We start from the raw sequence: 57671 nt of genomic DNA on the forward strand, positions 1-57671 counted from the left end.
AAACAAGGGCTTGTCTCAGTGCGAGAGCTATGGATTAAGTTTCACTACGCTTGATGAACCGCCTAGTGCGGACCCGCATGCTAGGTGGTGTGGGGAGGGCGGGTTAGATACCCGCCCTTACCCGATTCGCAGACTACTCCAGTCTTTTCAGAAAGACACGCATCTCCTTGGCCGCCTGTATATCCCCTTTTGTCTCGGCAACCTCTATCCCCTTCTGATAACTCTCCACCGCCTCTTCGATACGCTCCATCCCCGTCAATGCCTTACCCAGATGTTTCCAGCTGGCTGAGTGCTGAGGATCGAGTGTCACCGCTTGAGTGAGATGCTCAACGGCCTGAGCATAGGCTTTTTGTTTGAGAAACAGGCTGCCAAGAGTATAGCGCAACAGTGCATTGTCTGTTCCCTGCTCCAACATCTTTTCCAGATTGACCTGGTCCATCATATGACCTCATTGTGATTGCGGGCGGAATCGGATCATGACCATTTAACCGAATCCTTAGGGTCTGTGACTATCCTGATACTATCAGATGCGGGTCAGAATTCAGCCATACAACCAGAGACAATACATGGATATCGTACCCGTCAACTCTTAAGGAGCCTCTGAACAAGTCATGAACCGACATCTTGTCGCCAAAATGCACCGCTTCTGCGCTGCAAATCTTCGCAATAGCGGGCTATTACGTGCGATTTGCGCCTTGAATCGGTGCATTTTGATCGACAATCTGTTCGGCTCAGACTTATTCAGAGGTTCCTTAAAAATTGTGATTATGCGATTCTGTATATTGTGTCTGTAACAATCCCATCTGACTGAAAACCAAATGACGTTCGAGAAGGGAGCTTGATCTGGCTGAGACCTGTGACCTGGCTCCGGTTACCGACTTTACCCATCGGCTCCATTCAGATCTACCAGTCAGGTTCGGCAGCTTCAGCCTGGTTACTTTTGCGCCACTAACATGGCCACATCCCGACTGCCGAAAGAGAGATCACCCAATCGCCCCTCCTCCCGGTAGAGACGCACTTTCAAATCCCTGAACAGTTGCAGCAACTCCTGATCCGCCAGGCGAAAAGCCGGATTCTGGGGTCCTTCCGAGGAGACGGCCAGCTGGGTAAAGGTCTGGTAGAAGATTAATCCGCCCGGTTTCAGAGCCTGGATCAAGGCGGGTATCAAAGCCCGCTCCAGGAAGTAACTGACCACGATCACATCAAACTGCTCTGTTGAGGGTGGTTGGTTTTCCACATCACGCACCCGAGCATGAAGATTGTTCAGTTTCTGTTGCCGGGCACTCTGCTCCAATCGCTGGATGGCAACCGCAGACAGATCCCAGGCTTCAACCACGAACCCCCGGCTCGCCAGAAACAGTGCGTTTCCACCCAGGCCACAGGCTAGATCCAACGCGCTGCCCTGTTTCGGCAGCAGGTGAGCATTGTTCAGCAGTACCTCAGCCGGACGGGCGACCTTCTCCTCATCGGCGTAGCGTTGATCCCACTTGATACGCAGCTGTTGTGAGGGATCATTCGTTTGCCGGTTCAAAGACAATCCAGTCCCCGGGAGAGATCCCGTTGAATATCCTCGATGTTCTCCAGGCCGACAGCAATCCGCACCAGTCCATTGCCGATACCCACCTGGCTCCGCTCTTCCGGGCTCAGACGTCCATGTGTGGTGGTGGCAGGATGGGTGATGGTGGTCTTGGTATCCCCCAGGTTGGCGGTGATCGAGAGCAGCCGGGTGGCATCGATCAGGGTCCAGGCAGCAGTCTGCCCCCCTTTGACATCGAAAGCGACAATACCGCCAGGGGCACTCTGTTGCGCCCTCGCCAGATCGTGTTGCGGATGACTGCTCAGACCCGGGTAATAGACTCGCTCGACCTTTGGGTGGCTCTCCAGCCACTCAGCCAGCTGTTGGGCATTTTTGCAATGGGCCTGCATACGGATATCGAGGGTTTCCAGCCCTTTCAGAAACACCCAGGCATTAAAGGGACTGAGTGTAGGACCTGCCGTTCTCAAAACACCGAACACAGCTTCACCAACGATTTCGTGGCTGCCGACCACGGCGCCGCCGACACATCGTCCCTGGCCATCCAGGTATTTGGTCGCAGAGTGAATCACGACATCAGCTCCAAGACTCAGCGGACGCTGCAGTGCCGGGGTGCAAAAACAGTTGTCGACCACCAGCAGAGCGTCCTCGGCATGGGCGAGTGCACTCAGTTTCTGGATGTCGGCCACCTCGGTGAGCGGATTGGAGGGGGTTTCGAGAAACAGCATTTTGGTCTGCGGGCGAATCGCGGATTGCCAGGCAGCCAGATCATCCAAGGGTACGAATGTGGTATCAATGCCGAACTTCTTCAGATATTTCTCAAACAGGATCGCGGTGGTGCCGAACAGACTGCGGGATGAGACGATATGGTCGCCGGACTCCAGCAAACCCATGCAGGTGGCCAATACGGCGGACATACCGGAGGCCGTGGCCACACAGCAATCCCCACCCTCAAGAGCCGCCAGCCGTTGCTCAAAATTCCTCACTGTCGGATTGGTGAACCTGGAATAGATGTTACCCGGTTCATCACCGCTGAAGCGGGCCGCGGCTTCAGCGGCACTGCTGAAGACAAAACTGGATGTGGGGAAAATCGGCTCACCATGCTCACCTTCGGGCGTGCGATGATGTCCGCTGCGAATGGCTAGGGTCGAAAACCCCAGGCCTGATTCATGCTGCTCCTCCATCTTTATTCCTCATCTTTGTTTGCCCGGCACTCTACAAACCATTTGCCAGGCTGCTCTCTTCCAAGCATTTTTTTAGATTATCATTTTGCAGAGACACTTTTAGTGCCGCTCATATCCCCGGTCTCTCTGTTCAATTGCTGGGCAAAGTAGTCTTCCAGAAACTGATCGAAACTCAGTGTATCAGAGGCCTCGATCTCCCGCTGCCTTCGCCAGGAATCCGCCGCCTCCTGGCTCAGCAGCTTCTGTTCCTCTGACGAACCCTGCTGCTGCATGAAATCGTGTCGATGCTGTTTCGACATACGTTGTGCAAAATGGAAGAAACCCTCGCCCTTCTCTCTCATCTCCCGCAACATGCGGGCGGATGGGGTCAATTCAGGATCCTGCAAACGACTCTTCTGCAGTTGCAGGCTCTTGCTGTAGGGTTGTCCGGGCAACCCGGTTTCCAGGATCTCACAAATCGGCAGCAGTGCCTCACAGATCTCAAGCCCCCACTCCCGCAGACTGACCATCGACTCCTTTCTCTGCAACTCAAGCCCCGGTTTTCTACCCTGATGGGCAGCAGCCAGCTCATTCCAATCGATGCTCTTCTGTTCGGCAACATTGATCGACGGACTCTCATGCAGCAGACAATACAGCATCAGCGCTTCGATAAAGTAGACCTGCTCATCGGCGATTCCCAATGGATGGAAGGCATTCACATCCAGTGATCGCAACTCCACATAGCGGACGCCCCGTCTCTGTAACGCATGGATCGGTTTCTCCATCATCTCCGGGATCTGCTTGGGTCGGACGGTACTGTAGTACTCGTTCTCTATCTGCAGAATGTTGGCGTTGAGCTGTTCATAACGCCCATCGATTTTAACCCCCATCGCCTGATAGATCGGGCATGGCGTCTCAATGGCACGGGAGAGGGTCTCAACATAGGCATCGAGACAGTCGTAACAGGCTTTGATGCCTGTCCCCTGCTCCTTACTGTTCTGATAACCGATATCCCCCATTCTCAATGAGGTGGCATAGGGTGAGAAATAGGTATATTCGTCAAACGACTCCAGGGATGAGGGACGTCCTCCGAGAAATGATTTACAGACTGCCGGAGAGGCGCCGAACAGATAGGGAACCAACCAACCCAGCCGTTGTAAATTTCTCAGCATGCCGAAATAGGCGTCTGAAATGAATCCCTGGGTATCCGATTTGTCCCCTTCGAGCTGCTGGTAGACCCACCAGAAATCCTGCGGCAGCGAATAGTTGAAATGCACCCCGGCAATCACCTGCATGACCCGACCATAACGATGCCCCAGGCCCCGTCTGTAGACCGTCTTCATCATGCCGGCATTTGAGTTCCCATAGTTGGCAATCGGGATGCGTTCATCATCCTCGACCACACAGGGCATGCTGGTGGACCAGAGAATCTCATCCCCCAGGTGCTCATACACATAGCGATGGGCTTCAAACAGAAATTTCAGCGGCTCATGACGATCCGTGGAAGGCGGTGTGATAATCTCAGTCAACGCCTCGGAGTAGTCGGTGGTGATGTAACGATTGGTCAGGGGGGAACCCAAAGCCTCCGGATGGGGCAGGCTCGATATACAACCTTGCGGAGAGACTCTCAAGGCCTCTTTTTCCAGTCCGATCAAGCCCCCGCGCAACAGCTCGAGCTGACCGGCCTGGTGTAAGCGTTTCAATCGATTTTCGAGTGTTGTATACAAACCGGATCAATCCCTACGGGGGTGTGGATAGTATTAGGGCCTGTTAACACGAATCCAATACGCCCTGCTGGGTCTGTTTTTGTGCCCAGCAAGGCAGAATGAGCGTCGTGTAGTTATTCTACATGAGCGAATGATAACGCCGCTGGGCGTAAAAACAGGCCCAGCCCTTCGGGTTGCGCCTGAAAAAGCGCCACTCGGCGTTGCTCGTCGTTCATTTGGAATAACCAAACTACACTCCTCGCGCCTTGATTGGCACTTTTTCAGGCACAACAGGGCGTATTGGATTCGTGTTAACAGGCCCTAGGCAACTGGCGTAAAAACCGGGGATTATACCCTGCCATCAAGCTCTATAGTAGCGCTTCGGAGAATGGCTGGATCCACGGCCTGGAGCGAGAATATCAGTTCAGATAGAGACCAATCCCCGGGTCAGTGAAGCGGGATTCAGTAGGGGATTGGTCAGTTTGCCTGAGTGTACGGTTTAACGCATCACCGCCATCGGTTGTGCGACTTTGATCGAGTCCATCAGAATCCTTGCGGCTTCATTCAGCTCGATGCGACTGGTCGCTTCGTTTTCCTTCTCATCAGGCTCATCATCAAGATCAACTTCATCGGTGGATTTGACCACCTTCAGCCCCTGGGAGGCGCGGAAGCGGTTTTTATGCAGTAGCCGTTCATGCTCCCGCTCCTGCCACTCTGTCCGCCGCTGTTTCTCCAGCAGGCTGACTTCAGAGCGCTTATCCAGTTCCAGGAAGCGTTTCTCCTGATCGACCAGCATCTCAAATCCTGCATCCGTTTTGATGCGTGACAGATGGCTGTCCATCAGCTCAGGCACGGTGAACTGCCCCTTGGTAATAAAGTTGGCTGGTCTTATCTGAGCCCATGGCAGCGCATTTTCCAGGGAACGCTCGCCATACTCATCCGAGTATCTGGCTGTCGGAAACTGGATATCCGGCACCACACCGCGATGCTGGGTACTGCCGCCATTGATGCGGAAGAATTGCGCCATGGTCAAGCGCAGACGACCCAGATCCTTTTTGCGTCCCGGAACGAAGCGCCCCAGATCGACCAGGGTCTGCACCGTGCCCTTGCCGAATGTGGGCTCACCAATCACGATACCCCGTTTGTAATCCTGGATCGCACCGGCAAAAATTTCTGACGCGGAAGCACTGTTGCGATCCACCAGCACCGCCAGAGGCCCCTCATAGGCGATCGACTGGTCAGGATCCTGCTCAACCTCGATCTTGCCAAAGGCATCCTTGATCTGTACCACCGGACCGGAGTCGATGAACAGGCCAGTCAGCTCGGTGGCTTCCGAGAGGGAACCGCCACCATTCTCCCGCAGGTCGATAACGATTCCGTCAACATGCTGCTTTTTCAGATCAACCAGCAGATCACGCACATCCCGGGTGGTACTCCTGAAATCTTCATCACCACGGGCCTCAGCCGCAAAATCCCTGTAAAAGGTAGGGACTTCAACGACGCCGATGCGATATTTACCCATACCATCCAGTTTCTCGATGACATGGCTCTTTGCCGCCTGCTCTTCCAGTTTGATCTTGTTGCGTACCAGGGTAATGGTTTTACGGTTCGATCCTTCTCCTTTCGCCAATACTTCCAGCTGTACCACAGAGCCTTTCGGACCACGAATCTGTTCAACCACATCCTGCAGCCGCCAGCCGACAATATCGATCATCTCCCCTTCCAGGCCCTGGCCCACACCGACAATCTTGTCACCGGCATGCAGCAGATCACTCTGTTCCGCCGGACCGCCGATGATGGTTTTCTGTACCACGGTGTAGCCTTCCTCATCTTTCAGAACCGCGCCAATGCCCTCCAGAGAGAGCCTCATACTGATATCAAAATTCTCAGATGTACTGGGTGACATGTAGCTGGTGTGGGGCTCCAGACTCAACGTGTAGGCATTGATGAAGGTCTGAAACACATCATTGCTGTCAAACTGCTCGACCCTGGAGAGCAGTCTCTCGTAGCGCTCTTTCAGGGTCTTTTTGATCTCAGCATCTTCCTTATCCATCAGACGCTGATTCAAAAAGTCATTTTTCACCCGCTTGCGCCAGACATCGTTCAGCGCAGTACGCGTCTGCGCCCAGGGTTGATCCTCGCGATCGTAGATATAGACCTCATCGATGGTGAAGTCGAACTCCCCATCCACCAGTTTCAAGGCATGGCTGACCGCCTCGCTGACACGCTGGCGATAGAGGCGATAGATCTCGAATGCCGGCTCAATCCGGGCATTTTTCAGATAGTCATCCAGCTTGTCCCGATAACCTGAGAAGTGAACCACATCACCGGCCAGGAAGAATGAGCGGTTTGGATCCAGGGTGTCGTAGTAGCGCTGTAGGATCATTTGAGACATCGAATCATCCAAAGCGACGTCTTTATAATGATATTTGGCAATGACCTTGACGATGACACTGGCCGTCTGCTGTTGTTCTGCGGTCGGCCGCAAATCCTGTATCGGGACAGTTTGTCGATTGGCCCAAACTGGTGCTGACACTACAATAAGAATCAACCACCAAAACCGTTTCACATTAAGATATTTCATTCATCCTACCTGGTCTTTGCGGGAAACTGGGAAAGCTCCCTGATAGCCCCCAAGGGACAATTAACACGAGTCCAATCGGCCTTGATTGGCATTTTTTCAGGTTTACCAGGCCCTGGAATTCGAACTGACAGGCCCTGACTACAATTTGAATATGCTTTGGACTGGATTTCCAGTCACCGGGTTCCGCACACTCTGGAAAAGCGAACCGGTCCCCTCGAATCTACCACCTTTATTCACAATTTCTCGTGCAGCCCGTTGATTAATTTGAGATATCCCGGTGTTTCAGGATTTATAATCCCATGCCGCACCAGAAAGTCAATCACCACCAGATTGCAGTTAGGCTTGAAATCGTCACTGTTGGCGACCCGCTCGGCCACCTCCTCGATCGGCAACAACATGAATTCCGCCACTTCACCATCTGAATTATAGGGGACAAAATCTGAGGGAAGTTCAAGATCATAACAATAGAGAGTATCGGGCTTTAGACCGACCGGCGTTTCCGTGCAGTAGGTGATCGCACCGATCGGTACCGCCTGAGCCACGAGGTGGGATGGCACACTCGCCTCTTCCTGACACTCTTTGTGCAGATTATCCGCCAGTGAGATGTCATGTGGCAGCCCACCGGCCACCATATTGTCCAGATGATCAGGAAAAACCCGTCGGTCGGCTGAGCGCCTGGCAATCCAGAGCAACAGCTCAGATCCATCACGAACATAGCCATTCAAATGCTGCCCATAGGCACGCAGTCCGAAATAGGCAGCGGCCGCACGGTCGATGGTCGCCAGAGCAGAGTCCCTGTCGGCGTGGGTGACCGGATATCGTTCACCATGTCGATGGGTCATCACAGAGGATTCCACCAATCCATCCACTACCTCATCGAGAATCTCACTCCTCTGCTCGAAACTGTTGAATTGTGGATTTAAGCTGACCCCTCTCTCATTCACTGAGAAAAGGTCGGATCTGCTTTTCAAAAAAGAACATACCGGCTGCTTAAGATACCCTACAAGATGAGAATCGAAGTAAAGGGGTTTGAAGTTATCCCGATTCCATTCATTTAACCTATCTATATGTCGTTGATATCCTTGTAATTTCATCTTTTATTGCAGTTCCGCGTTCGGATAGACCCCAATTATATGGCATGGTGACAGCCTAAGCTCACTTTGATGGGGGTAAAACAGACCTTTTTCAAGGTGCAGTTAGATATCCGGGAGTTCCAATGGGTATGAATCTAAAAACAGTTGGAATGCCTGCAATCTGCAGAGCGTGAGAATTTAGATACCAGGTTAATAACTGGTAAAGTTGATTCCACTGAACACGGAACAGATAACGCTATGAATAACAATAAGACATCCGATGATGAGCTCAGCAATGCTGATACAGATTCTCAGCTTGCGGTGAAACGTTTCTGCGATGGCTGCAACTGTGCTCAGGCGGTGCTCACCAGCTTTGCCAATCGTTATCAAGTTGATACGGAGTTGGCGATGCGGATCAGCTCCGGTCTTGGCGGCGGCGTAGGCCGGATGGGGGATATTTGTGGTACCCTCTCCGGCGCTGCCCTGGTTCTGGGTCTGCAGATGGGGCCGAAAACCTCTGATGACGCCAGCGCAAAAGAGGCGACCTATAACGCTACCCGACTGCTCCAGGAGCGATTCATGGCGCGCCATGGCAGCAATCGCTGTAAGGAACTGCTGCAAAAAGATTTGAGCATCCCCGCTGAATATCAAGAGGCGAAATCTCTCGGATTATTCAAAACCCAATGTCCGGATTATGTCGGGACAGTGGTCACGCTGCTCAACCAGATACTAGAAGAAAGTGAAGTTAAAGAATGAAAGATAAGATCCTCAACATGCTTGAGCTGCAGGATGCGATGAACTGCAAAGTCAACGATGACTGGCGCGATGCCGGCTATCCCTGGTATCGGGCCATCTGGACCGAGTGTGCAGAAATGCTCGATCACTATGGCTGGAAATGGTGGAAGCATCAGAAACCCGACATGGAACAGGTTCACCTGGAGATCATAGACATCTGGCACTTCGCTCTGAGCGATTTAATCCTGCACAACGCCACCCTGGAAGGCGCCGCAGAACAGGCACTCGAGGGTTTGAATCAGGCAACCGACGGGGTCGACCTACGCAGTTCCATTGAACAGTTGGCGATGTTCAGCATCAAGACGGAGTCGGCCGACATCGGCCACTTTGCCACCATGATGCAGGCGGCAGAACTCAGCTTCGATGATCTCTACAAGACCTATATCGGCAAGAACGTACTCAACTTCTTCCGTCAGGATCACGGATACAAGGAGGGCAGCTATATCAAGGTCTGGGATGGTCGGGAGGACAATGAGTACCTGTCGGAGATCCTTGCCAAACTCGATCCGGACAACGCTGACTTCAGTGACCAGGTATATCAACAGTTGCAGCACTACTACCCTGCTGAAACGACTGACAACAACTAGGGCCTGTTAAGAACGGTGCTTACTTAAGCACTGAAACGCTTTACATCGAGTGTTATCAAGGGTTTTGGTGGGGCATGGCCCCACCCTACTGTTGAATTCATGGTGTAGGGTGGGGCCATGCCCCACCAATTCGTGTTTATGTAACTACCATTCAGGCCTGTAAACACTAACCAGGGGGTAAAGGTCGCTGCCGCTGATGCCTTCTGACTTTGACCATCAGGTCATAGGGAAGCAGCAGAGTGTCCGCAACGAAACAGAATGGCACATCCATCGCCCTCACAAACTGCTCGCCATACAGATAGAAATCAGAAAAACTCCTGATAAAGATATTTACCGCTGTCTTGGTTCCCAGGTAGGGATGCAAGATATCGTGATCGTCGAGATGGACTTTGACGGTCGAGCAACCCAACGATAAGCTAATAATGGATGCCACCAATACGGCTCTGTAGAATGATTGAAAGCAGCCTTTTAGGTTTTTTTTCGCTCTGAATCCTGCCAACCCCATCCTCATAACCTCCGTTGTTATTGATTGGTTCTATGACGCTCATCCGCTAGCGCTTCCCTCATCATAGAGAGTAAAAATGATTAAGACAATTTTGTGCAGTGATTACCAATAGACCATTTCACCGGCATCAAATACCTGACCCGACCTGGCAAGGCGGCAGTTGATGAACAGATTATTGATAGGAACCTGGGTATGCCTGGACAGACTCTCAGCCACCGCTTTGATGTACTCGGCAATCGCTTCGCTGCTGTTGAAATCGGGCAGTAACAGTTCAACCAGCAGAGGATGGCCACTCTCAGGTTGAAAGTCAGCCACCTCGCCCGCCACCGCGTAGTGTCCAGCTGAAAGGAAATCCCAGGTAACGGTAATATGCTGCTTGTCGATACCACTTACGGTCGAAAAATCCTCAGTGACCCGTTGCAGAATTCTGCTGATGTTCCGTCGCTGCTCGAAAGGCAGTGATTTGATGTGAATGAACGGCATGAGTATCAGGAGAGTATCTGTTCCAGCTGTAACTCGGTATAGCCCGCCTCCTCACCAAACTTCTCAACCAGATCCTCTCCTGCATGTTGTCTTGCCACCGTTTTCTCCTCGTTCTGCTCCAGATAGTACTCATAACGACTGCGCAGATAACCATGCCGCCGCCAGGCATCCCGTTGATTCAAACCAACCCGTGATGAGCGCTGCGACCTGAGCAGTTTTGCGGCACCACCAGGAGACTTCTGCTTGCCACGCTTTTTCTCTTTACGGCTTTCAGACTCATCCAGCTTGGTTTTCAGTTTGGCTATGGTTCGCTCACGTTTTTCAACCACTGCCTCGAGCATCTTGATTCGGCTCTTCAGTTCAGAGGCTTTTGTGCTCTTCTGCTTGACCTGTTTGCCGATGGTTTTATTCTTTTTGCTGAGCTTCTCCTTGCCCCTCTTCTTCAGTTTTTTTTCTTTCTTCGTCATACCCCAGCCTCACTTGATCGGCTCCGGCTGTTTTAAACAACCAACCTACAGATTTCTTAGATTCTGGCCTGACAGCAGACCTAAGAGTTAATACCTGAATCCTCGGGTTCAGGTTAATAGTAAAAATAGTCTAGACTGTTTTTCGCCAAATGCCGGGAATCGCGCTCAAGGCCACCGTCCGTCAACCCATTGCAAATAGAGGATAACCATCTGGGACCGGCTCTCTCTCAAGGTAAATAATTCTCAGCCGGGTGAATCCAAACCCCAATCTCAAGAGTAGAGTGATATAGATACTCAACTGCAGTAGCCGACGCTGCGCCGGACTGTTCGAGGCGAACGGTCCTCAATCCATTGAGATTCCAATCAGGAGAAACTTCATGGGTAAGCGAAACCTGTCACGTAGAGATTTCATCACCAATACGCCCCTGGCTCCACTGGCGTTGCTGCCGCTGGGCTACACCCCTCAGGTGTTGGGCAACGACGACAACAGATATGGCATCAAAGGCAGACAGGCGCCACCACTGCAGGTGGGTTACTGGATTGATGCACAGGGTCGGCCCAGCGACTTCAAGCAGCAGCAGTTATCCGGCAAGTGGGTCTATCTGAAGTGTTTTCAGAATTGGTGTCCAGGCTGTCATGAGTACGGTTTCCCGGCCCTGAAGCGGGTTGCCGACACTTTCGCTGAGAATCCGCAGGTTGAGGTAATCGCCATTCAGACCGTTTTCGAAGGCTACAGCAGTAATACCAAAGAAGATCTGCGGAAGCTGCAGCTGCGTTATGAATTACCGATCATGATGGGGCACGATCCGGGTGATCCGCAAACAAACACCTATCCCCGAACCATGCGGGACTACCGTACCGGGGGTACGCCGTGGGTGGTGATCATCGATCCCTCGGGCAAGGTGGCTTTCAACCATTTCCATATTGAACCCGATGAGTTCATTCCACAGCTGAAAAAAATACTGAGTTGAGCGTTAGCGCTGTGCGAGGTTGAGCAACCCGGTACGGTTGCGCACTGACGAATCGTGGTTTTGATAATATTCAATGCCCGTTGAGCTGCACTCTGCCGGAATGCGCCTCTTTTTGTACAGGAGGCGCTATGTACGAGTTTAATACGGAGATCGATCTCTCCTTCAACCAGGCTGTCGCCCGGGTTCGTGATATTTTGATGGAAGAGCACCTTGGCGTGGTCAGTGATGTGGATGTGCAGGCGATCTTAAAAAACAAACTGGACAAAGATATTCCCCCCTATCACATCTTCGGCGCCTGTAATCCGGCACTGGCTGACCGGGTAATACAGCAGGAACCCAACGCGGGCACACTACTGCCCTGTAATTTCATCATCCGTGAACGGCAGAGCGGCAAGGTGGTTGTCAGTTTTATGGATCCGGAAGCGATCCTCGGATTGTGCTCGACCGAAGAACCCAAACGGGTGGCTGCGGAAGCCAAGGCCAAACTGCTGCGGGTCGTCGAAAAACTGACCAGGTAAAACGTTTAGATACCTGGGAGATTATCTGATAGACCGACCGCTGATCAGATAGCGGATAGCTTTGCGATTGGTCCATGAGCTGGCCATTCGCAAGGCCTGGTCTGAGGAGACCCAGCGGTATTCACTGTGTTCGTTCGCTTGCAGTATTGGGATCCGGCGGCTGGGGAGCTGCAGACCAAACCAGTGCTCTTTGTTGCTATGGGCTGCCGCGGCATAGCGGGTACGCCAAGCGGGAAGAATGGGGAAGCTGACCTGTTGGCGCAGATCGATCAATCGATCGCCGGCCATGATACCGGTCTCCTCATAAAGTTCCCGTCGGGCCGCCTGTGCGGCTGACTCTCCCCACTCCAGACTGCCGGTGACCGATTGCCAGAAGTGCTTCGGCCGAACCCGGCGCATCATCAACACCTGACCGGCCTGGGTATAGACCACCACCAGCACAGACTCTGGTCGCTTGTAGTCTCTGCCAGACATCTCTCTGCCTGATCAGCTCGCGTTCATGGCAGCTGGCAGCGGCAACTAAGCCCCCTCTTCGGTTGCTGGTTTACGCACCCGTATGGAGAGCTCCTGCAACTGATCTGGCGCCACTTCCGATGGCGCTGAGGTGAGCATGCAGGCAGCGGTCTGGGTCTTTGGAAAGGCCATTACCTCGCGAATTGAGGATGAACCGGTCAGCAGCATCACCAGACGATCCAGACCGAAAGCCAATCCCCCATGAGGCGGACAGCCAAATTTCAATGCGCTGAGCAGAAAACCGAACTTCTCCTCGGCCTCCTCATCGCTGATCTCCAGCAGTTGGAAGATCTTCTGCTGTACTTCCTGCTGGTGAATACGAATCGAACCACCACCCAGCTCAACACCATTCATCACCATGTCGTAGGCACGGGATTTACAGGCGCCTGGGTCACTCTCGAGCAGCTCCAGCTGATCCAGCTTGGGAGAGGTGAAAGGATGGTGTAGCGGTGTCCAGCGATCGTGGTTTTCATCCCATTCGAACATCGGGAAATCGACGACCCACAAGGGACGCCAGTCGCCCTGCATCAGCTCCATATCCTGACCGACCTTGACACGCAAAGCTCCAAGAGCCTCATTGACCACATGAGCCTTGTCGGCACCGAAGAAGATCAGATCCCCATCCTTGGCAGCGGTACGCTCAAGGATCGCATTCACCACCTCATCCGGGAGGAATTTGAGAATCGGTGACTGCAGGCCTTCAATGCCCTTGGCCAGCTCATTGACTTTAATATAGGCCAGCCCTTTGGCGCCATAGATCGCCACATACTTGGTATATTCATCGATCTGTTTGCGGCTCAGTGCACTGCCACCGGGAACCATCATGGCCGCCACCCGACCTTTGGCATCCTTGGCGGGACCGGAAAAGACCTTGAACTCCACCGACTGCATCAGATCACCCAGATCGACAAGCTCCAGAGGAACTCGCAAATCAGGACGGTCAGAGCCGAAACGGGAGACTGCCTCATCGTAGGTCATGCGTGGGAATGGATTCGGCAGGTCGACGTCCAGAATCTCTTTATAGAGCTGACGAATCATCTCCTCATTGAGTTGCAGGATCTCATCCTCACTCATGAAAGAGGTCTCGATATCGAGCTGAGTGAATTCAGGTTGCCGGTCGGCACGCAGATCCTCATCGCGGAAACAGCGCACAATCTGGTAGTAGCGATCCATACCGGACATCATCAACAGCTGTTTGAACAGTTGTGGTGATTGAGGCAGGGCAAAAAACTCACCCGGATGGGTGCGGCTCGGTACCAGGTAATCCCGCGCCCCTTCCGGGGTAGCCTTGGTCAGCATCGGTGTCTCGATGTCCATGAAACCCTGATCTTCGAGGAAACGACGCAGGGATTTGGTCACCTGAGCACGGACACGGATCTTCTCCAACATTTCCGGACGACGCAGATCGATGTAGCGATAGCGCAGACGGATCTCTTCCGAAGCCTTCTCATGTTCATCGAGTTGAAATGGCGGTGTATCCGAACGGTTCAGCACTTCCAGCTCAAGACCGAGAATCTCGATCTCACCTGTGGGCAGATCCTTGTTGACGGTACCCTCGGGTCGAGCCCTGACCCGCCCTTTCACACGCAGTACAAACTCATTACGTACCTGCTCAGCGATTGAGAAAATCTCCGGCAGATCCGGATCATAAACCACCTGCACCAGGCCCTCACGATCTCGCAGGTCGATGAAAATCACCCCACCATGATCACGACGGCGATGCACCCATCCACAAATTTCAACTTCCTGGTCGATATGGGAGCTATTGATTTGTCCACAATAATGACTGCGCATGGGTATTATCCTGTGAGATTTCGCTGCAACGGCTAAAAGGCGGGAATGTTACGGCTTGGCTTGCGCCTCTGCAAGCCCGGAGGTTGAGTTTACCGCTCCCATTGAGAGCAACATTTTCAATCCGTCATCCACACTCATCTCCAACTCCCGTACTTCCTCCTTGGGCATAAGCACGAAATAGCCCCCTGTGGGGTTGGGTGTGGTGGGAATGTAGACACTGACCAGTTCGCGCCCGAGCGCCTCCTGGATCGGACCACTCTCCTCATTGGTGAGGAAGGCCAGGGTCCAGAGTCCCCGTCGTGGAAACTCCACCAGCACAACTTTGCGAAACGACCTGCCGTTGTCGGCAAACATCGTCTCCACCAGCTGTTTGACTGCGGAATAGACGGATCTGACCAGAGGAATGCGGGATACCAGTGCCTCCCACAACTTCACCAGGCGACGGCCAAACAGATTTGCCGCCACCAGGCCGGTGATGAACAGGATCACCAGGGAGAGCAGCACCCCCAAACCTGGGATGTGAAAGCCCAGCAGTGTTTCCGGGCGATAGGCTTGCGGCAGCAGGAGTAGACTGCGATCCATCCAGTCCACCAGCAGACTGACTACCAGATAGCTCGCCCCTAAAGGTAACCAGACCAGCAGACCGGCTACCAGGTAACGACGTAAGTATGTCATTCAGAGATCCACGAAGCGTCTCAGCGGCCGCAGGAGCCGCTAGCGCAACCTTTTGATTTCCCTTCTGATTTTCCGCTATCGTGGACATTCTTCTTGTTGCTGCCCTTGAAATCTGTCTCATACCAGCCACTGCCCTTAAGACGGAAGCCGGCGGCTGAGATCAGCTTTTTGAGACTATCCTGCTTGCATTCAGGACATTCGGTCAGGGGGTCATCGCTCATCTTCTGCATTGCCTCCAACTCATGGTCACAGGCCTGGCAACGATACTCATAAATCGGCATTTTCGTGCTTCCTCAATATTCGGTTTCGGCGACAGAATCAGGCTCAGTCACCTGGAATTGCTGAATCCTACCATATTGGGAACGACAGACTAATAATCAAGGCTATTTAAATCCTAAGCCTGACCATGGAAATTCGAAGAGAGTGTTTGCCGCAATTAGACGCCAAACACCGAAAAATGCCACTGAACTGATGGATCAGAGTCTGGTTTGTATGTCGTTGAGTGCTTTTAAGTCGGAAAAAGATTGGAATTAATGTTGGATCAAATTCGCGCGAATTTGCGGTAATTCGCGCTGAAATACCCTTCAGGTACCGTCCTCGTCCAGCTCTTTCATCTCGCGGCGGTGCCTCAGCATCTCACCCTGTCGACGGGTTATGTGTCTGATCAGCGCATCCTGATCCGAACCCCGAATCATGGTGAAATTGATCCGTGCATGGTAGGGGAAGCCCTCATGCTCTCCACCAGACGGCTCAATTCCAACCACTTCTCCATACGCCAGCAGGCCGGAAAATGAGGGCAGCAACAGCATCTTGACTTCCACTTTGGACCCGACTTCAACCGCTTCGGTAATATCCATTGCCAATCCACCGGCACTCAGATTGACCTGCTGTGAGGGCTGATCGAGCAACTCCCGGGCTTCTGTCAGGAAACTGCGACCCAGCAGATTGATCTTTTCATCCAACGCTTTCAGGTAGTCGGCGATATCGGTATCCCGCTGTTCGATACGATGCATTGAGGCGGAGAGGTGCTGACTGATCTCCTGCAGGCGGGTCATGACAGTAAACCGCTCCCCTGCTCTCAGCTGCTCGTCAATGCTGGTCGGTATATCAGCCGCCGGGATCACCCGGTAACTCACTCGGATCGAATCGTCTATACGGAAAAACTCCCTGCGTTCATCCTGGGTTTTTTCCTGATCATCGATAGACATCGGTCTGGCTCCTATTTATTCCTCAGGGATTTCGGTCGGTTCAGGATCGGGTTCAACATCCTCACCACGCCTGATCACCAGCTCAACCCGTCTGTTCTGAGCCCGATTCTCAGCGGTGTCATTGTCCACCAGTGGCTGGGAATCTGCATAGCCCTGGATTAAAAAACGCTCCTCTTCAATGGAGGCATTGCTCAACATGGCGTGCACCACCGTCACGGCGCGGGCTGATGACAGCTCCCAGTTGGAGCGGAACCGCCTGGTAGAGATCGGAATATTGTCGGTATGCCCGGCGACAATGATCTTACCCGGTGTTGTGGCGATCACTTCAGTGATTTTTGAGATGACTTCAAAGAATTCCGGATTCAGGTTGGCTCTGCCTGAGGGGAATGAACCCTTCTCCTGAATACGGATGATGATGTTGGTCGACTCTGTCTCCACATCGATCAGGCCGTCACTGATCTCGGACTCAAGCATCTCCTGCAGCTCTTCGGCCTGAGCCTGCACCTCTCGCTCCAGCTCGGCCTGCATCGCCGCCTTGGCTTCATCCACATCGGTAGCATCCTTCGATTCCCGGTCTAGAAACTCCTGTTCCAGATCACTGGTAATCTGTCGAATGTCTTCGATCGGTGAGGGTTCCGGTTTACCGGGACTGAACTCCTGCATGATCACGCTGGTGCCCTTGACGATCTCCACGGCAGGAATCTCCCGCTGTACACCAAAGGCATCCTTCATCGATTCCGCCATCTTCTTGAAGCGTTGCGCATCCACCTCGGCAAATGAGAGCAGCAGCACGAAGAAGCACATCAGCAGTGACATCAGATCGGCAAATGTCGCCAGCCATGGGGGTAGCCCTTCAGGACATTTGGGACACTCGTCAGCCATCCTCAGGCTTCCTGTACAGGACGCTTACCGGTGGGCAGATAGGTACTCAGAAGCTGCTCCAGTACCCGTGGATTCATACCCTCCTGAATACCTGCGATGGTTTCAATAATCAACGACTTATTGGTCTTCTCCATGGAGCTGGCTCTGGCCAGTTTTTCCGACATGGGTGTCGCGAAGGCATTCGCGATTACTGCGCCATACAGGGTGGTCAACAGTGCCACCGCCATAGCAGGACCGATACTCGCCGGATCAGACATGTTCGCCAACATCTGCACCAAACCCACCAGTGTTCCGATCATGCCCATGGCCGGTGCCATGGTAGCCATGTTTTTGAACATGGTCTGACCCACCTCATGGCGCTGAATGGTCAGATCAATATCCTTGGTGAGCAACTTGTTGACCAGCACAGGGTCGTGGCCATCCACACAGAGTCCGATGCCTTGTTTAAGGAAACCGTTGGATATCTCCTGCCCCTCCAGGGCCAGTAGACCGTTCTTTCTGGCGATGTCCGCCAACTCAACCGCTTCCTCGATAAGTTTTTTGGGATCATCGGTTTTGTAGAAAAAGGCCTTCATGCCGATGCTGAATGATCCCAGGAAGTCACCGAGTGACACCTGCATGAGTGTCACCATGAAGGTGCCGCCAACAACGATCAGTAGCGAGGGAACATTGACAAACAGCATGACATCGCCACCGGAAGCGATCGCCCCGATGATAATGCCGAAACCACCTAATAGACCAACCAGTGTCGCAATGTCCACCTAGTTTTCTCCGAAACTCCGTTGCCGTTTTTGTGTTCATTGAGAACAAATATCAAGCTCGGTTGTTGAGATTTGCCTCTGAACATTTAATCTGTTTGGTTTAGCGGTCAGATTGAGACAAACTTTAATTCCTGATTGAGTCTGACAGGCGTATATTTACACGCTCAATTAACCATAAATAACGGTCGGTCATAACAATGACAGATAACAAAAGCATACTGATTACCGGCTGCTCCAGCGGCATCGGTCTGTGTGTCGCCAGAGGCTTGAAGGAGCGTGGCTACGAGGTCTATACCAGCGCACGCAAGGCGGAAGACGTCAGCATGCTGCGACAACAGGGATTCAAGTCATACAGACTTGATCTGACGGAAAGTGAGAGTATCGCGAATACGTTGGAACAGGTGCTGGAAGAAACCGGTGGAACACTCTATGCGCTGTTTAATAACGGTGCCTACGGCCAGGTTGGTGCGGTGGAGGACCTGAGCGTTGCGGTATTGCGTGAACAGTTCGAGACCAACTTCTTTGGCTGGCACGACCTGACCTGCCGGGTAATTCCGGTGATGAGAGCACAGCAGACAGGACGCATCATTCAAAACAGCTCGATTCTCGGTTTCATGACCTTGCCATACCGGGGCGCCTATGTGGCCAGCAAATATGCCCTGGAGGGATTGACAGACACCCTGCGCCTGGAGTTAGCGGAGTCCGGCATCAAAGTCTCACTCATTGAACCGGGCCCCATTGAGAGCCGGTTCCGCGACAATGCCCTGGCGATGTGGCAGAAAAACATCGACCCGGAGAGATCGGCACACAAGGTTTATTACCAATCGATGCTGCAGCGACTTCGCAAACAGGGAGCGGCGACCCCATTCACTCTGCCGGCTGAGGCTGTTTTGAAAAAAGTCATACATGCCCTTGAAAGCCCAACACCCAAGGTCCGCTATCCGGTCACCTTCCCGACCTACCTGTTCGGTATGCTGCGACGTGTCCTCACCAGCCGGGGCATGGACCGGGTACTGCTGAAGCTATCCGCCAGCGGCAAACGGTGAGACAGCGGTTTCTGGCCGAAGTTGACCCTGTTGTTTTGGTGCCGGATTAATACTTGCCAGGGGCAAGTTGAAGCAGCAAACCATTGTGTGACATGATCCCTGACCCTTGATCAATCCCCGGGCGGATATTTATGACAACTGAGTGCCCGATACCTGTCAAAATCAACTTGCACCGCAAGACACGATTGCTGGCGCTGCACTTCTCCGACGGCAGCAATTTCGAACTCCCATGTGAATATCTGCGGGTTTTTTCCACCGCGGCAGAGGTCAAGGCGAGCGACATCCCGATCACGGGCAAGGAGTGTGTCAATATCGAAAAAATCGAGCCCCAGGGTCAATATGCCGTCCGACTGGTGTTCGACGATGGACATGACACCGGGATCTACTCCTGGCAGACCCTCTATCAGCTCGGCAGCGAGTATCAGAAAAACTGGCAGAACTACCTGACAAAGCTCGATACGCTGGGCTATCAACGCCAACAGAGTGAACAGCAGGATCGATCGGTAAAACTCTTCTACTTCGCTTGGCTGGCTGACAAAACCGGTAAGGAGTCCGAGGAGATAGAGCTGCCTCAGTCAGTCACTACCATTGCCGAATTGCTGAAGCTGTTGAGAATGCGTCGACCTGAAATTGCGCCCGTATTTGACCAGGCCTTGCTGCGCCCCATTGTGAATAAACAGTTCGCCGAGCTGTTCACTCACCTGGATCATGGTGACGAAGTGGCCCTGGTGCCCAACCAGCCTACACCACCGGCGACACCTGACATCTGACTGTTACGCAAGCGGTTAGAACGAAGACCAGATCACTCAGACACAAATAGGCACGAATCAGTCTCAATTGTCGCTATTTGGATCAATTACATTTGCTGGCGGCGATTGGCGTCCAGATGAATCGAAAAAACTAATTGAGATCGAAACTCAAGGTACGGCTTTGACCGTTACGGATGATATCCACTTGGAGGTTCGAGGCATCTTTCAGCTGATCCATCAGTTTCATGGCCTCTTTGTCATTGGTCAATGGCACCCCATTGACTGCGGTAACCAGGTCCGATGGTCTCACACCGAGCTGGTTGTAGAGCTCCCGATTCTTCTGTGGCAGGATTCGATAGCCTTTCATGCCGTCACGGGATTTCACCGGCACAAACCTGACATACTCAAATACCTTCAATGGCTCCTGCTTCAACATATCCCGATATTTACTGAGATTGGAGTTACGGGATACCGGACCTGGACCAAAATTGTCTTTGGTCTTGACCGTTCGTTTTGCGGATTTCCCGGACCTTCGTTTACTCGGAGCGCTGTTGTTTTTCAGCTTGGGGAAACGCAGTACTTCAGATTGTCCCTTTCTCAACAGCACTACCCGGTCTGTATAGACCGCCTGTAGAGTGACACCGGACATAATTGCACTGCCCACTTTGTGATATTTCTGGTCTGAGCCCTTGGCGATGATTGCTGCACCGTTTTCCGGCAGATCTGCAACGAAAACCCCATGCAAGGTCAGATTCAGGCGGGTTTCCGGGGCTTTTTTATCGACTTTCTTCGCCTTTTTTACCGCTCCGGCTTTACCGAACAGATGCAGATCCGAGACCTTTGAGAGTCGGGTGTCACTGCTTGCCGATGAATCGACCGAGGCGGTTTGCTGGGTTTCTGTAGGAGCACGGTGATAAGGCACATCCGGTACGGGTATCAGTCCCCAGGTGAGATCAGCCGCACGCCAGCTGATCAGCAGGATCAAGAATATGGCAACAAGTATCGGCAACTGATTGCTGACGAAGCCCTCCAACCATTTGGGGGTACTCTTCTCACCTACCCATCCATCCAGATAGGATTGTGCACGTGTTGCAAAATTCATCTCAGTTATCCATTCGAGCCTGTTATCGCTAATCCAATCAGCCTCCCTTATTCAGGGTAGCGCATCAGTTTCGGATTCAGTTTAAATTCTCTCTTAATCTTAGCAAGCATCTTTTCAGCAAGTCTGTGATCCACCTCAGGACCTACTCTGACACGATAGTGTGGCTTTCCGTTCAATTTAACCGGCGCCATTTGTGCGGGGAGCTCCGCTTTGCGTAATCGTTGCACCAGTTTTTTCGCATTGTTTTCATTTGTCAGACTGGCCACTTGGATTATCCAGGCCGTGGGAGAAGGACGCGGTTTAGCTTGCTTCCCACTCTGCTTTGGCTCACTCTTTTCGACCGGTTTTTTACTGAGAATCGGTTTTGGCTTCGGCTCGGGCTTGGGTTTTGAGACTGGTTCAGCCGCCGCTTTCGGTGCCGCTGGCTTCACCACCATTTTCTGCTCTGGTTTATCAGGAGTTTGACTGGCAACCGGTTGATGTTGCTGGGATTGAGGTTTGATCGGTATGGCATGGGTGGATTTATCCCTTTGCTCAACCGGCTCATCGATCAACATCGGCACAAAAATGACCACCAGCGCAACCAGCACTGCGCCACCCAGCATCCGCTGTTTCAGTCTCTCCTCCAGTGCCATATCTCTTTATCCCTCTAGGGCCTGTTAACACTCATAACATGGTTTTAAACTTAGAACCGGTATCCGATCAGACATAATTCGGTCGCCATTTGATATAGGCTTCAACATCCATCGTTATGCAAGTATATCAGTTCCCTTAAGCGACCTCATGCCGGGTTGATGCGCTTTTTGTCAGAGCAGGTCAAGCGGGCTATTCTGTATTTGGATCAATAACATCCAGGGCATCGCCGACAACCAGGAAGGAGCCGAAAATCACGATCAGATCTTCTGCTTTGGCGCTGGCCTTAACGGATTCGAAGGCACTGGAAAAGTCCGAAAAACAGTGCACAGGCATCTTCTCCCCATGCGGCCGGACCACCCTGGCCAACAGCTCGGCCGATTGTCCCCTCGCCCCGGGCAGATCAACCAGATACCAAGCGGATATGGCGGAATGGAGGCACTCTACAATGGCTTCGGTATCCTTGTCCTTCAGCAAGCCGAACAGAGCATACACCTCAGCCGGCCAATCCAGATGATCGAGATAGCTCCTCAATGAGGCCACGGCCTGGGCGTTGTGTGCCACATCCAGCAACAGACTGGGCTGCCCCTCGATCAACTGTGTACGCCCCTTCAGTGAGACCTGTCTGAGACCCTGAGAGAGTTGATCCTGATCCAGCGGCAGTTTCGATTCAAGCAGGCTGCTGACCATCACCACGGCACTGGTATTATGTAACTGTGCCTGACCGGTCAAGCGAGCCAAAGGCAGTGTCTGCGGCTCACCCCCTGATCTCTGCCATAGGAAGCGATCGTCTGACTGGCTGACATTGAAATCCCGGCCGGCCAGGTAGAGCTTGGCACCAATTTGCTTTGCGTATCCCAGCACACTCTCCGGTATCCCGTTATCGCCGACGACAACCGGTTGTTTCGGACGCATGATACCGGCCTTCTCCAGACCAATCTCCTCGCGGCTGTTGCCAAGCCAATCGGTATGGTCCAGATCCACTGTGGTGATCAGCGCCAGATCGGCATCAATAATATTCACCGCATCCAGCCTGCCCCCCAGGCCGACCTCAAGTATCACCAGATCCAGATCTTGTTCGGCAAAGATCATCAGCGCAGCCAGGGTGGCAAATTCGAAGTAGGTCAAAACCGTCTCACCACGAGCCTGATCGACCTGCTCAAAAGCCAGGCAGAGCGCATCGTCGCTCACCTCCCGACCGTCAATTCGGATTCGTTCGTTGTATCGCACCAGGTGGGGTGAGGTGTAGGCCCCTACACGGTAGCCCCCCTGACGGTAGATACTCTCCAGCATGGCCACACTGGAGCCCTTGCCGTTAGTGCCCGCGATGGTCACCACCAGTGACTGCAGGCCCGCAGGTTTGAGACGCCGCCAGACACTGGCCACCCGATCCAAGCCGAGTTCTATCTCCTTGGGGTGCAGGGTTGTTTGCCAGTCGAGCCACTGCTCGAGGGAGTTGAAGCGCATTTCTGATTATCGCAAGTGGATCAGAGCAGTACCGACAGATCCAATCTGCCACTGCAGATCGGTGGCAAACCTGCCGCTCAGGCCCGGGGTTTGCTCATCAGAATGCTGATCAGGTCTGAGATACGATCACGCATATCCCGTCGATCGATAATCATATCGATGGCGCCGTGTTCGAGTAGAAACTCACTGCGCTGAAAGCCTTCCGGCAACTTCTCACGCACCGTCTGCTCGATGACTCTGGGCCCGGCGAAACCGATCAGTGCATTGGGCTCCGCTACATTGATATCGCCCAGCATCGCCAGACTGGCCGAAACACCACCCATGGTCGGATCGGTCATCACTGAGATGAAGGGCAAACCACGCTTCTGCAGACGCTCCAGTGCTGCACTGGTCTTGGCCATCTGCATCAGAGAGAACAGAGACTCCTGCATGCGTGCTCCACCGGATGCGGAGAAACAGACAAGCGGGGTATGCCGCTCCAACGCCATGTTGACGGCCCGAACAAATCGTTCACCGACCACCGATCCCATGGAGCCGCCCATGAAACTGAATTCGAAGGAGGCGACCATGATATCCATCCCTTTCAGTTGACCCCGCATCGCGACCAGAGCATCCTTCTCACCCGATCCTTTCTGCGCCTGGGTCAGGCGTTCTTTATATTTCTTACTGTCTTTGAATTTCAACGGATCGACAGACTCGAGATTAGCGGCGATCTCCTCCTGAGGTTCTGGATCGAGAAAGGTCTCAATCCGCCGCCTGGCGCTGATTCGGTTGTGGTAGTGACACTTCGGACAAACATCCAGATTTCTTTCCATCTCCGCCCGGTAGAGAATTGCACTGCAACCGGGGCACTTGGCCCACAATCCCTCAGGGACTGCTCGTTTGTGGCCGGCATCCGTGCGGATCCGGCTTGGCATCAATTTTTCGAACCAACTCATAGATGTAGTTAACCTTTATCGTTATTTATGTACAGCGTTGTCCATGGCCTGCCTCATATTTGAGAGCAGTTCCCGCAACGCGGCACCAATCTTTTCCGGTTGATCGGCCAGTGCCTCAACCCGGGATACCAGAGCACTCCCCACCACCACAGCGTCAGCCACCTGGGAGACCGCCGCAGCCGTCTCAGCATCCTTGATTCCGAAACCAACGCCTACCGGCAGATCGGTATTTTCACGAATCTGCTTAAGTTTTTCATCCAAACTCTTTATATCGAGATGGCTGGCACCGGTAACCCCTTTCACTGAGACATAGTAGACGAAGCCTCCGGAGAGTTCACAAATCCGTTCAATACGAGCCGCTGTACTGGTGGGCGCCACCAGGTAGATCTGATCCAGGCCATGCTGTTGCAGTGTCTGTTGGAACTCCTGACCCTCTTCGGGTGGCAGATCGACCACCAACACGCCATCCACACCCGCTTCAGCCGCCTGTTCGGCAAAAATCTGGTAGCCCATGATCTCGATCGGATTCAGATAACCCATCAGAACCACCGGTGTCTCACGATCCATCTGCCTGAAACGACTGACCATTTCAAGCACATCTCTGAGACTGACATGATACTCCAGTGCCCGTTCACTTGCCCGCTGAATTACTGGGCCATCGGCCATCGGATCGGAAAAAGGGATGCCCAATTCAATCATGTCTGCACCCCCGGCAACCAGGTCCTGCATCAGATCGACGGTGATCTCAGGCAGTGGATCACCGGCGGTGATAAAGGGGACCAGTGCGGTTTTCTGCTGCTGCCGAAGCTGAGCAAACTTCTCCTTGAGCATGCTCATATCTTCAGTCCCTCTTGTGCTGCTACGGTGTGCATGTCTTTGTCCCCACGCCCTGAGAGGTTCACCAGTACGATCTGGTCACGACGCATGGTCTGGGCCAACTTAGCGGCATAGGCCAGTGCGTGGCTCGATTCGAGGGCCGGAATAATCCCTTCGATACGGGTCAAATCGTGAAATGCGGCTAACGCCTCCTGGTCGGTTACCGCCACATAGTTCGCTCGACCGGTATCCTTCAGCCAGGCGTGCTCTGGGCCGACACCCGGGTAGTCCAGACCGGCAGAGATTGAGTGGGTTTCAATGATCTGGCCATCCTTGTCCTCCATCAGATAGGTTCGGTTACCGTGCAGCACACCGGGCTTGCCGGCGCACAGCGGGGCGGCATGCTGACCGCTATCCAGACCGCTGCCTGCCGCCTCGACGCCGTAGATCGCAACCTCCCGGTCATCCAAATAGGGATAGAACAGACCGATCGCATTCGATCCACCGCCAACGCAGGCAACCAGGGCATCCGGCTGTCTTCCCGCCTGCTCCGGCATCTGTCGACGCGCTTCCCGCCCGATCACCGCCTGAAAATCCCTCACCATCGCTGGATAGGGGTGAGGGCCGGCCACGGTACCGATGATATAGAAGGTGTTATCCACATTGGTTACCCAGTCCCGCATCGCTTCGTTGAGGGCATCCTTGAGGGTTTTGGAACCGGATTCCACCGATCTGACTTCTGCACCCAGCAGGCGCATCCGATAGACGTTCGCCTCCTGCCTGGCGATATCCACCGCCCCCATGTAGACCACACACTCCAGGCCGAGACGAGCTGCGACCGTGGCCGAAGCGACACCGTGCTGCCCCGCTCCGGTTTCAGCGATAATCCGGGTCTTGCCCATATGCCGGGCCAGCAGAGCCTGACCTACCGTGTTGTTGACCTTGTGTGCCCCGGTGTGATTCAGATCTTCCCGTTTGAGGTAGATCTGAGCCCCATTCAACTCTTCACTCCAGCGCTTGGCGTGGTAGATTGGCGAGGGTCGTCCCACATAGTGTTTCAGATCCTCGTCCAGCTCCTTGAGAAAGGCCTCATCCTGCATGAAGCGCTGATAGGCCTTACGCAGTTCTTCCAGGGGGTCCATCAGAGTTTCGGAGACAAACAGTCCACCGTAGGGTCCGAAATGTCCCCGCTCGTCAGGATAGTTCCCAATCATCTTTTCAGTCGTTGTCACCACGCATCACTCCTGCAATGAAGGCCTCTATCTTTGCCTCATCTTTGATTCCCTTCGCCGCTTCCACACCACCGCTGACATCAACCGCATAGGGATGCAGCGACTCAACGGCCTTTGTCACATTTTCACTATTCAATCCCCCCGCCAAAACAATTCTGCCTGCCAGGGACTGAGGTACCAGATCCCAGTCAAACGTCTTGCCGGTTCCGCCAGGCACACCGGCCTGATAGGTATCCAGGAGCAGTCCCGATGCGTCAGCATATTGCTGTTTCAGGGAGAGCAGGTCGGTCTCCTGACGCATCCGGATCGCTTTGATCCACGGCCTACCGAAGCCTCTACAATCCTCTGCGGATTCATCACCGTGAAACTGCAACAGATCGAGAGGAACCTGTTTCAGGATCTGTTCGATAACCGCCCTATCCTCATTCACGAACAATCCAACAACTGTAACAAAAGGTGGCAGGCTTTTCACAATCCGCTGCGCCTGTTCCGGGCTGACCGAGCGGGGGCTGGGAGGATAAAACACCAACCCTATGGCATCCGCACCCAGGCGGGTTGCCGCCAGAGCATCCTCAGTCCGGGTGATTCCACATATTTTGATTCTGGTTCTCATAGGTTGCAGAAAGATACAGCAAGCGATTAGCCGATGCTATGGCCGAAAGCGGTTTTCCACGCGATACCCATAGCAACGACAAGGCCATCAGCCCAATGCAAACTCCTCGGGATAATCCACCTGTGTAAGACAGAGCCCTTGAGGTGGTGCTGTCACCCCACCCAGGGTGCGATCACGAAGGGCCAGGATCTCATCAGCCCAGCTCTCCGACTGCTCCCCCTTGCCGATAGCAATCAGCACACCGGCAATATTTCTCACCATATGATGCAGAAACGCATTGGCATGGACATCGATGCTCAACATCTCCCCCTGACGGGTGACCGATAGACTGTGCACCGTCCTGACCGGGTGTTTTGCCTGACATCCGAGTGCCCGATAGGATGAAAAATCGTGGGTACCGACCAGCTTCTGAGCGGCCCGGTGCATCGCCTGTTCATCCAGTGGCTTATGAATCCACACGGCCCGGTCACGCCACAATGCGGAGCGGTAGCTCCGATTGAGTATCCGATAGCGGTAGTGCCTTCCGATTGCGCTGAAGCGGGCATGGAATTTCTCGGGCATCAGTTGTGCCCAACAGATGCTGACATCCGCAGGCAGGTTTACATTTGTGCCTAACACCCAAGAGCGTTCTGATCTTACCGATGGAGTATCGAAGTGCACGATCTGTCCTGTTGCGTGAACGCCGGTGTCTGTCCGTCCGGCACAGTGTACCGTCACTTCATGATCAGCAACTTGTGAGAGCGCGATCTGGAGTGACTCCTGGACACTGCGCACGTCACCCTGGAACTGCCAGCCATGAAAAGCCGTACCGTCATACTCAACCCCCAGAGCCACTCTCATTGAAGTTTCTGCCTTCTGCTATCGGATTCGGCTCTCCCTCTGCCAAATCTGATCAGGCTGCCGGTGAATCGCCCCGGCAGCACTGTTATGGCTAATGGAAAAATAGAACAAGTATTGCGTGGATACATATTCGGATTGAAAGCTCCTAAAACACAAAGGGCGCACACTGTGCGCCCCTCATATGATGCGGACAGAATCTGTCCGAAATGGATTACAATCAGCTGGTAAGATTGCTCAACAGATCCTGAGCCTCTTTCTGCTGATTCTCACTTCCCTCACCGACAACCTCTTCAAGGATGCTCTTGGCCCCTTCGTTGTCGCCCATATCGATATAAGCCCGGGCCAGGTCAAGCTTGGTTGTGATCTCATCCGTGGAATCCAGATCGAGATTTTCACTGTGACTCTGAAGCAGGCTCAGCTCATCGGCGTCATTGGATTCCTCATTATCCAGATCGGTTGAGATGCCTTCCAACTCACGCTCGATACTCTCGAGATCGAGATTGTCCAATACCTCTGAATCCTCCATTTCAACCTGGTCTTCAATCCCTTCGATGACTTCGCTGTCATCGACGTCGGAGAGATCGAAAGGCAGTGGTTCCTCATTCGCCTCCTCGGCGACAGGTGCGGAATCTATTCCGGCAGGCACAGACTCGACTTCAAGATCGCTCAGGTCGATATCCAGCGCATCGGAATCCTCCATCGCTGGTGTAGACTCGGAACCATCCATTTTGTTCAGAAATTCCGAATCCAGAGAGAGATCGGCTTCAAGGGTTTCGGAATCCATCTCATCCAGGTTCTCAAGACCACTCAGGTCCATGGAATCCAGCTCATCAGAGACATCTTCCGCTGGTGCTTCCGCCACAGCTTCCTCAGCAGCCGGTGTTGATATATCCGCTTCTGACAGCTGGCCCAGATCCAGACCCAGGTCATCCATATCATCCGCCATATCCGCTGCGGCAAGTCCAGCAGCGCCGGCAAACAGCGCATGACCGGGATTGAGCTCTTTACCCATAGTTGTGATCTTCGACCAGGCATCGGGCTGTTGCTCTTCCAGGCCATTATCATGCAACTGCTGAGCAAGGTTGCTATAGGCATCCGATTTCTTGGCTGAGAAGTAGATCTCAAGCAGTTTGTGCTTCAACTCTTCCCGTTCAGGATACTTCTCGATCGCCTGATTGATCAGCTCTTCCGCCTGCTGATAGCGCCCATAGGCGATATAAACATCGGCCTCGGAGAGAGGATCAACTTCCCCCGTCTCATCCTGCAAGGCATCGATATCACTGGGTGAGAAGTCACTCATGAAAGAGGTTTCATCAGTCGGAGAAGTCAGCGAGCTGCTGTCGTCCACACCGGAAGGTGCAATATCACTATCCGGCGAAACCAGAATGCTCTCGGCAAATTCAGCTTCGGCCTCTTTTCGACGGCGCATAATCATCGCCAACAAACCAAGCAACAGTACGCCGGCACCACCGATGATGGCCACCATCGTGCTGTTCTCTTTCAAACCATCGAAATAGCTGACTTTCTTCTCAGGCAGTTTGGCTACCGGAGGTTTTGCCAACTCGGGCTCCGCCATCGCCGGTTTGCTCTCCTGCGATTCCGCAACGGGCGGGGGCTCAGACACTGCCGGTGGCTCCACAGCCGGAGGGGCCATCTGTTCCTTGGCCTGCTGCTCAGCAATCGCCGCCTCGATATCGACCTCTTCGATGACCGTGCCTTCAGGCACTGGAATGACCGGTTCCGCCACTTTCTCCATTGGCGCTGCCGGCTCGGCTTCTGTCACAGCCACCGGCTCTTCAGGCGCCATCTCTTCAGCCGGTACCGCAGCTTCAGCTGGCGCTTCCGCCATTGGAGCTTCCGCTGCAGGTTCCATCTCCTGCATCTTTTCGGCCGCCATACTTTGTGCGGCCTGTACCTCGGCAAGCTGATCACTTTTGAGGGTCAGCAACCTTTGGATATCATTGATCTGATTTTCCAGCTCCTGAACTCGGGATTTCAGCGCGCTGTTTTCCTGCAGAGCCCCTTCATTGGACTCGCGGACAAGCATAATCTCTTGTTGCAGCTGCTCAATCTCAGCGAATTCAGCCTGACCTTCCCGCTCGGCCGATTCACCCTCGCCTGGCTTGGGAGAGACCAGCTTCAGACGATCCTCGGGAGTCGGTGCCGCAGATGGTGCAGGCGCCTCAGCAGCTTTCTCCTGGCGACTCGGAGCCGCCGCTCTTGTTCCGGCTTTCCACTCTCTGGTCTGGGCAAGAAACTCCTCACGGGCGGCCCGCTTGGACAGCCCAGTGACCTCCGCATCCTCGGGCAGACGCAGTATCTTGCCAACCTTCAGGTTGTTCACGTTGTTGTTGATGAAGGCAGATGGATTGTGATCCAGCAATGCCATCATCACCTGTTCGATGGACTCATTGCTTTCCTGCATCTGCTTGGCGATGTTCCAAAGATTGTCATTCGGCTGTACCGGTCCGTACTCCCTGCCGCCTGCAGAACTCATGCTGGTCTCAGACATGGGGGCAGCGGCTGCCGGTGCACTGCGACTGGGCATGACTTTGCTCACCACCGGCTGGCTTCTTACAACCGGAGCAGCAACCGGGGCTGGCTTACGACTCAGGGTCACCGGAGGATCGAGCAGTACGGTGAACTCCCGTACCAGCCGTCCTTTGGGCCAATTGACTTCCACCAGAAAATTCAGGAAGGGCTCGCGGATCGCATCTCTACTGGTAATCGTAATTACCGGTTTTCCCGATGCGGTCAGCTGCGGAGCAAATTTCAAACCAGTCAGGTGGAATGGCCTGTCCATGCCCGCCTTTTTAAAGGCCTCATGTGAAGCCAGCGAGACACGTACATCTTGCAACTCTTCCTGGGAAACGGAAAGCAGATCGATATCGGCCTTAAAGGTTTGATTGAGTGCCGATTGAGGGTGGATTTCACCCAGTCCGAGGGCTAATGCGCCCATTGGTGATAAGGCTGTTGCAACAGCCACTGCCAATGACAGCTTACGAATCATGCTTCCTCCTTGCCAGAAAACATATCCACCAGTCAATAAAGTCACCTTGACACAGTGGGTCAGAGGCCCGCCGTACAGCCCCGATCGGTTTTAGAATAAACTTAATAATCAGTCGCTAACTATAGCTTATGAATGATCTTTTTACCAAAAGTTAAAGGATCATCACACGAAATATTGCAATACTGTACATGTTGATGGCGATAACCGCTAAAAGTGAGAAATCGGTCTTACTTTTCACAATCGGTCAGACCGGTCTCAGAGGGACGGTTCAACCTCCCTCTGGCCGATTCAGAACAGCCACAATGACACAGTCAGGGACAGCTGCCGGCTTTTTTCGTTACCCTTCCAGCAAAATCCTCAACATACGCCGCAATGGCTCAGCAGCTCCCCATAACAACTGATCACCCACAGTGAAGGCATTTAGATACTCTTCACCCAGATTCATTTTACGTAAACGCCCGACAGGTACAGTCAGCGTGCCGGTTACCTTGGCGGGATTCAGCCCATCGACTGTCAGTTCACGCTCATTGGGAACAACTTTTACCCAACTGTTGGCGCCATCCAGTATTGACTCCACCTCGTCTATCGGCACATCTTTACGTAACTTTATGGTCAACGCCTGACTGTGGCAGCGCATTGCACCAATTCGCACACAAGTTCCATCGATTGGTACCGGGTTCTCACTTCGCCCCAGAATCTTGTTGGTCTCAACAAATCCCTTCCACTCCTCTTTACTTTGGCCGTTTTCCAGCGGCACATCGATCCAGGGAATCAGGCTTCCGGCAAGGGCAGCCCCGAAGTTATCTGTTGGGAATCCGTCATCGCGCATGGTATCGGCCACTTTGCGATCGATATCCAGAATTGCAGAAGCGGGATCGACCAATTGATCATGCACCGCCGCCTCCAGAGCGCCCATCTGGCTGATCAGTTCACGCATGTTACGCGCTCCCGCACCGGAAGCCGCCTGATAGGTCATGGAAGTGGTCCACTCGACCAGGTCCTCACGAAAAAGACCGCCAAGCGCCATCAGCATCAGACTGACGGTACAGTTGCCACCGATAAAATCACGCCGGCCATCAGCCAGACCGTTACGGATCACCGACTCATTCACCGGATCAAGCACGATCAGGGTGTGATCCTTCATGCGCAGGCTGGATGCCGCATCGATCCAGTAACCCTGCCAGCCGGCGGCGCGCAACTGATCATAGACCTGATTGGTGTAGCTACCGCCCTGACAGGTAACGATAGCCTCCATCGCCATCAGTTCATCGATATCCGTTGCATCCTTCAATGACGGAATCGGTTTACCGATATCCGGGCCCGCCTGCCCAACCTGGGAGGTGGTGAAAAAGACCGGCTCATCGATCAGGGAGAAATCCCCCTCATCCCGCATCCGGCCCATCAGTACCGAACCCACCATGCCACGCCAACCTACGAAACCGACTCTTTTCATCTTCAATAAACCTGTTTAAAAACTAATCGTCAGGACGCTCCCTGACTGTTGAACACCTTATATCAATATAGGTGAGGCCCAGGACCTACTCGCCTCGCCTATACCAGGCCTTAATACCACCACACTCAATCCAATGCGGCAACAACTGCATCACCCATGGTTTCACAGTTTACCTCAGTCATTCCCTCAGCAAAGATATCGGGGGTGCGCAGACCCTGGTCCAATACCTTGTCGACAGCGGCTTCCACCCGATCAGCCATCTCCGGCTCATTCAGACTGTAGCGCAGCATCATCGCCACCGAGAGTATGGTAGCCAGAGGATTGGCAACGCCCTGCCCTGCGATATCGGGCGCTGAACCATGAATCGGCTCATACATACCCTTACCCTGCTCATCCAATGAGGCCGATGGCAGCATGCCGATGGAACCGGTCAGCATGGCGGCGCAATCGGAGAGAATATCGCCAAACATGTTGGTGGTGACCATCACGTCGAACTGTTTTGGCCATTTCACCAACTGCATGGCGGCATTGTCCACATACATGTGGCTCAATTCGACGCCGGCATACTCTTCACCAACCCGGCTAACCACTTCCCGCCAGAGCTCGGTACACTCGAGTACATTGGCCTTATCCACCGAGCAGACGCGACTGTCCCGTTTTCTGGCGATATCAAAGGCCACCCGGGCGATGCGGTCGACTTCAGACTCCTGGTAGACCAGGGTATTGAATCCCTGTTTTTCGCCGCCTTCCAGTTCCCTGATACCTCGGGGCTGCCCAAAATAGATTCCACCGGTCAGTTCACGCACGATCATAATATCGAGTCCGGACACAATCTCGGCTTTCAGACTGGAAGCATCCGCCAGCTGTGGGTAGAGAATCGCCGGGCGCAGATTGGCGAACAGATTGAGTGCGGAACGCAGTCCCAGCAATCCCTTCTCCGGACGGATGGAGATGTCGAGCTGCTCCCACTTGGGACCGCCAACCGCACCGAGCAGTATGGCATCCGCCTCTTTGGCCAGATCCAGTGTCGCATCCGGCAAGGGTCCACCGGTAGCGTCGATGGCAGCACCACCAACCAACGCCTCATCCATCTCCACATCGAAGCCAAACCGATCGCGCAGTGCCGCCAGCACTTTTACCGCTTCAGTCACAATCTCAGGCCCGATACCGTCACCAGGCAGGATTAAAATTTGTTTGCTCATCGATAAATTACCTCAAGAAAAGAGCCAGGGCGCTTCATCGGCACGACGCGCTTCATAGGCTTTGATCAGATCCACATGTTGCAGAGTCAGGCCGATATCATCCAGCCCGTTGAGCAAACAGTGCTTACGAAAAGGATCCACTTCAAATGGAATAGGCTCGGCATCGCCGACCACCAGTTGCTGTTGCTGCAGATCCACAGTCAGGGAAAGTGCTTGCTCACGGGTTGCCTGAGCAAAGAGTTCATCCACAATTTTTTCATCAAGAACAACAGGTAATATGCCATTCTTGAAACAGTTATTAAAGAAAATATCGGCATAACTTGGGGCTATAACGACGCGAAATCCGTAATCGTCCAATGCCCAGGGGGCATGCTCCCGGGATGAACCGCAACCGAAATTTTCCCGAGCCAACAGCACCTGAGCCCCCTGATAACGGGGATCGTTGAGTACAAAATCCGGATTCAGCGGGCGCTTGCTGTTGTCCATCCCCGGCTCACCGTGATCCAGATAGCGCCACTCATCGAACAGATTGGGCCCGAAACCGGATCGTTTGATCGATTTCAGAAACTGCTTCGGAATGATCGCATCGGTATCCACATTGGATCGATCCAAGGGGCAGACGGTGCCGGTAAAGGTCTCGAATTTTTCCATTAGCTATTCCTCAATTTCAGTATATGTTTAATAATTTCCGTTTATTACAACAAATACCTAATGTTAATTCTTTGATTAGATCTCAACAAAGTGACCATGGATAGCCGCAGCCGCAGCCATCGCAGGGCTGACCAGATGGGTACGTCCACCCTGCCCCTGACGCCCCTCAAAATTCCGGTTGGAGGTGGATGCGCATCGTTCACCCGGTTCCAGGCGGTCTGCGTTCATGGCCAGACACATGGAACAACCGGGCTCACGCCACTCAAATCCCGCCTCGACAAAGATCCGGTCAAGCCCCTCCTTTTCGGCCTGCGCCTTGACCAGACCGGATCCCGCTACGATCAGGGCTAGCTTGACGTTGGATGCCACCTGTTGTCCTTTTGCCACTTCAGCCGCCGAGCGTAAATCCTCGATACGGGAGTTGGTGCAGGAACCGATGAAAACCTTATCCACCGTAATATCACGGATTGGAGTACCCGCCTCCAGCCCCATGTACTCAAGCGCCCGGCGCATACCGTCCGCCTTCACCTTATCCGTTTCAGCCGCTGGATCGGGCACCGCTTGGTCGACGCCAACCACCATCTCCGGTGAGGTGCCCCAGGTGACCTGAGGCTTGATGGCAGCCCCATCAAGGGTCACAACATTGTCGAACTCGGCGCCGGGATCCGTGTGCAGAGTCTGCCAGTAGGCCACCGCCTTATTCCAATCCTCGCCTTTCGGGGCGTAGGGTCGACCTTTGACATAGTCGATGGTCTTCTGATCCACCGCCACGAAACCCGCTCTGGCTCCCGCCTCGATGGCCATATTACAGAGTGTCAGACGCCCCTCGATGGAGAGTGCCTCGATGGCATCCCCGGCGAACTCGATCGCGTATCCGGTGCCACCTGCAGTGCCGATTTTAGCGATGATCGCCAGCACGATATCTTTTGCCGTAACCCCGGGAGCGACCTGACCATCAACCCGTACCTGCATCGATTTGGATTTTTTCTGAATCAGGCACTGGGTTGCCAGTACGTGCTCAACCTCTGAGGTGCCGATACCGAAAGCCAGAGCACCCATAGCGCCATGGGTTGAGGTATGGGAATCACCACATACCACGGTCATCCCCGGCAGGGTGGCCCCCTGCTCCGGACCGATCACATGCACGATTCCCTGTCTGGGATCGAGCATCTCAAACTCGGTGATGGCGAAATCCCGGCAGTTCTGATCCAGGGTCTCGACCTGCAGTCGGGAGACCGGATCGGCAATAGTCGACACCCCGCCCGAACGTTCGGTGGTCGGTACATTGTGATCCGGCGTGGCCAGATTGGCATTGGTACGCCAGGGTTTACGCCCGGCCAGACGCAGACCTTCAAAGGCCTGGGGCGAGGTCACTTCATGCACCAGATGGCGATCGATATAGATCAGCGCCGTACCATCCTCATCGGTACGCACCAGATGGGATTCCCAAAGTTTGTCGTAAAGCGTCTTGGCACTCATTGTTGCTCCTTTTGCTGGTCTGCCGAACAGCGCCTGTCACGGCGGGTAGTCAAAACATAGGGGAGTGTGCTACATAATACAAATTCATATTTTTCATTTTTTCCATTCTTTATAGGAATAGATATGGAGTTCTCATCACTACGCGCTTTTGTCCAGGTTGCCAGGGAGGGATCATTCTCCAATGCAGCCCAGACCCTTTACCTGACACAACCCGCCGTCAGCAAGCGGGTTGCGGCACTTGAACAGGAGTTGACAGTGCGCCTCTTCGACCGGGTGGGAAGACAGGTCTTCCTCACCGAGGCAGGTCGGCAACTGTTACCCCGGGCCGAGCAGATCCTGCAGGATATGGCCGATATCCGACGGGGGCTCTCCAATCTCTCCGGAGAGATCTCGGGTCGTCTGGTGATGGGCACCAGTCACCATATCGGTCTGCATCGTCTCCCTTCTGTGCTGAGAAACTTTTCAGACAGCTACCCCAGAGCGGAACTGGACATCCGCTTCATGGAGTCGGAAAAGGCCTGCCTGGCGGTGGAACATGGCGAGCTGGAGATGGCTGTGGTTACCCTGCCTCTCAATCCCATCAAGGCACTCGATGCGTTGAAGATCTGGCATGATCCGCTCTGTTTTGCGGTTGGCCCTGATCATCAATTGGCCCAACAGTCATCAACCAGCTTGAAACAGCTGGTAAACCACCCGGCGGTACTACCCACCAAAGGAACCTACACCCGAACACTGTTGGAACAGTCGATCAACGACCGGCAGCTGACAGTGAACTGCACCTTGGCAACCGACTATCTGGAGACACTGAAAATGATGGCCAGTATCGGCCTGGGCTGGAGCCTGCTGCCTGAAATACTGCTCGAGGAGGGTCAGATTCTTAAACTGGAAGTGGCGGAACTGCGGCTGAGTCGCTCACTGGGCATTGTGACGCACCGTAAACGAACCCTCTCCAATGTAGCAAATGCCATGCGCCAGCAGCTGCTGGCGCATGGCAATCTTCAGGTCTCTTAGCGGGTTCGCTCGCAGATCCCTTGCGGAAAGAAAAATTCAATCTCTACCTTGGCGGTATCGGGACCATCGGAACCATGCACAGCATTCTCATCAACCGTCTCGGCGAAATCGGCGCGAATGGTGCCTGATGCAGCCTCTTGAGGGTTGGTGGCGCCCATGATCTCACGGTTGCGACTGATGGCATTCTCACCTTCCAGCACCTGCACCATGACGGGGCCGGAGGTCATGAAATCGAGCAGATCATTATAGAAGGGACGCTCTTTATGTACGGCATAGAACTCCCCGGCCTGCTCACGGCTGAGGTGCAGCATCTTTGAAGCAACGATCTTCAGACCCGCGTCTTCAAAACGTGCATAGATTTTACCGATCAGGTTTTTGGCTACCGCATCGGGTTTGACGATGGAAAAAGTGCGTTCAATGGCCATTGTTTAGGGCTCCGCAGAGTCAGGGTTGAGAAAAAGTGGCTGCACGCTGGAAACTCATGCTGCAGCGCAGCAGATGCGCAAAATACTCATCTGTCCGATTGGTGTCAAGCTTGGGTTAGCCGCGACAGAGGTAATTCACCGCCAATTGATGTCATTACCATTAAACAATGAATTAAAGTGATTGTTGATGCCCATCGGAAGCAGATAGCGGATAGAACCAATTTGCGACGCTAGGCGTCCATTTGCGGCTCGATCTACTGTACCTGTTTAGCCACCTGCCCAGAAGATGTATCACGATAACCAAGCCAGCGCATCGCGATGATCACCGCAATCAACGCATAACCGGCAGCCACCCAATAAGGCGCCTCCGGCCCCATACCGCTCCACAGATAGCCACTCAACAGGCTGCCAAAGGCACCGCCAGCCCCAAAACTGATGCTGCTGTAGAGTGCCTGCCCCCGTCCCTGGTGCTTGCCGACAAAATAGTGGTGCACCATATGTATCGCTGCTGCATGGAAGGTACCGAAAGTCGCTGCGTGCATCACCTGTGCCAGCAGTACCATCGGCATCTGATCTGAAGTGGTCGCCACCAGAACCCAGCGGATCACCGCGATCGCCAGACTGACAATCAATACCGTTCGGGCACCCCAGCGATGCAACAGATGGTGCATCACCAGAAACACCAGCACCTCAACCACCACACCCAAAGCCCACAGCTGCCCGATCAGGCTGCTGCTGTAGCCGATCTCCTCCATATAGATGGAATAGAAGGCGTAGTAGGCACTGTGGCTCGCCTGCATCAGAAAGCAGACCAGCAAAAAGGCGATGATCTCTTTACGTTTCAGTACATCTAGAATCGAACCCTGGGCATGCTGGACCACACCGGCCCTCTTTTCGGGCACCAGCAGGCTGTAGAGAAAGATTCCCAGATAGAGCACCAGTACCACTTTCGGTACCAGCCCTACCCCCCACTCCTCGAGCATGAAGCCCAGCGCCAGTACCGCCAGAATAAAACCGATCGAACCCCACAGACGGATCCGGCTGTAGTGCTGAATCCGTTCATGCAGATAACTCATGGTGACCGCCTCGAACTGAGGCAAGGAGGCATTCCAGAAGAAGCTGAACAGCATCATCACCAGGGCCAGTGCCCAGTAGCCTTCAACATAGAAGACCCCGATGAAACAGATCACTGAGAAGAAGGAAGCGAGACGCACTATGGGCATGCGTTGACCGGTATGATCGGCTATCCAGCCCCAGATATTCGGCGCGATCAACTTGGTGACCATGATCACCGCCATCAATTCACCGATCTGTACTGGGGAGTAACCCCGGTCCTGAAGATAGAGACCCCAAAACGGCAGCAGTGCCCCAAGGGAAGCGAAATAGAAAAAGTAGAAACCAGAGAGGCGCCAGTAAGGCATCCTTCTATCTAACCACCAAGATCTGCAAGGCCAGACTCCACATCCATGTTCTGTCCACGATGACGCAACAGATGATCCATAATCACAATCGCCATCATCGCCTCGGCAATCGGCGTGGCGCGGATGCCCACACAGGGATCATGGCGCCCTGTGGTGACCACCTCCACCGGTTCACCCGAGCGGTTTACCGTCTGGCCAGGCAGTCGCAGGCTGGAAGTGGGTTTCAGCGCAATTGCGGCCACCAGATCCTGACCACTGGAAATCCCACCCAATACGCCACCGGCGTGATTGGTGAGAAAACCGTCCGGGGTCATCTCATCACGATGCTCAGTACCCTTCTGCTCCACGCAGAGAAAACCGTCCCCGATCTCCACCCCTTTGACCGCATTGATACTCATCAGGGCGTGGGCCAGATCTGCATCGAGCCTGTCGAAGATCGGCTCGCCGAGTCCGGCGATCATGCCGCTGGCGACCACGTTGATCCGTGCACCGATGGAGTTGCCTTCTTTACGCAGCTCATCCATGTAGGCTTCCATCTCGGGCACTTTGGAAGCATCCGGGCAGAAGAATGGATTCTGTTCAACCTGATCCCAATCGAACTGCTCCGCCCGGATCGGTCCAATCTGTGAAAGATAACCGCGCACCTGGATGCCGTAACGCTGCTGCAGATATTTCTTCGCGATACCGCCGGCGGCCACCCGCATCGCGGTCTCCCGTGCGGATGAGCGACCGCCCCCCCGATAGTCACGGAAACCGTACTTCTGGTTATAGGTATAGTCCGCATGACCCGGCCGGAAACGGTCCATGATGTCGGAGTAGTCTTTGGATCGCTGATCCGTATTGCGGATCATCAGACCGATCGGCGTGCCGGTGGTCTTGCCTTCGAATACTCCGGATAGAATCTCCACCTCATCGGCTTCACGACGCTGGGTGGTGTGACGGGAAGTGCCAGGCTTGCGACGATCCAGGTCATGCTGAAGGTCCGCCTCGCTAAGCGCCAGCCCGGGTGGACAACCATCCACGATACAGCCGATGGCGGGGCCATGGGACTCACCGAATGAGGTCACCGTAAAAAGTTTGCCGATACTATTACCTGACACAGAAACCTACCTCTTGGGAATCACTTTTCCAACCAGCCGTTGACCGTCTCCAGATCACTCTCACTGAGCGTACCGGCAGCGGATTTTAAGGCCAGACCATTGAGGATATAGCCATAACGGGAGTTCAGATAGTCACGCTGGGATGAGAAGAGGTTGCGCTGCACATTCAACACATCCACGATGGTACGGGTACCTACTTCATAACCGGCTTGGGTCGACTCCAGAGCACTCTGGGCGGAAACCGTGGCCGCTTTTAGAGCTTCCACCTGACTGATGGTGGAGAGTACGCCGCGAAAGGCATCACGAACCTGACGGTTAACCGCCCTGCGGGTCTGATCGAGACTCTGCTGGGCGGCACGATAGTTGGCCTGGGATTGACGGGTTGAGGCACTCACTGCCCCACCGGTATAGATCGGCACTTCGAGAGAGAGCCCGATCTTTGCGGTATCTGCTTCGGTTGCCCGATCACTGTCACTGCGGTTGAGGGAATAGCCACCCACCAGGTCAAGGGTCGGGTAGTGTCCCGATTTGCTGACATCGATCTCCTGCTCCAGCACCTTGAGACTGGAACGGGCGGCGATGATGCTGTAGTTCTGCTGCTGTGCGGTATCCGACCAATCCGTGAGACTGTTGGGGACCGGTGGATTGAGTAACAATCCGTCCCCCAGCTTGGCGAGCTCGCTCTTCGCTTTGGTGCCGATGATTTCGAACAGGGCCTCCCAGGCATTGTCGAGGCTGTTTTCAGCAGCGATTTCCGATGCCCGTGCTGCATCGTAGGCCGCCTTGGCTTCATGCACATCGGTGATAGCGATCAAGCCCACATCAAAACGCTGCTGGGCCTGTTCGAGCTGTCGACCGGTCGCCTCACGCTCCGCATTGGCCACCCGCAGGTCATCCTCAGCGGAGAGAATGTCGAAATAGGCAGTGGTGCTGCGGACCATCAGATCGATCTCTGAAGAGGCAAAATCCGCCTCCGCCTGGGCGATGGTGCTGTCTGACTGTTCCAGCTGCACCAGCCGGTCCCGTCGATAGATCGGCTGGGTCAGATTCAAACCCAAACCACTCTCCCGGTAGGTGCTGGTATCATCTACCGAGGTGCCCTGCAGGGTTTTCAGATCACTGCGCACCGCATCATAGGTGGCGCCCAGACCGATCGTGGGCAGCAACTGGGAACGGGCCAGACTCTTCGACTCACGGGCGGAATTCAACTGTTCTTTAGCGGCATGAAGCTGAGGATCATTTTCCAGGGCAAGCCGATAGACCGACATCAAGTCATCCGCTTGAGAAAGGGGCATCCATAGAAACAGGAAAAGTATCGCCAATTGCTTCGTGGGTCTCATTGTTTTTCCATTTAATAACGTGAAACTAACCAATTTCGGAATGTCGGGCACTTTACCATATTACTAACCGGACCATCAGTATCAATACTCACGAGGCCCTGTAAACACTAAGATAAGTGCCGGTTGCTCCTATTCGGGCATTGGCGGGACCAGCAGTTGCGGATCGATACGAGCGGCTCTGAGATTCATACGCCAGTCGAGATGGGGACCGGTCACCCGACCGGTGGCGCCGATCTCGGCGATCGGCTCACCCTGCTTTACCACCTGCCCCTCCTGCACCAGGATTTTATGCAGATGCAGAAACGAGGATGACAGTTGCAGACCGTGATCGATGATCAAGGTTCCCCCGGAGTAGAACATATCCGCATGGGCCAGGGTCACTACACCATCTGCAGGCGCCACCACCAGGGTACCGACCGGCGCAGCCACATCCACGCCATAGTGGGGCCGCTTTGGCTTGCCGTTGAGAATACGCTGGCTGCCGAAGACACCGGATATCACACCCTTTGAGGGCCAGATGAAACCGTTGAGAAAGTCGGTTCGATCCTCATTCAGTCGGCGTGCCTGCTTGACCTGCGCAACATCCTTTTTGATTCTCTCCCAATCCCGTTTTGGCGGAGTCACCTTACTCGGCGGCAATCCGTCGATGCGCTGTATCTGATATTCGCGGGCCTTGATGGTGAATTGGCGGGTCTGCCTGGGTTCACCATCCCGGTTCACCACCAACTTGTATTGTAACGGGGCGTCCCGATCAAAACCGATCAGAAACTCCCCGGTTTTGGAAACCTTTACCGATTCACCGTTGACCGATACCTGACTGCCCGGCTCAACCTGACCGATCAACATCCCACCTTGAACATAATCCCCTTCCAGGGTCATCGCCACGGCTGGCCGCAGAACCATCAGCAGTAGCACAAGTAACCACTTGATGGATGATGAGCCATTGATGTTGGGTGAGTAGGTCATAAGCGGGTCCATTTGATTAGGTTTAATTGTTCCGGGCCGGGATTGCCAGGCCACTGTGGCGAGCCTACAACATAACGAATCCAAACCAAAGATTGACAGACACCGAAACTGCTTGTAGAGTTCGCGGTCTCCAGCCGATCTGCATCGGCAAACCACATCATGCCGAGGTGGTGAAATTGGTAGACACGCTAGCTTCAGGTGCTAGTGGGGGCAACCCCGTGGAGGTTCAAGTCCTCTCCTCGGCACCATTCATATCCCTTTGATTACCAATCAATTTTTCAAAGCCCGGGCGTTGGTACAGCAGACGCCTAACGAGCAGTGGTTCTATTTCTAATGGACCACCATGCGTATCCCTTCTTATATTCAAGGCGACAACTACGGAGCCTTTTTACTTCTGACGCGCAAGTCCTACACCCCTACAAGCTGAGAGCAGCAAGCCCGAAATCATTAATTCTCTAGATACCTAAAATTCCAAAGAAGAAATTGAAGCGGCAAGGCTCAACACAATCATCATTATCAGTGTTCTGATGAGCTTTGCATGGTTAAGAAGAAAAATGAGAGGCACCTGTTTGGAAATCATCACACCATTTCCACTTCAAAATCAGACGAAACATAAATGTGAGTTCACACCAATAGAAATCGTAGCAATGCAGGTTGCCTGCTTTAAACCGAAGACATGACTAATTTACGGATTTCACCACACCAACTGTCACCCTCTGAACAGTTTTCACCTATCGCAACCCCCGATCAACCTGAAGTGGCACAGTAACCGTTGGTTACACATTTTGTTTTATATCGGGAGAGTGAGTGTGAGGGAAGGAAAAATTGCCAAGACACGATTGACTGCACTACTCAGGCACCGTTACCTCGGATCGAAACAGAGCGGCTGAAAAGCCACCTCTGCCCCCTTTCGTGATTGCAGACATTCTTCCGAAACCATAAACACCTGCCACTTTGTATTCGTCTTCACCTGGACAAATCAGTACGGTTTTCTTTTCAGAATTGACAATCTCTCTTGTGATGGGATGAAGAAGACCAGTGGTACAAGGAACCATTAGGAATAGTGTTCTAGCAGTTAAGATTGAGTAGTTCACAACTGAAATTATTCTGATACACTAACAGCGTTCATATGGAATAAAGGAGAATACAGTGAAGTATTTATTGATACTGATATCACTACTTACCGGAAGTGCATTTGCCGCTGACTACAATTATACCGATCAATGGAATGATGATGAGTCACCCGATGGATTACTGACCATTCAAATTCCACTCAGAGTTTATGATGTAACCAATACAGAGCTCATTGGTGCAGCAGTGGATGTAACGATTCGTAATAACTGGAAGATTGAAGCTTACTCAAAAGATACTATTGTCGCCTCATACAAAAAATCCAGAATCGAAATCTCTGCCGATAAACAGTATCTCACGATAAAAGAGGTTCCTCTTTATACTCAACCCAAGAAAAAATGGCTACTCTCTCTACGCAAGCATATTGAAAATAGAATTAAGTACCATCACTACATGCGCAAGATAGCAAAAGAGAGCTGATATGCTGGCCCTGATTCACTTAGTGTTTGCATGGCAGCAGACACTGATTAGTTATTTTTTTTATAAAACGCATGAATGATCACAAACTCAGTCACAGGGATATGACTGAGTCTGCTCTACCCTAATAATTTCATCATTCACTCTCATTACCTAATTATCTCTTCCACCCAATACCATCACACCCTCCAGGTAAGCAGTATTAGCCCTGTTTTTCTGTCTGTCGTTGTCCACTATAAATGGTGCGTACCGTTTGATCAGTTCTGACTCAGAAGGCGCCCCCTAAACCAGATCTGCTTGAAATCGCCATCCAAAGTAAAAGTTGGCAGATGGCGTACATCACCACTTTGATACTTCAGAACCAAGCTATAACCATCGAATTCATAGTGTCCGGTATCATCCTCACCTGCCAGTTGTTTTGAGCGTTTCCTGTTGCTTTCAAGCATACGACCATTGACTTTGATCAACTCACTATTCTGATTCGTAAAACGCCCATCCCGGCTGAATTGATCTCCCCAGGCCGTTGTCGACACGAAATCCTCACCGTCATAGGTGGTAGAGGCAATCCACTCGCCCTCTAGCCGGGTTCCCGCTGGAATCGGTTGGGTTTTGACCTGTCTGCCCCTCGGGACCACATAATGGGATCGATCTATACTCCAGGCGAAACTGTAGCGCTCTCCGTCGTGTTTCCACCATCCCCAGCGATCGGGCTCCCGATTTTGCGACTTAGCCACATCGAGCTGATTGGGCGCCACAGGGAGGCCATCCATCACCCGACCTTTTTTAGTTAGCAGGTAGATCTCTTCATGTAGTGGACTGTTTCCCTGAGTTTTGGATTCCTCATAGACATAGAGGATGGTTTCGATCTCATCCAGTGACAGACCGTCCCCCGGATTGGTGGTATAGGCGTAGCCTTTTTCCTGTTTCTGCTTTTCGAGTTTTTTACGCTGACTAGGTGAAAGCCTGTCAACCTCCCCTACCCAGTTCAGCCGATACTCGGCAGGTGAGTCGTAGGCATAGATAACCGGTTTGCCGGTTTTTGTACTGGTGCCATAGACACAATAGTCTTTGTATGTTTCCATGCTACTGGTAAAAGGGTCTCGCATATAGAGTTTGCCAAAACGCTCGGAATAGGTGTAATAGCCGGATTTTTTCTTTTTGAAATTTGGAAATTCGTACTCACCGGTTTCATAGAGGATGACGGTATAATCCCCACGCGCCTCTCCACTCACGGTTTTTTGTCCGACATAACGTCCTGCTCTGATTGAACCACCTTTCTTTACACCACGGACCTTCGGAGTACCTGTCTCCAGATCCAGTCCACGCCACTCCGCCTTGGCGTTGGCTATCTCATCCTGATCCATCGCTTTCAAAATGGTGTATCCCTGATCCTTCAGGACCTCAGACACATTCTCATCTATCATGATCATGGCGAGTCGTACATAGAGCAGATCTGCGCTGAAGGCCACCGCACCCAACATCCCAATTGAGCCATCACTACGACGAAACTTGCGAAAACCGAACGAGCGGTTAAAACTCTCCCGGGTAAATCGAGTCAATTCACCAAGCCACTCGCCCTGGGGCGCCCGACTGGTCTCCAGTTTATTGGTCAGCCAGGATTTAACGCTTTCACCTTCGAGCAACTGCTTCGGATAGTACTTGACCATGATGTCCGCATTCTGGTTCACCGGTTTGAAGAGTATGGTTTTCATTGCATGGTCGTCATACCGGTTCCACCCGGCTGGTATTTCAATCGCTGAAACCACTCCGCTTATGAGTAACGCTGTAAAGAGTAATATCATCCTGACCATATGCTCGTTCCCTGATGCTGTGTGCCAAATCTGCAAATCTTAGATAGCGTCTATTTACATGAATCAGCTATTTTTTGGATAAGTATCCACCTTCGAACCAGATACCTGAGAACCGCTCATTGAGTGCGAATGTGGGCAGGTATTTAACAACACCACTATCATATTTCAAAACCAGGGTGTAACCGTCGAATTCGTAGCTGCCTATGCGGTTTTTGTTGGGGGGCCGTCGAGTGCTGGATCCACCACCTACGGTATTGCCAATTATGTTTACTGCGGAGAACTCATCTGCGCTATGCGCTGTTACCAGAGGCCCCACACCCATCGATCCACCGGCCTGTTTTGTATTTCTGCGGTAGCGTTTGAATCGCCCGTTATCATCCAGATAGACCCCCCAGAAAGAGACATCGGAGAAGTCCAGGCTGACAAAGCTTGAGGAGCTTCCCCAATCCCCACTCAGGCGCGTACCGGCCGGTATCGGCAGTGACCTGATCTGTCTTCCGCTTGGTGCTTTAAAGTGCTTTTGCTCGATATTCCAGGAGAATCGATAACCATCATCATCCTTTTTCCACCAGCCCCACCGGCCAGGCTCCCGACTTCTGGATTTAGCCACATCCAGCCTGGCCGGAGCGACAGGTAATCCATCCCTGACCCGCCCATCTTTCATCAACAGATAGATGGCTTCCTCGGTTTTGTATCCGCCATAGTTATAGACATCCTCATAGGTATAGAGAATGGTCTCGATCTGATCGTTGCTCACACCCTGACCAGGTTCAGTGACATATTGATAGCCTGGATCATCTGCGCGTTTCAGACTTTTGAGCTGTTTACGCTGCCGGGGTGAGAGACGGTCGACCGGCCCAGCCCATCTCAAGCGGTACCGATGATTGCCATCTCTGGCGTAGATCATCGGTAGTTCGAGACTCTGATTGAAGCCATAGACACAGAAATTCTCATCAGCCCGATAACTGCTGTTGTAAAAATCATCCACCAAGTTGAGCCGGCCATTCGCCTGCGAATAGACAAAGTGTCCCGATTCGTCATAACCCCCGGTAAATTCATACTCACCGGATTCGTAGAGCACAACCTCATACAAACTCCTGACCTCATCGTCCCAGGTTTTTGATCCCACATACCGTCCTGCTTTGATCCGCCCCCCCAGTTTCATGCCCTTGATCTTTGGCGGATTGGTTTCAAGTTCCTTTTTGCGACCCTCGTTTACAGCGGCGTTTTTTTCGACATTATAAATATTGGTCAGAATCTGAAAGCCCTGCTTGATCAGGTTCTTATTCGGATCGTTTTGAGCTTTGATCATGATCGCGAGACGGACCTGATCGCGGTCAGCGGTTACTGCAACCGCATGAAGCTCTCTCAGCTCACCGTCATGACGCTTGAATCGACGTAGTGCATGGGCGTAGTTGGCGGTATCCCTTACCACTTCCGCATCCCCCTGCCATTCACCATTTGGTGCTTTTCGACTGGAAACCCTGATCCCCAGCCAGTCACTGATATCGGAAGTGTCCATGGATTCTTTTGGATAGTATTTAATTAAAATATCTGCATTGGGATCCTGCGGTCGAAAGACCTGAGCATGCTTTGCACTATCGTATTGTTGCTGCCAACCAGAAGGCAGGTCAGCAGCCAGACTGTTGGACAGAAGAAAATAAGAAAAGAGTATTGCAGCCAGCCATTTACCGACTAACGCATACAGAGTGATTAACAACGGTGAGCGAATCCTTTCCACCTGAAATATCCTTTTAGCACTACTTTGCTAATCGTGAGGAGCTGGAATTATATTTCCATCCTGCATCAAGTACAAACGTCATCAAACATAATCAAGCATAATCAAACAATGTTCTACAGATGCGATTATGCAAATTCTTTTGACATTCAGTCTCCGGTTTGATCAAGCGTAAGACCCATGAATTCCTGCCAGACATCATTTGGCTGCCAGCTTGGCAACATCACTTTTACCGCTTCTTCATGTGACAAACCGTGCACCAGTTTTTGATAGTGATAGAGAAAAGCCGACACGCGTTTGTTGACAACACAATGTATCCAGACTTTTTTGTCCTGAACCCCCTCCATGATTCCAACAAAGGTTTTTAAGTGTTCGGCATCGGGGGCATCAAAGGGCACGGGAATGTGCACATAGCTCATCTTTCTTGCCATGACGATATAACCTTCTTCGGGAATCGCATGATCCGAATTCGGCATGGCAAGATTGATCACAACCTTAAAGCCGGCTTGTGCGATCGCTTTAAACTGCGCCTCATCCGGTTGCCCGGAAGAGGCGATCCGGTCAGATATCCTTAGGTAGTTTATGATGTTCTCAATAGCCATTCTATATTCTACTGCTGTAACCGTTTCAATGATTCCAATACTGCGCGATGAACACACTCAAGACGCTGGATCATTCATCTGCTATGGCCACTGAACTCAGCCAGTTGTTCATGTGACCAAGCTACAGAGATTCACAATTTTTTTATCGTCGTATTTCATCCCGTCAATCAACTGCAGCTCCTGAATATCTCATATCAATCGATTGTTGAACACGATCCCAAACTGGCATAGGGAATATCACTTCAGAGTACCTGTTTTGATTTATTTCAGTCGCTTGATTCAGCTCAAGTCCTGTTCCCATCTTATCAATCGGCATTGATCTTTCGCCGTCTGTTGGTCAATACTTGCCAATTTTCATGAAATTACTCTAAAATAGACCAGTAATTCATTGATTTAATTTTGAATATCTAAATTAGCAAGTCATGTTTTCAAAGCATTACACCATTCTGGCGGCTCTTCTACTCTCACTCATGATGTCGCTTCCTGCCGTGGCAGCCCAGGGTTACGATATCTCCTATGTCTGGTCGCGCAATCTAAGCAGCGTTCAGGATTACCGGGACCAAGTCGCCCATATTCTAGGCCCCAGAGTCGCCAAGCATCTGAAAGTCGTCACCAAAGGTGACCTGTATGGCCTGGTCTACAGGCGTAACGGCAATAACGAATCCACGTCACGGGTGGTTAAATCCCATTCGAAACTGTTGCGCGCCCGGGGGCTGGATGCTGTAAGCCCGATCAAGGCACGCAACTGGCAACTCGCAGGCACTGCGGCCCTGCCCCAGAAAATCGAGCCTACCAGCAAGCCGGTCAAGACGGTTTCACAACGCAAGCAGATCCAGGATCTGGAAACGGCCGTGGAAGCCTATATTAGTGAGTTGCGTCGTAGCGGCAAGATCGCCAGAGACGAACGTACCGGTTGGTCCGTATTCGACTTCACCACAGGTAAGAAGCTGGTCACCATCAACGAGGATACCCAGTTCCAGGCTGCCAGTCTGGTCAAGCCTTTTATCGCAGCCGCATTTTTCCATAAAGTGAAGCAGGGAAAACTTGTGTATGGGCCGAAAAGCCGTCGCCACATGCAACGCATGATCCAGCACTCCAACAATCCCTCAACCAATTGGGTGATGCGACAGGTAGGAGGCCCGAAAAGTGTGCAAAGGATTCTTGAGAAGCACTATCCGGCGATCTTTCAGGATACTCGGCTGATTGAGTATATTCCCGCAAACGGACGAACCTATAAAAACAGGGCGTCGGTACATGACTACAGTCGATTCCTGTATGCCGTCTGGAACAAAAAGATCGCCGGCGCCCGGGAGATCAAGCGTCTGATGGCCCTGTCCAGCTCCGACCGCATCTATACCGGGGTGCCTGAAGTCCCCAAGGGAACCCGTGTCTACAATAAAACCGGCAGCACCGCGCGAGTCTGCGGCGATATGGGGATTTTAAGTGTCAAAGGTGCAAATGGTAAGCGCTATCCCTACATTCTGATCGGCATCATTGAAAAGCAACGCAGTGCCCAGAACTATACTAGTTGGATACGTTCACGCAGCGAGATCATCCGAAATGTCTCCGCGATTGTTTACAAGGGAGTCATAGCCCAACATAACGGAGCTTAAGACTTTTCAACTACCGCTCTCGCTTGTATGGCAGATTATTGAGGAATCCTGGTAATCAGTTTTTTAATTTGGCGCGATAGCCTGTTCAGCTAATCGCCAGTGTAATTAGAGTGTGTTCGCCTGACGCTCAAGTGAGATTCAGCCGATGGTTCTTTTTAATCACCTCTGACAGCTTCTTAGGCACCCCAGCCTTTGCTGCATAGCGGGGCCAATCGGCCACCGTGTCGGTGATCTGCTGGATGATCCTTTTCGCCTCTGGCCTGAAGCGCTCTGCCGGTTGTAACAGATCAGCCAAAGAGAAGTCATCCCGCTTGCCATTCAGTGTCAACTGATGACTGTTGACCCACTTCGAGTCCGCTCTGTAGCTGTAGGCGAGATCGAAAGCCGGCGCCAGAGTCCAACTGCCATCGCGCTGCATCAGAAAACCAAAGTTCTTGGTGTGATCATCCTGATTGCGCGCCACGATATTGAAAACCATCCGCCGGTAGAGTTCCAGCGCTGTCGGACGATTGAAACGTAAACTGCGCAATACACCGAATAGCGCTTCATAGCTGTAGTGGCCAGGCTGCCTGTAATCCGCATGATCCATGGCACAAAGCGACTGGTAGTGAAGCTTTCGATTACCGTCCCGATCAAATCGTCTGGTGAGAAAATGCGCCCGATCCCCTTCCTGCAGTAACTCACACTCAGAGATATCAATACCGACCGCCCTGGCCATCAAATAGTAGGCATATTCCATCCGGCCATATCCCTGAGGATCCCCGAATGTCTGCTGGGATCGGCTTGACTCTACAATCCCATCGAACTTAAGCAAATAGTGCTCATATCCATCTTCCAGCGCCACCTGACCACTGCGAATTCTACGCCGAGCCTTGTCTACGGCAACAACCGCCTTTGCACGGGCTCCACCGGCTGAAGTCCCGACCTGAAACAGGGTCTCGAGACCATTTGTGTCCGCATCCAGCTGCAGATTGGCACGACCATCGATCACCTTCTGCGCCATCTCTGCCAGACTCTCAAGATTGAGCTCCCCATCTTTTCTGGGCCGATCACCCGGTTGCGGAAAATACTCCAACGCGCCCATGCCACGCTGCCCCATATACTGCAGCCGCTCAACCGGGGTGAAGGAGCCCGGATCCCTCCCCTGACGCGCCAACCAGGCATCAATCACGGCGTTACCGAAATCATCCGGCAATGAATCGGCAAAGGCGGCCGGTAAACCTTTGTAGGTAGCCCGGTTCAACTCGGGAAACTGGAATTTTCGATCACTGAGCGGCAGATGCAGTGGTGATAGCTGCAACCCACTCTCGCGCCACGATTTGGTGTATTCAAATGTGCCCAATCCATTCTGCTCATCAAATGCCAGCGCACCAACCAGTTCGCCCCACAGCTTCACTTGAGCTATCTGGATCTTATCTACCATCCCAGATCATCCTTTACATCCTCCATCCGAACGGCCTCTTCTTTTGCGGGTGCAGCCCGCTTCCGCTTACGTCCCTTGAGCTCCATCAGCATCAGTGGACTTAACGGGGTCTCAGGCACAAAAGCCTCCACCAGTTCCAGCTTACCCAATACCCGCAAAATCCCGATCATGGTCTCGAACTTGCCATGCCCCTGGATCGTCGAGCGGTAGGTTTTTGCTGTTATACCCAACTGATCCGCAATCGTCTTCTGGGTTATATTGGCTTCAAGACGCAACTGTTCGATGCGCTCCCCCACTTCCGATGCCAGCGCTCGATCACTCATCCTATAAAGGTTTCTAGAGGTCATTTTTTTCCTTTTATAGAGACTTCATACATATTAAAGGTATATTATTACCCAAGATTAGCCATAAGCAAACGTAATTTCAATGCAAAATGGGTACTTTTTTACCTATTTTATAGTAATATGACGTTTATGGGTATATTATTTCCCTTTTCTTCCATTATAAAGTCTGCAATTTGTTGAATTGGCAGCAATTTCACGCTTGGTGCGGGCTTACAAAACCATCACCCATACCCCATCATCTCCCTGTTGCCAAAACCACAAATAGAGTAATTTTCAACTCAGGACGACTCGCTTTAAGCCTCTGGCTTTTCCTCTTCAGTTGGCCATATCCCGGATTTGGAGATGACGCTGCAATATCCAGTGGAATTCAGCCGATTGTCTCAGCCCGGTCCCAGGCGGAAGCGGTTACTGACTGACTGTTTTCGGTGTATTCGACGACAAAGTACGATTATCATCAGCAGATTGAGCCAATAACCCAGAGCACTTTTTACAACACCATGAAACCTTTCAACCCTTCTGTTTCGCAACTTTGCACTGGATCTATTCTCATAACCTTGTTTTTATTTTCAACACCTGTTTTATCTGATGCCTTCCAGACCGCACTGGTAACAGCCGCATTGGAACGTACCCAACACAGGGTGCGATATGATGGCTCCTACTATTCGATTCCCTACCCCGGTGGGGATGTACCCTCCAACATCGGAGTCTGCAGCGATGTAGTAATTCGCAGCTATCGTGCTTTAGACCTGGATCTGCAACAGCTTGTGCATGAGGATATTGCCAAACATTTCAGTGAATACCCTTCACAAAGAATCTGGGGATTGACCCGGCCCGATCCGAATATCGATCATCGACGGGTTCCGATTTTACAAACCTTCTTTAGCCGACACGGCATCGCATTGCCCGTGACTCAAAATGCCGCAGACTATCAGGCCGGGGACCTGGTGACCTGGATGTTACCGGGGAACCTCCCGCATATCGGCATTGTCAGTAATCAACTCGATCAGGGTAGTCGCACCCCTCTCATTGTGCATAACATTGGTGCCGGTCCAGTTGTCGAGGATATTTTGTTCCACTATCAGATTACCGGGCACTATCGCTACTGGCCTGATCGCTAGCCTGGACCAGAGAGTTCTCGGATTGGTTGATTGATCCATTCAATTCCCCGACATTCGTCGGGATGTCGATAGAAAATCTTGCAGTTTCGTCTAGGCTTGGGCCTGTAAACTCTATCTGACGTAAGTTTTGGCATCCTCTGTGAAGTCGGATACATCGGTAGAGGTCTGACCATGAAAGATCTCGACTTTCAGACGCCCCTCCTCTAACAGCTGAACCAGTACTACTGCATCGATAAACGTGTAGTTATCCATCTCCAGCCCCTGAGTGAAGCTGGATCTGTCCCAGGGAATGCCATTGTCGTAGTAGTCGTAGCTGACCAGGTCATACTTGACCAGACCACTTGAGATTGAGACCTCTGCCGGATCCGGAGTGTTTCCAAGCACCCCGAACTGTTTTTGCTCACCCGCATAGTCGCCGAAAGAGGCGATGATGTGGCTTGGAACGATATAGTCATAGGCAAAAGAGAGATGCCCCAGCCAGTAGTTGTTTTGGTCCAGGCCGGCATAGCCGTTGGTATTCTCTTCGAACCAGTTACCCACGAGTCGACCACTGATATCATGATCGATCTTTCCACCGATGGGTTCTACCGTACGCAGGGACTTGGCCATCAGGGCCGCACGGATGGTGTCGTTAAAGTAGTCAAATGGGTCCGGTGTGTGAATCTTCCAGGGCTCTGCATTGTAACTACCGGGATTGATGAATCCCGTCAGGGTCATGTTGTAATCCACCAGATTGTAATCCACAGAACCGGAATAGCTGCCCAGAACCTCCCCTGCAACGACAGTGATGCTGGTGTTTACGTATTGACCATCTGTCGGCGCGAATGGAGTCAATTTGTCAGAAAGATTATCCACATGGATGTAGATCGATTGCAGATTGTTTGCGTGATCGACAACAAACCTGTAGTCATCGTTATGGAAATTCCCCATGTGCTGAATGCTGGTCACTGTACCATCAGCCGGAGCATAGACATCGATCACCACGGCTTCATTCTCACCGAAGTCCGGGGCCACATAGTATTGGTGATCGATTGGTGTGACATGATTACCGATCATTCCACCGAGCGGGAGTATGAACTCAACCTTCGACAGGTCCAGTGGTGGGAAATTGAAGCTTGTTGACTGATCGTCTGTATCCGGTGTTGTCTCATCCACTGTGTCGGTATCAGTCTGGGTATCGCTGTCACTACTGTCGCCACTTCCACCACCACCTCCACAACCGATCGTCAATAAAAGAAGCACGCCCAGTAACCAAACAAATTTTCTTTTAGCGTTCTGAATTACGCTCTTGGAGGTGGGCATGGCGTACTCCCCTTATGCAGTTCTGCTAACCCTAATGGAAGTATAGACCTACCTTTTTTATGGTTTTTGAGTATCAGGCAGCAGATCATTTCTCCCCATTAACCCACCCTCGGAAGATCAGTTGAATCTGACCTAACCACTGGCTATGGCCACTTTTCCATCACTCCCGACGAACAACTTATAAGCGTTTATTACTGTGCGACAGCGACAATCAACCCGGGTTGCTCGGTCAAAATCGAGACCCGCCAAATTGGCATATTAATTTTCTTTAAATAACAGACATTTACCAAACCCCCCATGGTTTGGCACGACAATTTGTCATGTTATTGGTTTGCGTTGGCTTTCTACCGTTTAATTTTTTTCCATAGTAGACAAAGGGATATCTGCACCATTCCATATCTGGCATAAGGATTGCTGTTTTCACATGAATCAGTTCGCACGTTTGCCATAAAAACCAACATAACAGCGTGTTGTGCCATTCGGGCTTGCTTACTGCCAACAGTGAATCGATGCCGACTGGCATCGTGTCCTGTTACGAAATCAAGTGATAACTGACACAGGCCATGGGGAGACCTAGATGATTAAACAGTGGCTCAATCGAATAAAGCAGTGGTTGTTCTGCGATTATAAGAATCAGCAGAAGTCTGACCTGAAAAGCTCTGATGAGCCCAATCCAGTCCGCAGACGACTCTTCAGGCAGGCAGCCATCGGTGCAGTGGGTGTCACCGGAACCGCAGGCTTGGCGAAGAGCGTTGTCGATGCTGTTCCAGAGCCTGACTTGAAACAGAAATACCATCGAGATGCCACACAAGGAGAGACAGAACTCAGTCAGAGAGAATATGTGGTAATGACCAACCAGGAGAAGGAGGCAATGCTGCAATCGTTCATTGACAACTATAACAATAAAACCTGAGCAGCATGAGCTGGTTCACGCCTATTTGATAGCCACTCGATCAGAGGACAACCATGCCGAAACAAGATTCGAGCAAAACAAAAGATAACAAACTCACCAGCCGCCGGGATTTCCTGCGCAGTGCGGGAAATTATACGGTGGCCTCACTCTCCGGTGCAGCAATGCTGCTCTCCGATCCGAAACCGGCAAAAGCCAATGTGACATGGGAGGAGCACTTCCAGAAGAACTATCGACTGATGACGGACGAGGAGAAACAGCAGGCCATCGAACGACTCGAGACCCGCTATTCCGAAGAGTACGGTAAGCAGGTAACGGTCGATGGCACGCCCTCCATTGAGGGAGTTCTGTTCGGATATGCACTGAATATCCAGAAGTGTATCGGTTGTCGTCGATGCGTGAAGGCCTGCGTGGCCGAGAATAATCAGTCTCGCGGAGATGAGCAGCAGATCGAGTGGATCCGGGTATTACGCATGGAAAAGGGAAAGTTTTCAGAAACGGACAGGGATCAACATGGTTATCCGGAATCGTTTGGCGTTCAGGTGGGCGGTAATGCCTACAAACCAGCCGGTGTTGTACTGGAAGGCCAACACTACTATGAACCGGAACAGGTTCCGGAAAAGGACGCCTTCTATTTCCCCATGCAGTGTATGCAGTGTGAGAAGCCGCCCTGCGTCAAGGTCTGCCCGGTACGAACAACCTACCGGGACCCGGATGGTATTGTCGTCATCGACTACAACTGGTGCATTGGCTGCCGCATGTGCATTGGCGCCTGCCCCTACTGGGCAAGACGTTTCAATTGGGGTGAACCCAATCTACCCAAGGAGGAGATGAATCCTGTCACTCACTATCTTGGTAATCGTCCACGTATGAAAGGGGTTGTCGAGAAGTGCAGCTTCTGTGTGCAACGTACCCGCAAGGGCCGCTGGACAGCCTGTGTCGAGGTCTGCCCGGTTGGAGCCCGCAAATTCGGCAATCTGCTGGATCCGAACAGTGAAATCCGCAAGGTTCTGGCCAAGAAGAAGGTGTTCCGTCTGCGAGCAGACCTCAACACCTATCCAAAGTTTTTCTACTACATGGATTAATGGGAGACCCCATAATGCGCTTTCTTCAGTTTGTGGTCGATTACCTCAAGGCAGGATTTACCGGCGGTCTCCTATTCTGGGCCTGGATGCTGTTCCTGCTGTTTTTCATCATGCTCTGGGGTTATGGCGAGTATGTACAGATCGCCAATGGCATGATTGTCACCAATCTTAACGATCAAGTCAGTTGGGGATTCTATCTGGCCAATTTTGTCTTCATGGTGGGTGTGGCAGCAGCTGCAGTGACCGTGGTTTTTCCCGCCTATGTCTATAAACACAAAGAGCTTCATCGGATCGTGGTGCTGGGTGAAATGATCGCCATTGCGGCGGTAGTCATGTGCCTGCTGTTTGTGATTGCACATATGGGAAGACCCGACCGACTCTGGCATTTACTGCCGGTTATCGGCATTTTCAACTTTCCGCATGCCATGCTGACATGGGATGTGATCGTGCTGAATGGTTATCTGTTGTTGAATATTATTGGAGGCTATTACTACCTCTATAAGAAATATAGTGGCGGTGAAATCAATAAATCCTTCTATCTGCCGGTTGTCTATATTGCCATTGTCTGGGCATTGAGTATCCACACAGTGACTGCATTCCTGATCAATACCATGCCGGCACGTCCCATGTGGTTCCATTCAATGATGCCGATCAAGTTCATCACCACCGCTTTTGCTGCCGGACCATCACTCATCATTGTTGTGTTTTTACTGGTACGCCGTTTCACCCCCATGAAAATCGCTGACGAAGCCTTCCATCTACTCTCCCAGATTGTGGTTTGGTGTCTTGGTATTGCACTGTTTCTGACCATGTCTGAGATTGTGACTGAACTCTATCCCGCGACCGAACACTCACTGGGACTGCAATATCTGATGTTCGGACACAATGGTCTGAATAGTCTGGTGCCCTTTTTCTGGACTGCACTCTCCCTGATGGTGGGATCCTTCATCCTGCTGCTGATCCCCAGGATAAGAAAAAACCTAACGCTGCTGCCGTTCATCTGTATTGCCGCATTCATCGGCATTTGGGTCGAAAAAGGTATGGGATTGATGCTGCCCGGCGTGATTCCAACCCCGGTTGGCGAGTTCGCTGAGTATACCCCAAGCCATATTGAATTGATGGTGGTGGGTGGTATCTGGGCAATTGGTTTCTTCCTGCTTACCTTCATGCTGAAAGGTGCGGTGGCGGTACTTCAGGGAGAGGTTCGTTACAGAACCGAATCCAGCAAACAGGCCGTTTCAGAGCAGCAGGCAGAAGCGGCAACCTGAGTGAATGAAGCTTGGAATGAACAGGCATACTCGATTTGGAGAAAAACATGACATGCTATCGAAATCACCAGACACTCTTTGGTTTATGTCTGCTGCTTTTTCTATTCACCAGCCCTCTGCTGGCCACAGAAAATCAGACTGACCAGGAGTGTTTCGAGAGCCGGGACGGCATGTCACAGGTCAGGGTTCGTGAAATCAGCCCTGGGCTGGTGAATGTCAAGTGCTCATCAACCACCGGAGGGGTTCTCTGGTGGGGTGATCCGTTCGCAGGCACTATTCCCATGGGAGATATGGATATCGAGGCAGACTACTCCAATGAACAGGCGGTGGTGAAACCCCGTGAGCCAGAACTCGATAAAAATAAAATGCTGACCATCTGCAGCATGGCCTGTCATGACGGCAATTATGTGCCGATTCCCCATAGCAAGACTCCACGCCCACTTAAAATGCATCTGGACACGGTACCGGATGCCATGAATCTCAAGCATGGTAAGGGAAACATCTGGTGTCTGGATTGTCACCATCTGGTGGAACGTACCAAACTGATTGACAATTTCGGATACTCAATCAGTTTCAACCAGCCCCAGAAGCTGTGTGGAAAATGCCATGGACAGGTCTATCGGGCCTGGCGGGATGGTCTTCATGGCAAGCGTATCGGCATGTGGGACAAAGGAGGAAAGAAACGCTGGTGGGTCTGTACTGAATGCCATAATCCACACGATGTTGAACAGAAGGATAGAAACTCAGGCTTTGCTCAGCTACGCCCGGAACCGGCGCCTAACCTGCCCAAGGGAATGGTCAATGCGAATCACGAACGGATGCATCATGGTTCACACCCGGACGAAACAGGTCATGAGTGATGCCACAGGCTGAATCTATGCATTCACATAACATACGATGAATCCAGTGTTTATAGAGCAAGGCTCGTTTACCCCATACTCGGATCCTATCCAGTTTATACACGGAAAATTGTCATGATAAGTCAACCCAGAATGATCAGCGCAACTCTATTTATCGTCCTTTTTATATTACCGGTCTATGCACTGGCTATGGATGCAGCGGCGCTCTATCACGAACGAACCTGTATTGCCTGCCATGGTGCCGATGGTAAGCAGCCGGTGATGGACGAATATCCAAAATTAGCCGGCCAAGCTGAGGCCTATCTATTGACACAAATGAAGGATATTAAGAGCGGC

56 protein-coding genes, 1 tRNA gene and 1 pseudogene (1 of these 58 running past the window's edge) are annotated in these 57671 nt (G+C 52.4%); 17 read left to right on the forward strand and 41 right to left on the reverse strand.

Annotated elements, in window-relative coordinates; all coding sequences use genetic code 11:
• Window positions 1-133 precede the first annotated feature (133 nt).
• From AC4IE8_RS00680 to AC4IE8_RS00705, 6 genes are all read right to left on the reverse strand, one after another.
• Window positions 134-442, reverse strand: a complete 309-nt coding sequence (locus tag AC4IE8_RS00680; RefSeq protein ID WP_068987291.1) for a tetratricopeptide repeat protein — start codon at window positions 440-442, stop codon at window positions 134-136.
• A gap of 492 nt (window positions 443-934) precedes the next feature.
• The gene (locus AC4IE8_RS00685) at window positions 935-1531 is read right to left on the reverse strand and encodes a class I SAM-dependent methyltransferase (protein WP_490790058.1); all 597 of its coding nucleotides are present in this window, start codon (window positions 1529-1531) and stop codon (window positions 935-937) included.
• A complete protein-coding gene (locus AC4IE8_RS00690) occupies window positions 1528-2718 on the reverse strand; it encodes an O-succinylhomoserine sulfhydrylase (RefSeq protein WP_068987289.1) in 1191 nt (396 codons plus the stop codon). Before AC4IE8_RS00690 ends, AC4IE8_RS00685 begins: the two co-directional genes overlap by 4 nt.
• Before the next feature lie 80 nt (window positions 2719-2798).
• Window positions 2799-4424 (reverse strand): glutamate--cysteine ligase, encoded by a 1626-nt coding sequence (gene gshA / locus AC4IE8_RS00695; RefSeq protein ID WP_068987288.1) that lies wholly within the window; start codon window positions 4422-4424, stop codon window positions 2799-2801.
• Between the two features lie 478 nt (window positions 4425-4902).
• Window positions 4903-6987 carry a carboxy terminal-processing peptidase gene (locus AC4IE8_RS00700; RefSeq protein ID WP_068987287.1) on the reverse strand — a complete coding sequence of 695 codons (2085 nt, stop codon included), beginning with the start codon at window positions 6985-6987 and terminating at the stop codon, window positions 4903-4905.
• A 233-nt stretch (window positions 6988-7220) separates the two neighbouring features.
• The gene (locus AC4IE8_RS00705; RefSeq protein ID WP_068987286.1) at window positions 7221-8081 is read right to left on the reverse strand and encodes a DUF4743 domain-containing protein; all 861 of its coding nucleotides are present in this window, start codon (window positions 8079-8081) and stop codon (window positions 7221-7223) included.
• Between the two features lie 144 nt (window positions 8082-8225).
• On the opposite strand from AC4IE8_RS00705, the gene AC4IE8_RS00710 reads away from it, so the two are divergent.
• Both AC4IE8_RS00710 and AC4IE8_RS00715 read left to right on the forward strand, forming a co-directional pair.
• Window positions 8226-8816 carry a C-GCAxxG-C-C family protein gene (locus tag AC4IE8_RS00710; protein ID WP_490790059.1) on the forward strand — a complete coding sequence of 197 codons (591 nt, stop codon included), beginning with the start codon at window positions 8226-8228 and terminating at the stop codon, window positions 8814-8816.
• On the forward strand, window positions 8813-9442 hold the full coding sequence (locus AC4IE8_RS00715; protein ID WP_068987284.1) for a dUTP diphosphatase: 630 nt from the start codon (window positions 8813-8815) through the stop codon (window positions 9440-9442). Before AC4IE8_RS00710 ends, AC4IE8_RS00715 begins: the two co-directional genes overlap by 4 nt.
• A gap of 166 nt (window positions 9443-9608) precedes the next feature.
• Here AC4IE8_RS00715 and AC4IE8_RS00720 read toward each other — a convergent pair whose 3' ends face one another.
• From AC4IE8_RS00720 to AC4IE8_RS00730, 3 genes are all read right to left on the reverse strand, one after another.
• Window positions 9609-9875 carry a YceK/YidQ family lipoprotein gene (locus AC4IE8_RS00720; RefSeq protein ID WP_490790060.1) on the reverse strand — a complete coding sequence of 89 codons (267 nt, stop codon included), beginning with the start codon at window positions 9873-9875 and terminating at the stop codon, window positions 9609-9611.
• 174 nt (window positions 9876-10049) lie between these two features.
• Entirely contained in the window at window positions 10050-10430 is a 381-nt protein-coding gene (locus tag AC4IE8_RS00725; protein WP_490790061.1) for a tautomerase family protein, read from the reverse strand.
• 5 nt (window positions 10431-10435) lie between these two features.
• A complete protein-coding gene (locus AC4IE8_RS00730; protein WP_068987281.1) occupies window positions 10436-10897 on the reverse strand; it encodes a hypothetical protein in 462 nt (153 codons plus the stop codon).
• A gap of 377 nt (window positions 10898-11274) precedes the next feature.
• Between AC4IE8_RS00730 and AC4IE8_RS00735 the strand changes: the two genes are divergently transcribed.
• Complete coding sequence (locus AC4IE8_RS00735) at window positions 11275-11868, forward strand: peroxiredoxin family protein (RefSeq protein WP_490790062.1); 594 nt, start codon at window positions 11275-11277, stop codon at window positions 11866-11868.
• Between the two features lie 128 nt (window positions 11869-11996).
• Window positions 11997-12386, forward strand: a complete 390-nt coding sequence (locus AC4IE8_RS00740; protein WP_068987280.1) for a DUF302 domain-containing protein — start codon at window positions 11997-11999, stop codon at window positions 12384-12386.
• A gap of 21 nt (window positions 12387-12407) precedes the next feature.
• Here AC4IE8_RS00740 and nudB read toward each other — a convergent pair whose 3' ends face one another.
• The 7 genes from nudB to pomA all read right to left on the reverse strand — a co-directional run bounded on the left by nudB (window position 12408) and on the right by pomA (window position 18219).
• Window positions 12408-12860, reverse strand: coding sequence for a dihydroneopterin triphosphate diphosphatase (nudB, locus tag AC4IE8_RS00745; RefSeq protein ID WP_490790063.1), 453 nt, complete (start codon window positions 12858-12860; stop codon window positions 12408-12410).
• Window positions 12861-12905: 45 nt separating this feature from the next.
• Entirely contained in the window at window positions 12906-14693 is a 1788-nt protein-coding gene (aspS, locus tag AC4IE8_RS00750; protein ID WP_068987278.1) for an aspartate--tRNA ligase, read from the reverse strand.
• A gap of 48 nt (window positions 14694-14741) precedes the next feature.
• Entirely contained in the window at window positions 14742-15368 is a 627-nt protein-coding gene (locus tag AC4IE8_RS00755) for a DUF502 domain-containing protein (RefSeq protein WP_068987277.1), read from the reverse strand.
• A 20-nt stretch (window positions 15369-15388) separates the two neighbouring features.
• On the reverse strand, window positions 15389-15649 hold the full coding sequence (locus tag AC4IE8_RS00760) for an FmdB family zinc ribbon protein (protein ID WP_068987276.1): 261 nt from the start codon (window positions 15647-15649) through the stop codon (window positions 15389-15391).
• Window positions 15650-15952: 303 nt separating this feature from the next.
• Entirely contained in the window at window positions 15953-16576 is a 624-nt protein-coding gene (locus AC4IE8_RS00765) for a PilZ domain-containing protein (protein WP_068987275.1), read from the reverse strand.
• Between the two features lie 15 nt (window positions 16577-16591).
• A complete protein-coding gene (gene tssL, locus AC4IE8_RS00770; protein WP_068987274.1) occupies window positions 16592-17458 on the reverse strand; it encodes a type VI secretion system protein TssL, long form in 867 nt (288 codons plus the stop codon).
• Between the two features lie 2 nt (window positions 17459-17460).
• Window positions 17461-18219, reverse strand: a complete 759-nt coding sequence (pomA, locus tag AC4IE8_RS00775) for a flagellar motor protein PomA (RefSeq protein ID WP_068987273.1) — start codon at window positions 18217-18219, stop codon at window positions 17461-17463.
• A gap of 197 nt (window positions 18220-18416) precedes the next feature.
• On the opposite strand from pomA, the gene AC4IE8_RS00780 reads away from it, so the two are divergent.
• The 3 genes and pseudogenes from AC4IE8_RS00780 (at window position 18417) to AC4IE8_RS00790 (ending at window position 20035) form a co-directional block, all read left to right on the forward strand.
• On the forward strand, window positions 18417-19265 hold the full coding sequence (locus AC4IE8_RS00780; protein ID WP_068987272.1) for an SDR family oxidoreductase: 849 nt from the start codon (window positions 18417-18419) through the stop codon (window positions 19263-19265).
• Window positions 19266-19396: 131 nt separating this feature from the next.
• Window positions 19397-19744: pseudogene (locus tag AC4IE8_RS00785) on the forward strand (gamma-butyrobetaine hydroxylase family protein); the annotation flags it as partial.
• Between the two features lie 48 nt (window positions 19745-19792).
• On the forward strand, window positions 19793-20035 hold the full coding sequence (locus tag AC4IE8_RS00790) for a MoaD/ThiS family protein (RefSeq protein WP_490790083.1): 243 nt from the start codon (window positions 19793-19795) through the stop codon (window positions 20033-20035).
• Window positions 20036-20165: 130 nt separating this feature from the next.
• Here AC4IE8_RS00790 and gspC read toward each other — a convergent pair whose 3' ends face one another.
• The 13 genes from gspC to leuC form a co-directional block, all read right to left on the reverse strand.
• Complete coding sequence (gspC, locus tag AC4IE8_RS00795) at window positions 20166-21116, reverse strand: type II secretion system protein GspC (RefSeq protein ID WP_490790064.1); 951 nt, start codon at window positions 21114-21116, stop codon at window positions 20166-20168.
• 47 nt (window positions 21117-21163) lie between these two features.
• Window positions 21164-21751 (reverse strand): SPOR domain-containing protein, encoded by a 588-nt coding sequence (locus AC4IE8_RS00800; RefSeq protein WP_083225835.1) that lies wholly within the window; start codon window positions 21749-21751, stop codon window positions 21164-21166.
• 190 nt (window positions 21752-21941) lie between these two features.
• Window positions 21942-23216 carry a bifunctional tetrahydrofolate synthase/dihydrofolate synthase gene (gene folC / locus AC4IE8_RS00805; RefSeq protein ID WP_068987269.1) on the reverse strand — a complete coding sequence of 425 codons (1275 nt, stop codon included), beginning with the start codon at window positions 23214-23216 and terminating at the stop codon, window positions 21942-21944.
• A gap of 77 nt (window positions 23217-23293) precedes the next feature.
• Complete coding sequence (accD, locus tag AC4IE8_RS00810) at window positions 23294-24154, reverse strand: acetyl-CoA carboxylase, carboxyltransferase subunit beta (protein ID WP_068987268.1); 861 nt, start codon at window positions 24152-24154, stop codon at window positions 23294-23296.
• A 21-nt stretch (window positions 24155-24175) separates the two neighbouring features.
• Window positions 24176-24991 (reverse strand): tryptophan synthase subunit alpha, encoded by an 816-nt coding sequence (gene trpA, locus AC4IE8_RS00815; protein WP_068987267.1) that lies wholly within the window; start codon window positions 24989-24991, stop codon window positions 24176-24178.
• The gene (gene trpB, locus AC4IE8_RS00820; protein ID WP_490790084.1) at window positions 24988-26184 is read right to left on the reverse strand and encodes a tryptophan synthase subunit beta; all 1197 of its coding nucleotides are present in this window, start codon (window positions 26182-26184) and stop codon (window positions 24988-24990) included. The genes trpA and trpB overlap by 4 nt, the downstream gene beginning before the upstream one ends.
• A gap of 4 nt (window positions 26185-26188) precedes the next feature.
• On the reverse strand, window positions 26189-26815 hold the full coding sequence (locus AC4IE8_RS00825) for a phosphoribosylanthranilate isomerase (RefSeq protein ID WP_068987265.1): 627 nt from the start codon (window positions 26813-26815) through the stop codon (window positions 26189-26191).
• An 87-nt stretch (window positions 26816-26902) separates the two neighbouring features.
• The gene (gene truA / locus AC4IE8_RS00830; protein ID WP_068987264.1) at window positions 26903-27655 is read right to left on the reverse strand and encodes a tRNA pseudouridine(38-40) synthase TruA; all 753 of its coding nucleotides are present in this window, start codon (window positions 27653-27655) and stop codon (window positions 26903-26905) included.
• 217 nt (window positions 27656-27872) lie between these two features.
• Window positions 27873-30665, reverse strand: coding sequence for a motility hub landmark protein FimV (locus tag AC4IE8_RS00835; RefSeq protein ID WP_068987263.1), 2793 nt, complete (start codon window positions 30663-30665; stop codon window positions 27873-27875).
• A 337-nt stretch (window positions 30666-31002) separates the two neighbouring features.
• A complete protein-coding gene (gene asd / locus AC4IE8_RS00840) occupies window positions 31003-32118 on the reverse strand; it encodes an aspartate-semialdehyde dehydrogenase (protein ID WP_068987262.1) in 1116 nt (371 codons plus the stop codon).
• A gap of 125 nt (window positions 32119-32243) precedes the next feature.
• Window positions 32244-33320 (reverse strand): 3-isopropylmalate dehydrogenase, encoded by a 1077-nt coding sequence (leuB, locus tag AC4IE8_RS00845; protein ID WP_490790065.1) that lies wholly within the window; start codon window positions 33318-33320, stop codon window positions 32244-32246.
• 12 nt (window positions 33321-33332) lie between these two features.
• On the reverse strand, window positions 33333-33971 hold the full coding sequence (gene leuD / locus AC4IE8_RS00850) for a 3-isopropylmalate dehydratase small subunit (protein WP_068987260.1): 639 nt from the start codon (window positions 33969-33971) through the stop codon (window positions 33333-33335).
• Between the two features lie 75 nt (window positions 33972-34046).
• Window positions 34047-35450, reverse strand: coding sequence for a 3-isopropylmalate dehydratase large subunit (leuC, locus tag AC4IE8_RS00855; protein WP_490790066.1), 1404 nt, complete (start codon window positions 35448-35450; stop codon window positions 34047-34049).
• 123 nt (window positions 35451-35573) lie between these two features.
• Between leuC and AC4IE8_RS00860 the strand changes: the two genes are divergently transcribed.
• A complete protein-coding gene (locus tag AC4IE8_RS00860; RefSeq protein WP_490790067.1) occupies window positions 35574-36461 on the forward strand; it encodes a LysR family transcriptional regulator in 888 nt (295 codons plus the stop codon).
• On the opposite strand, the gene ndk is transcribed toward AC4IE8_RS00860, so the two are convergent.
• The 5 genes from ndk to AC4IE8_RS00885 all read right to left on the reverse strand — a co-directional run bounded on the left by ndk (window position 36458) and on the right by AC4IE8_RS00885 (window position 41713).
• Window positions 36458-36886, reverse strand: coding sequence for a nucleoside-diphosphate kinase (gene ndk / locus AC4IE8_RS00865; protein ID WP_490790068.1), 429 nt, complete (start codon window positions 36884-36886; stop codon window positions 36458-36460). The two genes, AC4IE8_RS00860 and ndk, sit on opposite strands and share 4 nt — an antisense overlap.
• Before the next feature lie 254 nt (window positions 36887-37140).
• Entirely contained in the window at window positions 37141-38307 is a 1167-nt protein-coding gene (locus AC4IE8_RS00870; protein WP_068987256.1) for an MFS transporter, read from the reverse strand.
• Between the two features lie 8 nt (window positions 38308-38315).
• Window positions 38316-39407 (reverse strand): chorismate synthase, encoded by a 1092-nt coding sequence (gene aroC, locus AC4IE8_RS00875; RefSeq protein WP_068987255.1) that lies wholly within the window; start codon window positions 39405-39407, stop codon window positions 38316-38318.
• A 20-nt stretch (window positions 39408-39427) separates the two neighbouring features.
• Window positions 39428-40747 (reverse strand): TolC family outer membrane protein, encoded by a 1320-nt coding sequence (locus tag AC4IE8_RS00880; RefSeq protein ID WP_068987254.1) that lies wholly within the window; start codon window positions 40745-40747, stop codon window positions 39428-39430.
• Window positions 40748-40876: 129 nt separating this feature from the next.
• Window positions 40877-41713: a M23 family metallopeptidase gene (locus AC4IE8_RS00885; protein ID WP_068987253.1), complete on the reverse strand. Its 837-nt coding sequence runs from the start codon at window positions 41711-41713 to the stop codon at window positions 40877-40879.
• 161 nt (window positions 41714-41874) lie between these two features.
• Between AC4IE8_RS00885 and AC4IE8_RS00890 the strand changes: the two genes are divergently transcribed.
• Both AC4IE8_RS00890 and AC4IE8_RS00895 read left to right on the forward strand, forming a co-directional pair.
• Window positions 41875-41961: transfer RNA gene (locus AC4IE8_RS00890), tRNA-Leu, on the forward strand.
• 901 nt (window positions 41962-42862) lie between these two features.
• Entirely contained in the window at window positions 42863-43264 is a 402-nt protein-coding gene (locus AC4IE8_RS00895; protein ID WP_068987252.1) for a hypothetical protein, read from the forward strand.
• Window positions 43265-43518: 254 nt separating this feature from the next.
• Here the strand turns inward: AC4IE8_RS00895 and AC4IE8_RS00900 are convergent, their stop codons facing one another.
• The 4 genes from AC4IE8_RS00900 to AC4IE8_RS00915 all read right to left on the reverse strand — a co-directional run bounded on the left by AC4IE8_RS00900 (window position 43519) and on the right by AC4IE8_RS00915 (window position 47728).
• Window positions 43519-44973 carry a hypothetical protein gene (locus AC4IE8_RS00900; RefSeq protein WP_068987251.1) on the reverse strand — a complete coding sequence of 485 codons (1455 nt, stop codon included), beginning with the start codon at window positions 44971-44973 and terminating at the stop codon, window positions 43519-43521.
• Between the two features lie 166 nt (window positions 44974-45139).
• Complete coding sequence (locus tag AC4IE8_RS00905; protein ID WP_490790069.1) at window positions 45140-46813, reverse strand: hypothetical protein; 1674 nt, start codon at window positions 46811-46813, stop codon at window positions 45140-45142.
• A 146-nt stretch (window positions 46814-46959) separates the two neighbouring features.
• Window positions 46960-47412, reverse strand: coding sequence for a protein tyrosine phosphatase family protein (locus AC4IE8_RS00910; protein ID WP_490790070.1), 453 nt, complete (start codon window positions 47410-47412; stop codon window positions 46960-46962).
• 163 nt (window positions 47413-47575) lie between these two features.
• A complete protein-coding gene (locus AC4IE8_RS00915; protein WP_490790071.1) occupies window positions 47576-47728 on the reverse strand; it encodes a hypothetical protein in 153 nt (50 codons plus the stop codon).
• 106 nt (window positions 47729-47834) lie between these two features.
• Here AC4IE8_RS00915 and AC4IE8_RS00920 point away from each other — a divergent pair, with 106 nt between their 5' ends.
• Complete coding sequence (locus AC4IE8_RS00920; protein ID WP_490790072.1) at window positions 47835-49025, forward strand: serine hydrolase; 1191 nt, start codon at window positions 47835-47837, stop codon at window positions 49023-49025.
• A gap of 127 nt (window positions 49026-49152) precedes the next feature.
• Here the strand turns inward: AC4IE8_RS00920 and AC4IE8_RS00925 are convergent, their stop codons facing one another.
• Window positions 49153-50448: a type II toxin-antitoxin system HipA family toxin gene (locus AC4IE8_RS00925; protein ID WP_068987249.1), complete on the reverse strand. Its 1296-nt coding sequence runs from the start codon at window positions 50446-50448 to the stop codon at window positions 49153-49155.
• On the reverse strand, window positions 50442-50771 hold the full coding sequence (locus AC4IE8_RS00930; RefSeq protein ID WP_083225833.1) for a helix-turn-helix domain-containing protein: 330 nt from the start codon (window positions 50769-50771) through the stop codon (window positions 50442-50444). Before AC4IE8_RS00930 ends, AC4IE8_RS00925 begins: the two co-directional genes overlap by 7 nt.
• Before the next feature lie 575 nt (window positions 50772-51346).
• On the opposite strand from AC4IE8_RS00930, the gene AC4IE8_RS00935 reads away from it, so the two are divergent.
• A complete protein-coding gene (locus AC4IE8_RS00935) occupies window positions 51347-51910 on the forward strand; it encodes a DUF1287 domain-containing protein (RefSeq protein WP_490790073.1) in 564 nt (187 codons plus the stop codon).
• A gap of 111 nt (window positions 51911-52021) precedes the next feature.
• On the opposite strand, the gene AC4IE8_RS00940 is transcribed toward AC4IE8_RS00935, so the two are convergent.
• Window positions 52022-53212 (reverse strand): M23 family metallopeptidase, encoded by a 1191-nt coding sequence (locus tag AC4IE8_RS00940; protein ID WP_068987246.1) that lies wholly within the window; start codon window positions 53210-53212, stop codon window positions 52022-52024.
• Between the two features lie 577 nt (window positions 53213-53789).
• Between AC4IE8_RS00940 and AC4IE8_RS00945 the strand changes: the two genes are divergently transcribed.
• From AC4IE8_RS00945 to AC4IE8_RS00965, 5 genes are all read left to right on the forward strand, one after another.
• A complete protein-coding gene (locus AC4IE8_RS00945; RefSeq protein WP_490790074.1) occupies window positions 53790-54125 on the forward strand; it encodes a hypothetical protein in 336 nt (111 codons plus the stop codon).
• 53 nt (window positions 54126-54178) lie between these two features.
• Window positions 54179-55207, forward strand: coding sequence for a 4Fe-4S dicluster domain-containing protein (locus AC4IE8_RS00950; RefSeq protein ID WP_068987244.1), 1029 nt, complete (start codon window positions 54179-54181; stop codon window positions 55205-55207).
• Window positions 55208-55221: 14 nt separating this feature from the next.
• Window positions 55222-56475, forward strand: a complete 1254-nt coding sequence (gene dsrP / locus AC4IE8_RS00955; RefSeq protein WP_068987243.1) for a sulfate reduction electron transfer complex DsrMKJOP subunit DsrP — start codon at window positions 55222-55224, stop codon at window positions 56473-56475.
• 47 nt (window positions 56476-56522) lie between these two features.
• Window positions 56523-57335, forward strand: a complete 813-nt coding sequence (locus AC4IE8_RS00960) for a hypothetical protein (protein ID WP_490790075.1) — start codon at window positions 56523-56525, stop codon at window positions 57333-57335.
• 114 nt (window positions 57336-57449) lie between these two features.
• On the forward strand, window positions 57450-57671 hold the 5' portion of the coding sequence (locus AC4IE8_RS00965) for a c-type cytochrome (protein WP_083225832.1). The gene runs 105 nt beyond the window's last position; only the first 222 of its 327 coding nucleotides appear in the window; the start codon lies at window positions 57450-57452; its stop codon lies beyond the right edge, outside the window.

This window comes from Candidatus Thiodiazotropha sp. AKAK2 (assembly GCF_058244685.1).

Excerpts from the sequence above, each read along its gene's own strand:
- AC4IE8_RS00680 (WP_068987291.1), bottom strand. The coding sequence starts at position 442 with ATGATGGACCAGGTCAATCTGGAAAAGATGTTGGAGCAGGGAACAGAC.
- AC4IE8_RS00690 (WP_068987289.1), bottom strand. The coding sequence starts at position 2,718 with ATGGAGGAGCAGCATGAATCAGGCCTGGGGTTTTCGACCCTAGCCATT.
- AC4IE8_RS00700 (WP_068987287.1), bottom strand. The coding sequence starts at position 6,987 with ATGAAATATCTTAATGTGAAACGGTTTTGGTGGTTGATTCTTATTGTA.
- AC4IE8_RS00705 (WP_068987286.1), bottom strand. The coding sequence starts at position 8,081 with ATGAAATTACAAGGATATCAACGACATATAGATAGGTTAAATGAATGG.
- AC4IE8_RS00715 (WP_068987284.1), top strand. The coding sequence starts at position 8,813 with ATGAAAGATAAGATCCTCAACATGCTTGAGCTGCAGGATGCGATGAAC.
- AC4IE8_RS00725 (WP_490790061.1), bottom strand. The coding sequence starts at position 10,430 with ATGCCGTTCATTCACATCAAATCACTGCCTTTCGAGCAGCGACGGAAC.
- AC4IE8_RS00730 (WP_068987281.1), bottom strand. The coding sequence starts at position 10,897 with ATGACGAAGAAAGAAAAAAAACTGAAGAAGAGGGGCAAGGAGAAGCTC.
- AC4IE8_RS00735 (WP_490790062.1), top strand. The coding sequence starts at position 11,275 with ATGGGTAAGCGAAACCTGTCACGTAGAGATTTCATCACCAATACGCCC.
- AC4IE8_RS00740 (WP_068987280.1), top strand. The coding sequence starts at position 11,997 with ATGTACGAGTTTAATACGGAGATCGATCTCTCCTTCAACCAGGCTGTC.
- nudB (WP_490790063.1), bottom strand. The coding sequence starts at position 12,860 with ATGTCTGGCAGAGACTACAAGCGACCAGAGTCTGTGCTGGTGGTGGTC.
- aspS (WP_068987278.1), bottom strand. The coding sequence starts at position 14,693 with ATGCGCAGTCATTATTGTGGACAAATCAATAGCTCCCATATCGACCAG.
- AC4IE8_RS00755 (WP_068987277.1), bottom strand. The coding sequence starts at position 15,368 with ATGACATACTTACGTCGTTACCTGGTAGCCGGTCTGCTGGTCTGGTTA.
- AC4IE8_RS00760 (WP_068987276.1), bottom strand. The coding sequence starts at position 15,649 with ATGCCGATTTATGAGTATCGTTGCCAGGCCTGTGACCATGAGTTGGAG.
- AC4IE8_RS00765 (WP_068987275.1), bottom strand. The coding sequence starts at position 16,576 with ATGTCTATCGATGATCAGGAAAAAACCCAGGATGAACGCAGGGAGTTT.
- tssL (WP_068987274.1), bottom strand. The coding sequence starts at position 17,458 with ATGGCTGACGAGTGTCCCAAATGTCCTGAAGGGCTACCCCCATGGCTG.
- AC4IE8_RS00780 (WP_068987272.1), top strand. The coding sequence starts at position 18,417 with ATGACAGATAACAAAAGCATACTGATTACCGGCTGCTCCAGCGGCATC.
- gspC (WP_490790064.1), bottom strand. The coding sequence starts at position 21,116 with ATGAATTTTGCAACACGTGCACAATCCTATCTGGATGGATGGGTAGGT.
- AC4IE8_RS00800 (WP_083225835.1), bottom strand. The coding sequence starts at position 21,751 with ATGGCACTGGAGGAGAGACTGAAACAGCGGATGCTGGGTGGCGCAGTG.
- folC (WP_068987269.1), bottom strand. The coding sequence starts at position 23,216 with ATGCGCTTCAACTCCCTCGAGCAGTGGCTCGACTGGCAAACAACCCTG.
- accD (WP_068987268.1), bottom strand. The coding sequence starts at position 24,154 with ATGAGTTGGTTCGAAAAATTGATGCCAAGCCGGATCCGCACGGATGCC.
- trpA (WP_068987267.1), bottom strand. The coding sequence starts at position 24,991 with ATGAGCATGCTCAAGGAGAAGTTTGCTCAGCTTCGGCAGCAGCAGAAA.
- trpB (WP_490790084.1), bottom strand. The coding sequence starts at position 26,184 with ATGATTGGGAACTATCCTGACGAGCGGGGACATTTCGGACCCTACGGT.
- AC4IE8_RS00825 (WP_068987265.1), bottom strand. The coding sequence starts at position 26,815 with ATGAGAACCAGAATCAAAATATGTGGAATCACCCGGACTGAGGATGCT.
- truA (WP_068987264.1), bottom strand. The coding sequence starts at position 27,655 with ATGAGAGTGGCTCTGGGGGTTGAGTATGACGGTACGGCTTTTCATGGC.
- AC4IE8_RS00835 (WP_068987263.1), bottom strand. The coding sequence starts at position 30,665 with ATGATTCGTAAGCTGTCATTGGCAGTGGCTGTTGCAACAGCCTTATCA.
- asd (WP_068987262.1), bottom strand. The coding sequence starts at position 32,118 with ATGAAAAGAGTCGGTTTCGTAGGTTGGCGTGGCATGGTGGGTTCGGTA.
- leuB (WP_490790065.1), bottom strand. The coding sequence starts at position 33,320 with ATGAGCAAACAAATTTTAATCCTGCCTGGTGACGGTATCGGGCCTGAG.
- leuD (WP_068987260.1), bottom strand. The coding sequence starts at position 33,971 with ATGGAAAAATTCGAGACCTTTACCGGCACCGTCTGCCCCTTGGATCGA.
- leuC (WP_490790066.1), bottom strand. The coding sequence starts at position 35,450 with ATGAGTGCCAAGACGCTTTACGACAAACTTTGGGAATCCCATCTGGTG.
- AC4IE8_RS00860 (WP_490790067.1), top strand. The coding sequence starts at position 35,574 with ATGGAGTTCTCATCACTACGCGCTTTTGTCCAGGTTGCCAGGGAGGGA.
- ndk (WP_490790068.1), bottom strand. The coding sequence starts at position 36,886 with ATGGCCATTGAACGCACTTTTTCCATCGTCAAACCCGATGCGGTAGCC.
- AC4IE8_RS00870 (WP_068987256.1), bottom strand. The coding sequence starts at position 38,307 with ATGCCTTACTGGCGCCTCTCTGGTTTCTACTTTTTCTATTTCGCTTCC.
- AC4IE8_RS00880 (WP_068987254.1), bottom strand. The coding sequence starts at position 40,747 with ATGAGACCCACGAAGCAATTGGCGATACTTTTCCTGTTTCTATGGATG.
- AC4IE8_RS00885 (WP_068987253.1), bottom strand. The coding sequence starts at position 41,713 with ATGACCTACTCACCCAACATCAATGGCTCATCATCCATCAAGTGGTTA.
- AC4IE8_RS00900 (WP_068987251.1), bottom strand. The coding sequence starts at position 44,973 with ATGAAAACCATACTCTTCAAACCGGTGAACCAGAATGCGGACATCATG.
- AC4IE8_RS00910 (WP_490790070.1), bottom strand. The coding sequence starts at position 47,412 with ATGGCTATTGAGAACATCATAAACTACCTAAGGATATCTGACCGGATC.
- AC4IE8_RS00915 (WP_490790071.1), bottom strand. The coding sequence starts at position 47,728 with ATGCCGATTGATAAGATGGGAACAGGACTTGAGCTGAATCAAGCGACT.
- AC4IE8_RS00920 (WP_490790072.1), top strand. The coding sequence starts at position 47,835 with ATGTTTTCAAAGCATTACACCATTCTGGCGGCTCTTCTACTCTCACTC.
- AC4IE8_RS00925 (WP_068987249.1), bottom strand. The coding sequence starts at position 50,448 with ATGGTAGATAAGATCCAGATAGCTCAAGTGAAGCTGTGGGGCGAACTG.
- AC4IE8_RS00930 (WP_083225833.1), bottom strand. The coding sequence starts at position 50,771 with ATGAGTGATCGAGCGCTGGCATCGGAAGTGGGGGAGCGCATCGAACAG.
- AC4IE8_RS00940 (WP_068987246.1), bottom strand. The coding sequence starts at position 53,212 with ATGCCCACCTCCAAGAGCGTAATTCAGAACGCTAAAAGAAAATTTGTT.
- AC4IE8_RS00945 (WP_490790074.1), top strand. The coding sequence starts at position 53,790 with ATGATTAAACAGTGGCTCAATCGAATAAAGCAGTGGTTGTTCTGCGAT.
- AC4IE8_RS00950 (WP_068987244.1), top strand. The coding sequence starts at position 54,179 with ATGCCGAAACAAGATTCGAGCAAAACAAAAGATAACAAACTCACCAGC.
- dsrP (WP_068987243.1), top strand. The coding sequence starts at position 55,222 with ATGCGCTTTCTTCAGTTTGTGGTCGATTACCTCAAGGCAGGATTTACC.
- AC4IE8_RS00960 (WP_490790075.1), top strand. The coding sequence starts at position 56,523 with ATGACATGCTATCGAAATCACCAGACACTCTTTGGTTTATGTCTGCTG.